Source organism: Solitalea lacus (assembly GCF_022014595.1).
Taxonomy (GTDB): Bacteria; Bacteroidota; Bacteroidia; order Sphingobacteriales; family Sphingobacteriaceae; genus Solitalea; species Solitalea lacus.
In genome coordinates this window covers 3,690,745-3,748,415 of the sequence record NZ_CP091740.1, presented here as the reverse complement: position 1 = coordinate 3,748,415, position 57,671 = coordinate 3,690,745, and the positions used below count along the sequence as shown (strand labels likewise).

Genomic DNA, 57,671 nt, shown 5'->3' with positions numbered 1-57,671 from the left:
TGGGAGCATGAGCTGAATAAGATTGATGCAAAGGGTTCTGAAAATGATAAAATCATATTTTACACAGCCATGTATCATGCTTTTGTAGCGCCTAACATTTTCAGTGATTTGAACGGAAATTATAAAGGCCCTAATGGTAAGGTAAATCAGGCAAAAGGTTTTAACAATTATACTGTATTCTCGTTGTGGGATACTTTTAGAGCTGCTAATCCGCTTTATACCATTACTCAGCCTGAGCGCGTTCCGGATTTCATTAACTCATTTTTGGCTTTTTATGATGAGTATAGTTTATTGCCAATTTGGCCGCTGGTTGGAAGCGAAACAAATTGTATGACTGGCAATCATGCAATTCCGGTTATTGCCGATGCTATTTTAAAAGGCTTTAAAGGTTTTGACCAGGAAAAGGCATTTGAAGCCATGAAGAAGAGTGCAATGCAAAATGTTCGCGGAACAGATGCTTACCGTCAGTATAAGTATTTACCACAGGATAAAAAGGATGAGAGTGTGACCATAACACTTGAATATTCTTATGACGATTGGTGTATTGCCCAGGTAGCAAAAAAGCTCGGTAAAGAAGCTGATTACAAATTGTTTATGGAGCGTGCCAGTTATTACGCCAACTTATTCGATAAATCAACCGGTTTTATGCGCGCCAAAAATTCTGATGGGCAGTGGATTCCTAACTTCGATCCTTATTATTCAGAACATGGCTCTAAAGCTCAGTATACAGAAGGAAATGCCTGGCAGCATAGCTGGTTTGTACCGCATGATCCTCAAGGTTTGATAAACTTGTTTGGGGGTAAAAAAGCATTTGTTAACAAACTGGACTCTCTCTTTAGTGTTAGCTCAGAAATGACCGGCAAAAACAAATCGCCGGATGTTTCAGGCTTTATTGGCCAATATGCGCACGGAAATGAGCCAAGCCATCATATTGCTTATCTATATAATTATGCAGGTGAACCCTGGAAGGCTCAAAAACGTGTTCGTGAAATTTTGACAACCATGTACAGTAATAAACCAGATGGGCTTTCAGGTAATGAAGACTGTGGTCAGATGAGTGCATGGTATGTTATGAGCGCTATGGGGATCTATCCGGTAAATCCTGCCAGCGGATATTATGTGTTTGGTAGTCCGATATTGAATGAGGCCAAAATAAATCTTCAGGGAGGCAAATCCTTTGTTATAAAGGCTGAGAATAATTCAAAAGAGAATATTTACATTCAGTCTGTTACGCTCAATGGTAAGCCTTACGCCAAAACTTATATTACGCACAATGATATTATTAAGGGCGGATCGTTAGTGTTTACAATGGGTAAACAACCCAATACAAAATTTGGCAGTATGGCAACAGCTGCTCCTCCGTCAATGAGTGTGGCTAAATAAAGCTGTAATGAACAACAAAAAAGCACCTTTAGTGGTGCTTTTTTGTTTTCTGGAGATTTATAAAAGAAAATTGATCAAGTATATTTGCGCTCAAAATTAGTTGGCAAAAATGAAGAATCATCTACTAGGGGCAATTAGTGCGGTTGTTTTATTATCGGCTTGTAATCAGCCTACGCAAACCAAAAATGAAAAAAAGGAAGTTGTAGTTTCTGATGTTAGAAAAGTTGTCTCGCCAAAGCCAGTTGCAACGTATGATCAGAAATATGCTTCCTCAACTCACAGCAATGATCTTAACAATTGGCACTTTTCTGTAAAGTTGTATGAAACGCCCAAAACATTTTGGTACAGAATGGAAATTGTTGATCGTGCACTTGAAATAAGGGATACGGTGGTGTTTCCTAATTTAGGCATGGAAATGCAGCCTGCACTTAAAAAGGGGAGAGAGCCTTATTCATGTTTGGTTGGCTTTCTGGATGGTCAGGGAAATTTTTTGGAGTATAAAAAAGTTGTTTCAGGCGAAAAAGGTTTAATCGTTAAGCAAACCCAAACTTATTATGTTAGCACAAAAAAGTTAGCTGAAAACAGACGTTAAAATTTAAGGGTGAGGTTAGTTGCCGTAGAGTATTTTTCGGGCATTAACCTCATCTTGTTTCAGTTGGGCGGTAAGCTCTTTTAAACCATCAAACTTTTCATCTCCCCTTAAGTAATCAATAAACTCAAGGGTAATAGTTTGGTTGTAAATATCTTGGTCAAAGTTGAAGATGTTTACTTCAATATTATGAGTCATCCCGTTTATCGTTGGCCGATTGCCAATGTACAACATGCCTCCAAAAACATCATCTTCAATGTGCACATTTACAGCATAAATGCCATCGGCAGGAATCAACTTATAGCTTTCTTCTACAAATAAATTAGCCGTTGGAAATCCAAGCGTTCGACCAATCTGATCGCCTTTAACAACCTTTCCGCTTAGGATGAAGTTATAACCCAGAAACTGGTCGGCCACTTTTACATTACCTTTCAGTAAAGCTTCACGAATTTTAGTTGAGCTCACTGCAACATCGTTTACATCCTGTTCCGGTATTTCTTCAACTTCAAAGCCATATTGCGGGCCGTACATTTTCAAGTGTTCAAAACTTCCTTCCCGGTCTTTTCCAAATCGGTGATCGTAACCAATGACCAGTTTTTTGGTGCCTATTTTCTTTACCAAAATATCTTCAATGAACTCTGAGGAGTTCAGGTTAGAAAAATCTCTGGTAAAAGGAATTATAATAAGATGCTGTACGCCGGCTTTTTTTAGCAAATCGATTTTTTCATCCAGAGTATTGATCATTTTAGGGTGATTAGCCTCGGGATGAAGAATCATGCGGGGATGAGGAAAAAAGGTCAGCACTACCGTTTCTCCATTGATAGATTTAGCAACTTCCAAAAGTCGTTGAATGATTTTACGATGGCCGAAATGTACCCCGTCAAATGTGCCCAAGGTTACAACCGGACGTTCAAGCGCTTTAAATTCATCAAGACTTCTGTATATATTCATTCTTTATTTTGCTATTGAAAATAGATCATATTACTAGTCTAATGGATGCAGACAAGTTTCATGACCGATTTTTATTAAATTCCTGTTTTCAATTCCCGGATCTCTTCCACAGTTTCCATTACTTCTTTGGCATCTTCAATTCTGAAATTGCCTATGCGCGTACGACGTAATGCCGACAAATAGGCTCCATTGTCGAGTTTTTTGCCAAAGTCGTGTGCCAAAGAGCGAATATATGTTCCTTTTGAGCAAACTACCCTGAAATCAATTTCCGGCAATTCAATCCGGGTGATTTCAAACTCCGTGATGGTAATCTTACGTGATTTCAGTATTACTTCTTCACCGCGACGTGCTTTCTCGTAGGCACGTTCACCATTAATTTTGAGAGCTGAATGTGCCGGAGCAACCTGTTCAATTTCTCCAATAAAATGTTGGGTGTTTGCTAAAATCTGTTCTTGTGTAATGTGCCTGAAATCGTACTGAACATCAACTTCAGTTTCCATATCGTACGAAGGTGTTGTGGCCCCTAAAATCATGGTGCCGGTATATTCTTTTTCCTGCGCCTGGTACTCGTCAATTCTCTTTGTGAATTTACCTGTACAGATTATCAACAGGCCTTTGGCTAGAGGATCAAGGGTGCCTGCATGGCCAACTTTGAGTTTTACAGGCTTAAAAGCATTTCTGATTTTGCCAACCACATCAAAGGAAGTCCACTTGTAAGGTTTATTAATAAGCAGCACTTGTCCTTCCTGAAATCTTGAAAAATCAGGGACAACTTTGTCTTGCAGTTGCTGATCAATGTTTTCAGTAGGTATACTTTGATTGGTGATTTCGTTACTCATTAGCTTTTACTCCAGCGGCAAAGATAATAACTGATTTCAAAAAATGGTTTAAAGGTTTTCTGTTAGCAGTTTTCGATTGGGATAAATGAACTGCAGATACAGTAAAGCCGTAATTGCAAAAGCTGCACAACAATAAAAAATGAGTGGAATCATTTGTAAATCATTTATAAACAGCCATCCTGCCAGTAAAGCTCCAAGGCCAATTCCTGCCTCAAGGGCAATGTACATGGTTGCCATTGCTTTGCCTCGCTCTTTGGGGTGACTCAGGTCAACTGTCCAGGCAGAAATACCCGGCGATAACATGCCCGTTGAAACACCATAAAGGGCTGATGCCATCATCAGACTAAAGGCAGAATTTGCAAAGGCGATGAAAAGTAAAGAAAGCGATAACAAGACAATGGAAACTTTTAAAATTATGACTCTGCCATAGCGGTCGGACGCTTTACCTGCCAGAAAACGAATAATTAATGAAGCAAGGGTAAATACCATAAAGAACAGGCCCTTGTTCGTTACACCTAAATGTTTGCTCCAGTCAGATATAACAGTCAGAATGGAGCCATAGCTGATATAGGTTAAAAAAGTAACAATGGCAGCGGGAAGTGCTCTTGGATCAATGATGTCTTTACGATTTAATTTAAGGTGACCAAATTGAAATCGCTCCTTAGCGCTGAGGGTCTCTTTCATGTTCATCAGAATTACTATGGATAATAGTGCAAAAAAGGAGGAACAATAAAAGAGAATATTTATTGAAAAATGCGATGTTATCCAGCTGCCTATTGCCGGGCCAATAGCCATACCTGTACTGAAAAATATCCCGTGTATACCCATGGCTTCACCCCAACGGTTGAGGGGAATTAAATCGGCTACGTAAGCAGCGGTAGCAGTGGGTTTAAATCCTGTGGAAAAACCATGTATCAGTCTTAAGAACAAGAATCCTGCAATTGTAGTTAAAATAGGGTATAGAAATCCGCAAAAAAAACAAACCAATGAACCAATTGCCATCACAGGTATTCGCCCAACAGTATCGGTTAATTTGCCGCTAAAGGGTCTTGAAATACCTGCAGTGAGGGTGAATAAGGCGATAATTAATCCCTTGTATTCCGCTCCTCCCAGTGATGTTAAATAAGAAGGAAGCTCGGGGATTAGCATGTTAAAGCTTGCCGAGAATAAAAATGAGCTCAGGCAGACCAGCACAAATTGTAACGAGTAAATAGATTCGGATTCTTCAGACATAGTAGGCTTACCCAGTGGATTTGTGAGCGAGCACGTAAAAGTAACCAGAATTTTTTGGAAAGTAGGAGTGTCGGGATTTTAAAAAAGCCTAAGGATATCTCCCCAGGCTTTTTAAAGTGTTTTTAAATTATTTGCAAATCATGCCCCATGAAATAGAAGACAAGGATAATAATGCCTACAATAATACGGTACCAGCCAAAAATTTTGAACCCGTGCTTGGTTAAATAGCCAATGAACGCCCTTATAGCAATTATGGCAACAATAAATCCTACCAAATTACCAATTCCAAATAGCTGCCACTCGTCGTTGCTTAAAGATATACCACTCTTATAGAAATCATACGTTTTTTTTGCTGTAGCGGCGAACATAGTTGGAACGGCCAAGAAAAATGAAAATTCAGCCGCCTGTTTCCTGTTCAACTTTTGAGTTAAGCCTCCAATAATTGTTGATGCCGATCGTGACACACCCGGAATCATGGCTATACATTGGAACAAACCAATGATAAGTGCATTGTTGTATTTAATTTCTTTATCAGGGTTGTTTTCAGTGGCTTTAAACCATTCGTCAAGTAAAAGGAAAACTATACCGCCAACTAGCAGCATTATACCAACTGTTAATACACTCTCTAATAATGCGTCAATCTGATCTGAAAATAAAACACCGAATATCGCGGCAGGGATGAAGGCTATAAAAAGCTTAAGGTAAAATTCAAAACTTTGGAAGAATCTATTGAAATACAGGATTACCACAGAAAGTATAGTTCCGAATTGAATGCCAACTGTAAAAAACTTAGTGAAATCATTATTCGGGACTTTCATTAACCATGAGGTGATAATCATGTGTCCGGTTGAGGAAACAGGTAAAAACTCAGTCAGTCCTTCTACTATAGCAAGGACAATTGCTTGAATGAGGGTCATTTGGTTGGTGAAAAATGTGAAAATATGGGAGCTAAGTGGGGGAGCCATAATCCATAGTTAGGAAAGAGTTCCGATTAATGGATTATGGTCCCTAGCTAAATTATTCAGAGGGTTTCTTGAATATCGCAAAAAACTCGATAACGAAACCGACAAGAACCAATATAGGAGCAACAACCAGTTTGGTGTTGTTGTAGATGTCTGTTGTCCCACTCATGCAAAAGAAGCCTAAAACAATAACTGCAAGACCAATTAGCATTATGGTATAGTTAGTTTTGCCGAAAAGTAAGTGCGTCTTCTTAGCGGTGGTATTTTCTGTTGATTTAATGTTTGTACTCATTAGTTTTTTGTCTTATTGATATTGAGGTTAGTAACCCAATATCCTATTCTTATATTACACGTAAAGTGCGTCAATTTTTAAGCGTAAGTAGCGGGTTACAGCAAAGTAGGTACTGAACACCGAAATAACGATACCCAGCAAAATCATTCCGATAAATAAAATGCCGAACTCAGTATAATCTTGTAATACAACAAGTTCTGGTATCTCTTGGCGAGCTAAGTATAATACCCCCATTACCATTAATGTTGCCAATAAGCCAGCCAAAACCCCATGTAAAATGGCCATTCCCAAAAACGGTTTGCGAATAAAGTTTTTGGTAGCACCTACCAGCTGCATACTTTTAATAATGAAGCGTTGAGAATAAATGGCTAAGCGGATAGTGTTATTAATTAACGCAAGTGCTATGAAAAGCAACAGTCCTCCAAAACATAAAATAATCAAACTGATGGTTTGAATATTGCGATTCATGCTATCAACCAGTGATTGTTGATACTTAACTTCTTTTACCAAAGCCTTTCCGCTAAGATCTTTGATAATTCGGTCGATGTTGGCATTGTCGGCGTAATCGGCTTTCATGTACACATCAATAGAGTACAGCAGCGGGTTATAGCCTAAAAACTTAATGAAGTCTTCGCCTAAATCCTTTGATAGGTTTTCTGCTGCCAGTTCTTTGCTAACATATACTGTTGATTTTACAGCAGGATTTTTTTCAATTTCCTTTTGTAGTGCCAAAATATCCACTTCTTTGGCATCTTCGTTTAAATAAACGTTAACAACAATATTTTCTTTCACATAATCAGACAGTTTGCGGGCATGTAAAACAATAAGCCCGGCCAGGCCAACCATTAACAATACCATGGCAATACTAATTACCGTAGTGATATACACTCTTTTGGTTTTTCTTGAAACGTTGCTTTCTTCAAATTCCTGCATACGAATTACGTTATAGGTGTTGCGAAAATACTAATTCAATTTACAAACGTAAACTTCAAACAATTATTTCCGCAGGTAAATTCATATTTTCGCGTTCTAAATACAAAATTGGTAAAAAGTTTAACATTGAAACGTGGTAAGGCTTTGAAATAATTTAGTAAGAGTCCTACTTCCGGTTTCATTTTTCATACTTCTTTTATGGAATATAAGTTTCGCGACATTGAGCTGAAATGGCAAAAGTACTGGGCCGAAAATCAAACGTATAAGGTCGATATCGACTTAAACAAGCCTAAATATTACGTGCTTGACATGTTTCCCTACCCGTCAGGGGCAGGTTTGCACGTAGGTCACCCGCTGGGGTATATAGCTTCAGATATTTTCACCCGCTTTAAGCGTTTGAAAGGTTTCAACGTGTTACACCCAATGGGGTACGATGCTTTTGGTTTGCCGGCGGAGCAATACGCTATTCAAACCGGACAACATCCTGCCATTACTACTGATCAAAATACCAAACGTTACCGCCAGCAGTTAGATCGTATCGGCTTTGCTTACGATTGGAGTCGCCAAATACGTACTTGTGATGCTGATTATTACAAATGGACACAATGGATATTCATGCAATTGTTCAATGCATGGTATAATAACGAAACAGATAAAGCAGAAGCCATTAGCCTCTTAGTTGCAAAATTTGAAAACAATGGCACTGATGGAGTGAATGCTGTTTGTGATGAAGATGCTCGTAAGTTTTCTGCTGCTGAGTGGAAAGCGATGAGTGAAGAAGAACAACAAAAAGAATTGTTGAAATACCGTTTAACGTACTTATCGGAATCGGTGGTAAACTGGTGCCCTGCCTTGGGTACCGTTTTAGCCAATGATGAGGTAATTGGCGGCTTTTCTGAGCGAGGTGGTCACCCGGTTGAGCAAAAGAAAATGAAACAATGGAGCATGCGTATTTCAGCTTATGCTGAGCGCTTGCTGCAAGGATTAGATACTATTGACTGGCCAGAGCCGGTGCGCGAAATGCAGCGCAACTGGATTGGTAAATCAGAAGGAGCACTTTTACGTTTCCAATTAGAGAAGTTTGAAGAAAAGATAGAAGTTTTCACAACTCGCTTGGATACAGTTTACGGGGTTACCTTCCTTGTTTTAGCGCCTGAACATGAATTAGTGCAGCAGATCACCACGGCAGAGCAAAAGACCGAAATTGACACTTACATTGCAAAAACCAAGCAAAAAAGTGAACGCGACCGTATGTCGGATGTAAAAACCGTTTCAGGTGCATTTACCGGTGCTTATGCCATTAATCCATTAAGTGGAGAAAAAGTTCCTGTGTGGATCGCTGATTATGTACTGGCTGGTTACGGAACCGGAGCTGTTATGGCAGTTCCTTCTGGTGATGAACGTGACTATCGCTTTGCCCAGTTCTACAACTTACCAATTGTTCAGATTTTGGACAGCCAGGTGATTGATGAAACTGCTGATCCTACTAAAGAAGGTAAGTATGTTAATTCAGGTATGATCAATGGTATGAATTATACCGAGGCGATGAAAGCGTTAGTTGCGAAAATTGAAGCAGAAGGTACAGGAAAGGCCAAAATCAATTATCGTATGCGTGACGCTATTTTTGCCCGTCAACGTTACTGGGGGGAGCCTGTTCCTGTATACTTTAAAAATGATTTACCATACTTAATTGATGAAGGCGATTTACCTCTGGTGTTGCCTGAAATTGATAAATATTTGCCAACCGAAACCGGCGAACCGCCATTAGGACGCGCTGAAAACTGGAAGTACAAAGGCGAATATGATTATGAATTAAGTACTATGCCAGGTTGGGCCGGCAGCAGCTGGTACTGGTATCGCTACATGGATGCCAAAAACGATAGTGAGTTTGCGTCTAAAGAGGCTACAGCATATTGGAAGGATGTAGACTTATACATTGGTGGTTCAGAGCACGCAACGGGTCACTTGCTATACTCACGTTTTTGGAATAAAGTGTTAAAAGATTTGGGATATACCCAGGAAGAGGAGCCGTTTAAAAAGCTGATTAACCAGGGTATGATTCAAGGTCGATCGAACTTTGTATACAGAATTATCGGGACGAATAAGTTTGTTTCATATGGCTTGCGTAAAGACTATGATACGCATCCACTGCATGTTGATGTAAATATTGTAACCAATGACATCCTTGATTTAGATAAGTTTAAAAATTCATTGCCGGATTATGCTAATGCTGAATTCATTCTGGAAGATGGAAAGTATTTCTGCGGGCATGAAGTGGAGAAAATGTCGAAATCGAAGTTTAATGTTGTAAACCCTGACGATATTATTGACCAATACGGAGCTGATACCTTGCGGATGTATGAAATGTTCCTAGGTCCATTGGAGCAAGCTAAACCATGGAACACTAATGGTATTTCAGGTGTTTATAACTTCTTACGTAAGTTCTGGAATTTATTCCTGGATGAAAAAGGTAACTTCCATGTTTCAAATGAAGAACCTACAAAGGCGGAGTTAAAGGCTTTGCACAAGATTATACAAAAGGTACAGGAAGATGTTGATCGCTTCTCATTCAACACCTCGGTATCAAGCTATATGATTTGTGTAAATGAGTTAACTGCTTTGAAATGTAATAAGCGGGCAATCTTGGAGCCTTTAGTGATTACACTTTCGCCTTATGCTCCTCATATTTCAGAAGAACTATGGTCATTATTGAACCCAGGAAAAGGCAGCGTGATTACGGCGGCATATCCGGAGTTTAAAGCTGAATACTTGGTTGAAGATGCCTTTGATTACCCAATTTCAATCAATGGTAAGGTGAGAACCAAAATCAACCTTTCCTTAACTCTTGAGCCTGCTGATGTTGAAAAGCAGGTATTGGAGAGTGCTGATGTTGCCAAATTCCTTGATGGAAAAACTCCTAAAAAAGTAATTGTGGTGAAAGGCCGTATTGTAAACGTGGTTATTTAGGCTAAGGCTAAGTATTCATAAAATAGAAAACAGCGCAGGTTAATCATCTGCGCTGTTTTTGCTAATACAATTCTCGTTTTAATATAAATATTCTTGTGCCTGAATAGCTTTAAATCTTCTTAATCTAAGAATTACAAGTATCAACATATACTATTGCAGCACTAGGGCCGTATTTTTGATGTTTTTTTCCAAATAAATGCTTTAAATAATCAAAGGTTATTTGAGCATACTTGTTTGATTTGCTGAGTTTGGTACTTTTCATATTTGCTGCGGATGTAGAAGTAACTGCTTTCATAACGAGTAATTTTTGGGAACGATATGCAAAGTTCAAATCCTGTTCCAGCCCTTATTGATTGTGATTGTAAAACGCTGCGAAAGAACAAAAACTTAAATGGTATATATGGTTTTGTTTCTAAGTTGTTGTTAGTTAGAGCTTTGTTGTATTGAATTAGGGTAGTGTAAAAGTGTTTTTACATACTGATTTTAAAGGCTTTTGGCAAACATGTCCTTTTTAATAAGCAGTTGATTTTCTGCTATCAGAATAAGGAAAAACAGCTTGAAATTAAGTTCTTGTGTAATAGAGAAATGTGGCGATTACTTCAATTTCCGAAGTGTATTTTTTAGTCATCAAAAGAAGAATTGTAAAAAAAAATACTCTGACACTGCAGAGTATTTTTTTATGCCTTAGGCCGAAAAGTGCGTAATTCGGGGGTGTACCAAATTTTCAAATGATTTAAAAGGCATTTGAATCAGTTCTTTATGCGAGCCAGCATTAAATGCAATTTGTCGGTCGCGGCTTAGTTGTTCTTCACAATAAACGTCCATGCCGTATAAATTTCCAAAAGGAGGCATTGCTCCGGTCTCACAATCAGGGAAGTAGGTTCTGAATTCACCTTCATTTGCCAATGAAATCATTCTGGCCCCGGTAAGTTCTTTCAATTTACCCAAGTCAATTCGGTTATGGGAAGGTAAAACGGCCATCATCATTTTATCATCAATTTTAACCATCACCGTTTTGGCCATTTCATTCCCTGGGATATGTGCCGCAGCTGCAGTACGCTGGGCGGTTGCGGTTGCCATATGGTCAATAACCGTAAACTGAATTTGTTGACTATTCAGATAGTCTTCTAATTTCTTGCTAAGCATATCACCTCCTTTCTGATTGTTTTTTTGAATAAAGATTTGCCCTTAGAAATTAATTGAAGTTACGAATTAAAGTGTTTAAAATCAATCAACTGTTAGTTATGGTTGTTGCCTGGCTTGCTTATTAGGAGTGCCTTTTCGGTGTTGTTTTTTCTTACTATGCTGGGTGGCTCCTTTGTTCTTATTATGAGAATTGCCGCGTTTGTTTTGACGGTTGTCGTTTTTCTTCTGAGTTTGCTGATTTTGAACTTCCAGTATTCGTTGTATTGTTAATGGAAAGGGATGATCCTCAACAGTTGGAATGGCTTTGCCTATCAGTTTGGTAATATCTTTCAAATAAGTCATTTCCTCGGCATCACAAAATGTAAATGCCGAGCCATTAGCTCCCGCTCTTCCTGTACGGCCGATTCGGTGAACGTAAGTTTCTGCCTCGTATGGCACGTCGAAGTTGATCACATGGGTAAGCTCATCTATATCAATTCCTCTGGCAGCAATATCAGTGGCTACCAGAACACGAATTTCCTTTGATTTAAAATTGCTTAAGGCACGTTGTCGAGCATTTTGTGATTTATCGCCGTGTATGGCTTCTGCTTTAATTTTCCCCTTATTCAGATCACGGGCTATGCGGTCGGCTCCATGTTTGGTACGGCTAAAAACCAGCGCTGTTTCAATCGATTGGTCTTCCAGTATATGGTTGAGTAAAGCTTTTTTACTACTTCTGTCAACCATGTAAACCGATTGGTTAATGGTCTCGGCAGTAGATGAAACAGGGGTCACTTCTACTTTTACAGGTTGCGTTAAGATACTGTCGGCCAATTGTTGAATAACAGGTGGCATGGTAGCCGAAAAGAATAATGTTTGTCTTTTTTCAGGGAGTTTACTAATTACTCTTTTAACATCATTCACAAAGCCCATGTCGAGCATTCTATCTGCTTCATCCAAAACGAAAAATTGAATTTTATGCAGATGGACGAACTTTTGGTTCATTAGGTCGAGTAGGCGCCCCGGGGTGGCAATTAAAATATCAACTCCTTTGCTCAGAGCGGCAGTTTGTGCCAATTGAGAAACTCCTCCATAAATCACCAGGTGATTTAGCTTTAAATATTTTCCATATGCAGCAAAGCTATCGCCAATTTGGATGGCTAATTCTCGAGTTGGTGTAAGAATTAAGGCTTTAATGGCTTTAGGGCCCTGTTCATGGCGGCTATTTTGGCTGAGTAACTGTAGTGTTGGAATTGCAAAGGCAGCAGTTTTACCGGTGCCGGTTTGTGCGCAGCCAAGTAGGTCTTTTCCCTGCAAAATTACTGGAATAGCTTGTTCCTGAATAGGAGTGGGGTTAGTATAGCCTTCGCCTTGAAGCGCTTTGGTAATAGGTTCTATTAAGTTTAAATCGTTAAAAGTCATTTTGTAAAAAGGATTTTGAGAAGTGCGATAAGATTTGCTATTCTCTGGATAAGTTCATTTGACCTGAAATTCTATAAGATTGTCTGGTTTTTTCAGGCCGGATAAAGTTACGTAAAAGTTGATGGTTCTTTCTTATCAATAAGTTTAATAAAGAAAAACGAGCTAAAAGCATATTTTTAGCTCGTTTAAATATTGTTAACATTTTAGGTTTATTACACTAGGTCTATATGTTCGGCCCTTACAGGCTTACCAAAAAAACGGCTTGCATGCTTTTCAAACACCTCAATAGAATCAGTGGTTAAGAAATGTCTTTGGCCATGTCTGCTACACAAGGCTTCAATTTCGGGATGGCGATTTAGGTAATCAGATAGACTGTGGGCCACTATTTCACCTTGTGAAAGTAATTTAATATCTGGAGAAAGATACTTTAAAATCTTTCCCGCAAGCAATGGGTAATGAGTACACCCAAGAACAATTGTATCAATTTCTGAGGACTTGTTAAGTAGTCTTTCAAGATGCTGCTTAACAAAATAGTCAGCTCCAGGACTATCATATTCATCATTTTCAACCAATGGCACCCACATTGGACAGGCTTCCTGGTGAACTCCGACTTGGGGGAAATATTTTTGAATCTCAATTGGATAGGAACCTGAAGCAACTGTGCCGGCAGTTCCCAAAATGCCTATTTGCTTTGACCGAGTCATGTTTCCAACAATTTCTGCTGTTGGTCTTATCACCCCTAAAACTCGTTTATTACCTGTCATTTTAGGTAAATCATTCTGTTGAATACTGCGTAGTGCTTTGGCAGAAGCCGTATTACAAGCTAAAATTATTAAAGAACAACCCTGGCTGAATAAGTAATTAACACATTCTAAAGTGTAGTGGTAAACTGTTTCAAATGATCTCGTTCCATAAGGAGCGCGGGCATTATCCCCCAGGTACAGATAGTCATAATCAGGTAGTTGACGAACAACCTCTTTTAACACTGTTAATCCTCCGTAGCCTGAATCAAAAACTCCAATAGGTCCCTGTTGCATGTATACTGATTGAAGTTCAAAAGTGTGAAAAAAACTGAATTTATACAGTCCTTTCAATTAAAATTCTTATTAACAGTTTGAGGCTGTTTGTCTAAGTATAAAATCTGTTTTACAAGAGAATAATTGTCCTTAAAACAATGGCTTTTACTATTTGAAAACACATAATTGTGGAAGTGAACGATTAAATTTAACTACCCAAATGGTGTCGCGAAAACGCCAAAGCAAGTAAAAAATAAAATAACATTATTTTTGCCCTCGGAAATAATAATATAAAGAAGTACTAGTGAAAAGAAATAGAGTAATTACCCTTAACTACATTAAACTTATCGTTTCATCGGTTTTAGTTACCATATCGAGTATTTTGTTGGCTTTTTCCTTAAAGCACCTTACAGAGTTTATGGAGCATGCTATTTTTAAAAGCGTTTTTTCTTTTGCCCCCCTTGCGTTTATCTTTTTTCCAACCATCGGAATTACAGCCATTTACTTTTTAAGAAAATACATTTTTCAAAATCGAAAAAGTAAAGGCATTACTGAAATTTATCATACAATTGACCAACGAAAAGAACATTTGCCGTTGTTCAGGATACCGGCCCATTACCTTAACGGTTTTTTGACTGTTATTTTCGGAGGATCGACAGGTATTGAAGTGTCTACAGTTGTGGCTACGGCAACAACAGGTAATACAATTTACTCCAGAAGAATTTCGGCGCGAAGATATAAACGTGAGATAATGTGCGCAGGCATTACGGCAGGCGTTGCCGTCTTATTCTCTAGTCCGTTGGCGGGTTGGTTGTTTGCAATTGAAGTTATTGCTAAAAAAGCAAAAAAAACGGTACTACTTAGTTGTTCGGTGGCAGCACTAATTGCCTGGGGATTCATTCTGAAATTTGACAATGAGCCCTTATTACATTATAAAGTTAATGGGTGGCATTGGCAGGCGGTGCCGTATTTCATTCTATTGAGTTTGTTAGGTGGGTTACTATCTGTGTATTTTACTGTTTTGGTAACCAAATTGAAGGGGCTGTTTGCCAAGATCTCCAATAATTTTATACGAGTAAATTTAGGAGCCATTAGCGTTGGAGTAATGATTTTGTTTTATCCGGCTTTATTTGGTGATAGTTATCATGGTTTAAATGAATCATTGAATGATCTAGAACATTCTCAAAATATTTCATTACTGTTTTTATTAGGTATTGTGCTATTAAAGCCATTGGCCTCATCGTTAACCTTGGGCGCCGGGGGGGATGGCGGAGTGTTCGCTCCAAGTATTGTTGCCGGTGCGTTTTTAGGGTTATTGTTTTCGCTTTTATGTAATAAGTTTTTAGGTACTGATTTGATCCCCCTAAATTTTGCTTTGGTAGGTATGGGGGCAACCCTTTCGGGTTCACTATACGCACCTTGCATGTCATTGGTATTGGTATGTGAATTATTGCCTAATGGTTACGATTTGTTTTTTCCAATTATGACCGCTTGTATCATTGCTCGTTTCTTTGCCCAAAAACTGCTTCCTTATAATGTTTATAGTTACGATTTTTACTTGGCCAAGCAACGCGTAAATTAAAAAGTAGCTTATTCTATAAGTGCTTTAGTTGACTTTTTCTAATTTTATATACTTTTTGTAATGAGTTAATAGTCGGTTGTATTATTTTGGGTTGAACTAGTATGTTTCTGTTGAGAATATTTTCGCTAACGGGATTAGTTTTGCTGCTTATAACGAGCTGTAACGGGCAAACTCAGAACAATAACTCGTATGACAAAACCAAGCGGGTAGGTGGCGACTGCGAGAAAGGTTATTGCGACTTACTGTACTTAGGAATGCCTAAAGAAATTAATTCTGTGGATACTAGTCCAGGTTGGTTTGAGAGGGGACAAAAGTTGATAGTAAGCGGTACAGTGTTTCAAATTGATGGAAAAACTCCTGCGCCCAACACCATAATCTATTACCATCATACCGATAATGACGGCTATTATTCACCAAGAAATGACAAGCAAGAAAACCAAACCCGTCATGGCCATATTCGGGGATGGTTAAAAACAGACAAAAAAGGGAAGTATACTCTTTTCACTATACGCCCTGCTCCTTATCCTAATACACAACTACCTGCTCACATTCATTTGCTTATTAAAGAACCTGATATTGCCAACGAATATTGGATTGAGGATATAAATTTTGATGATGACAGGCTCTTATTGCCTTACATCAAAAAAAGACCTTCAGAGAAACCTCGTGGCGGTAGTGGTATTGTTCGGGTGGTATTAAAAGATAGCTTGCAAATTGCAGAACATGACATTATACTAGGGCTGAATATTCCGAACTATCCTAAAAAAGCAAGTGGAAAAAAATGATTGTTTTGAGCTGCTGAACCAAAACTATATTAAATAAAATGACACCTGGTGAAAAGCATACCTTTTCTGCTAAACTTGAAATAATTGGGATTAACCCATTTGTGTTTTTACCTGAAACTGTTTTAGAATCGGTATTAACATTATCTAAAAAATACAAAGGGAAAATTCCCATAAAAGGAACTCTTAATGGCAAAAACTATAAGCAAACCCTGGTTAAGTATTCCGGTGAATGGCGGTTGTATGTAAACACCAACATGTTAGAAAACTCACCAAAAAGAATTGGGGAACTGTTGACTATAAGTTTAGAAATTGATGAAGAAGACAGGTCGATTCTTCCACATCCAAAGTTGCTCAAAGTATTAGAAGAGAATCCTGATGCAAATGAGGTATTTAATCAATTACGTCCTTCTCTCAGAAGTGAGATAATAAAATACATTTCTTTTTTAAAAACAGAACAGAGTATTGATAAGAACGTTGCTAAAGCCATCAAATTTTTATTAGGTGAAGCAAGTTTTGTAGGCAGACCAAAACCAGAGTTTAAACAAAGCCGAGAAAAGTGAGCAATGGGAATGGTTTCTGTAGTTCCAATTCTCATATTACTCAACTACTTTATGCCGATGAACTATTTCAAAAATTTAAGTCCGTTGGACAAGTTGGATATTTTTATTTCCGGCGGGCCACGCCGGTCGAAAACGGCGATGGTCACCAAAGCCCGAAACGTTATGGCTCATTTTTTGACGTGCAAAATTGTTACTTTTTCTTAAATTTGATTATGACCAAGACACAAATAAAAACTGAAATTCAAAAAGTGCTAGACAACGTTCCTGAAAATGTATTGCAGGACATTCTTGATTTTCTTAAAGAACTTCAAGGTCAATCGACCGACAAAATCAAATTGACAAACAACCTCCGACAAATCCTTTCAGAAGATAAAGAATTGCTTGAAAAACTTGCTCAATGATTGACCTGAAAGACGTTGAAAACATTCACAATATTCTCATTGACAAGTTTGGAGGCAGTAAAGGCATTCGAGATTTAGGAGCTTTACAAGCTGCTATTTCCAGACCATTTACAACGTTTGACAAACAGGATCTATATCCAACAGTGGTTGATAAAGCTGCAGCCATTTTGGAAAGTACAGTCATTAATCATCCTTTTATTGACGGAAATAAACGAACTGCTTACGTTTTAATGCGACTTATCCTACTTGAAAATGGCATGGACATCGTCGCAACTCAAGAGGAAAAATACGATATGGTCATTGCTGCAAGTAAGGGAGAATTCAGATTTGATCACATAAAACATTGGCTAACTGCAAGACTGAAACAGAAAAACGAGCTATAATATGTTTTTCGGGTAAAAAAGGCCGTTTTCGTTCGCACAGGGGCATAAGTACCCTTACCCGTAAAGATTAGTTTTTATAGGAAAGCAAATTTTGGCCCGTGCCTATGTACCATTCCGGCGGGCCACGCCGGTAGAAAACGGCGATGGTAACCAAATTGCCCCTTTTACAGCAGGGGCATCTTTTCAGCAGGCTGTTTACCGGCTTGTCCGTAAGCACCCGACCAACCCCATCTTTACAGTTTCCTCGTGGTATCTTTTCTTTGTTGGAATTAGCGGTAATTATTTGGAACCTGCTTGGTGCAACCTACATTAACCCTGAAGGATACTTGTTCTTGGATCAGAAATGAAAACTGGGTTTGGTCAAACGGATCCGGAAACAAATCGATAAATTCGGTCTGACTAATCAGGCGCTGGGTTTTAATGCCTTTTAAAAGCAGCTTTTTTGTATGTTAGTCAGAAGTTTAAAAGAATCTCACCATAGACTGAATGAAAACAATTATTGAAACAGAACGCCTAATTTTAAGAGAGTTAGAATATACAGACGAAAATGACTTATTCGAAATGGACTCTGACCCAGAAGTGCATTTGTATATTGAAAACAATCCTGTAAAATCAATTGACGAAATAAAAAAAGTGATTGAAATGCTTAAAAAGCAATACGTGGAAAATGGAATTGCTCGTTGGGCAGTAGTTGACAAAGTAACAAACGAATGTGTGGGTTGGTCAGGATTAAAATATTTTAGAGAGCCTCTAAACAATCACATTAATTTTTATGAGCTTGGTTATCGGTTTAAGAAAAAGCATTGGGGGAAAGGCTTTGCGACAGAATCTTCAATTGCAATTTTAGATTATGGATTTAAAAACTTGAATGTTGATTCAATATTTGCAATAACTGACCCCAAAAATGCGAACTCAAAAAAAGTCCTAACTAAATTAGGTTTTGACTTTCAAGAGACGTTTGACTATGAGGGAGACTTGACAGATTGGTTTAAATTAAAAAAAGAATATTGGGAAACAAAAAAGTCGAACCGCTAACATCGGTTTGGAAATATGGCGGCTGAAGTGCTTCTGTGAAATATTTATGCAAGGTTCAACATTAGGAGTTCTATTGAATTTTTGTTCAAAAAAAACGCCACATCGTCAAGCCGAAAACCGTTGTGCACAACATCCTGATAACACTCATAACCAAGACTAATAAATATGAAATTGATTAGACTTGCCCACATGCTAAAACATAAATTCCTACTTTTTATTTCTTTTACACCTATACTGTTGTTTGTTGCCGCTTGTTCAAGGTATGATATGGGAATTGTTGCAGGTACGCTCATTGATGGAAATGGTGACACGCCTCAAACGAACAAACTCATACTTATAAATGACGGCAGGATCGAAGCAATAAAAGACACCAGTGAGAAAAATAATTACCATTTTACTACTTTAATCGATGCGCATGATAAATTCGTTATTCCCGGCCTTTATGATATGCATGGACATCTTACCATGAGCTACCGGACAATAAAAGTGACAGATGGGGTACCTCAGGCTTCTGTGGAATATAACCAACAGGCTTCAGAATGGGGTGTGCGGAGTTTGCTTTATTACGGGATTACCTCGGTAAGAGAAACAGGAGATTTCCTGGAAGAAGGCCTTTTATTAAAAAAGATTATTGATTCAGACAGATTGATCGGTCCCAGAATTTTTACCTGTGGGCCACTCATAGAATCTTCTACCCCTGAATTTAAGACAATGTCAGTACTTGTCAATACTCCGGAGGAAGCCCGTGCTGAGGTAAGGCGCCAGGTGAATGCAAAGGTGGATTTCATAAAAATATATGCAACAGTTCCGCCACAAATCTTAAAAGCAATTATTGAGGAAGCACACAAGTACAAAAAGAAAGTAATCGGTCATATGGGCGCTTCCACCTGGCGGGAAGCGATTGATGCCGGCATCGATGCCTTAGTTCACCCTGCTCCCTTTTGTGACAAATCCATGGCTGATCTGGACAACTAACAAACCCAAGTCAGGAAACTAAATTTTTATGACATATAAAATCTCATTATTAGCAGCATTATTGTTTCTTAACTCATGTTCAAAAGGACAAACCAAGAATGCGAGTAATAGTAACACTCAAGCAAGTAAAGAATCAGTTTCACTATTTCCATATTTTAACACTGTCCAAACTAAGACTGATATGATCGATTCAGCCATCAGTATTGTTAAGCCGAATATGGATATCAGCAATTACTCAAAAAGTGATATAAAAAAACTCCTTCAAGATCTCTATAGGAATGACCAGATGTATAGAGATAGCCTGATGTCTCTAAACAAGAATTGGCATAAAAGTTCCGACTCTTATTTTCGGAAATATATCGGTTTTACTGATAGGATAAATCAAATTGTTCTTGCCAAAAGTATCCGCCCGACGAACCCCGTCTTTTAAAGTTCAGTTAATTTCTTAAAGTTCTGGGGATAGAGGTCCCGGATATTCTTGTGGTTGATGGTCATGATGTTTTCCAGTGCGTATTTTAACCACCCGAAAGGATTGACCTCATTTTTCTTGCAGATGGCAAAGAACGAATAGATCATCCCCGCCCGCGCAGCAGCCTCATGCGTTCCTGCAAACAAAAAGTTTTTGCGTCCCAAAGCGATGGGGCGTATGGCATTCTCGATGGCATTATTGTCGATCTGCAGGCTGCCATCCTGGAGATACACGCTGAGCTTATCCCATCGTGCCATGGCATAGCGCATCGCCTTTCCAATCTGGCTTTTGGGCAAGGTGTTTTTTACCTCGGCGAAGATCCATTTACCGAGCTCGTTGAGTACCGGAAGTGCTTCATCCAGACGTAATTGCTTGCGTTGATCGGCCGGCAGCTGTGCTTCTTTAGCTTTGCGCTCCACCGCGTAGAGCTGCTGGATCAACTCGAGTGCTTTAGCGGCCCTGACCTTATCGTTTTCCAGTGCCCGTTCAAATTCCCTTCGGGCATGCGCCCAGCAGGCTACCGGGATGACCTCGGGCCGCTGGCCTATTTTTTCGTATACGCCGTAGCCATCACTTTGGAGATACCCCTTAAAGTGCGCCAGCATTTCTTTGGTAGCTACTGCACCGCGAGTAGGCTGATAGTCCATCAGGACCAGTCCGTCCAGTGGAGCATGATACACCCAATACCAGCCCAGGTGACAAGCTCCTTTCTTATCACTTTCTAGCACCTTGATGGTCGTTTCATCGACCTGCAAATAACCCTTGGCTTTGATGTCGAACTTGAGTTGCTCAAAGAGCGGTTCGAGTCGTTCCAGCCCTTGTTTGACCCAGCCTTCGAGCGTAGAGGAGGCAATGGGGATGTTTTCCCGGGCAAACCGCTGCTTTTGTCGGTACAGCGGCAAGTGATCCACATATTTATCGGTCAGGATCATGGCCAGCAGGCCTGCGCCCGGAATGCCCTTGTCGATTACTCGTTCGGGAAGCTCTCCGGTGGTGACCCCTTCACCGCTTTTGGCAGCATATTTATAGCGGATATAACGGCGGATGAAGAACCGGGCAGGTTCACACTCCAGCTCTTCAGTAACTTCTTTGCCGATGCATACCATTTCCGACAGATCACCCTGGGGATAGATCTCCACTTCCTCTACCGGTAAATGAGCCGGAAGGGCGGCGCGGCCTTTATGGGCAGACTGTCTTTTACGGGTATAGGTAATCTGTTCTTTGATGGTTTCTTCCTGAAGGGCCACTTCTTCTGCCGGAGCTTCAAATGGCAACACACCTTGTGCGGGATCGCCTTCGAAGCGTTCACGCTTCTGACCGAATTGCATTCGCTTGAAAAGCTCAACCTGCTGTTTAAGGTAGTCGACCTCTTCCTGAAGGGAAGAGTTGATTTTTTGGTAGGATTCAATGGCGGCATCTCTCCTTTCAATGGAGGTATCTTTCTCCTTCAAAAGAGCAATCAGGTTCTCTTTTGAGAGGTTTTCCAGTGCCATATCCATGACGTGAAAATAAGCAAAAAACCGCGTTTAGGCAAATAAAAAGGCACTTTTTTATACTTGGTAGCGGCGTAACTGTCGACTCTTTTGCACCTCGACCCCTTCGATCATCAGCACCAGATCCGCCCAGCTCAGCTGCCCTTTGGACGATGCCGGGAAGGTCCCCTCTTCCAGGCGCTTATAGTACAACACAAAGCCTCCGTGTTCCCAATGCAGCAGCTTGATATGGGTGCGCTGCCGGTTTAGAAAGACGAAGACGTCCCCACTGGTAGCATTCCCCTTGAGCTCCGAAGCAACCAAGCCACACAAGCCGTCGAATGATTTGCGCATATCGCAGTGTCCCTGGTACAGCAAATACCGATGAGAAGAGTTCAGGCTAAACATCAGTAGAGGCGGATCAGTTCAGCAAGGAGATGCACAGGAGCGGAACTTGCGTTAAGCCGTACGCCATTAGGATAGATGATCTCAAGGGTTGCTGAGACCGCTTCAGTTGGGGGAGTGATGGCAATAAAACCTGTTTCAGTCCTTGCTTTACATCGTGCCACCCAGTTGGCAAACGTAGTTCGCTTTACCCCGATCATTTCACAATAAGCTTGCTGGGTTAACCCGCTTTCTTTCCATTGCTGCACGGCTAGGCGCATTTGCTCTATTTTTTTCATCCAACAAAGAAAAGATACCAGGAGGAAACTGTAAAGATGGGGTTGGTCGGGTGCTTACTGCCAAAATAATAGCTAAGATAGGATTGCCAACACAAGAAGAATACGGAGAAGAGGAAGCTATGGCTGCATATTTAATAACATGGCATGCTGATATGGAGTACAGAGAAAGATATCTCCCTCTTTTTGAAGCTGAAGCAATGAAAAAGACAATTCCAATGATGTATTACGTGACTTTGAAAGACAGGGTATTAATTGCAAATGGGGAAAAACAATTATATGGAACAAAGTCATTTTATGATACATCCACCCAGAAGCAAAAACTCTTTCCAATCCATGACGAAGAACATGTAAATGAAAGGCGAAAGAAGTTGGGCTTAGAACCTATTAAAATCGGCAAATAATTCAAGGATATAATTATCAGCACGGCTTATAACACACCCTTGAGCACGGGCGACGTGCAACTTGGAAATCACAAACCAATTAATAACTTTAAGACAACGGTCGATAAAAACGCAGGATGATTTTCATGGGCAAGTGCCGCCCGTTGTACAACATCTTAGAATCCTAAACGAAAAGTAATCAATGAAAAAAAACTTAATTTTAATTTCAATTGCAATAATTACAATTATCTCAATTAGTGCTCTGGTTCATTATATTGGAATGGATGGTTTTTCGTTCGCGTGGGCTCTGAACTTCCTGTTGATGGCATTCGTGTTTGGTTTTACTGAAACGCTAAAAAGCCAGTTTACTTCTTCTTACTATAATGGAAAGGGGTGGGAACGGAGAGGAAAAATATACGAATATCTTGGCATAAATTTTTTCAGAAAATTGTTGGTTTGGACTGGTTGGGAAAGACTGAATAAAAAATCTAATCCAATAGAAAAAAACACCAAAGCTTTGATGAATTTACATTATCAAACAAAAAAATCTGAACTAGGTCACTTAATTATCTTGCTTATAGTACTAGGATTTAATGTTTTCGTGGCATTCAAATTTGGAGTTCTCAAATCTTTGTGGTTACTGATATTAAATGTCTTACTAAACCTTTATCCAATTTTCCTTCAACGATATAATCGGCCACGAATAGAAAGAGCTATAAATTTAAGTAATCGGAGATAAATACCCTCGGGCCTATTAAAAAACACTTCAAATGGACGAACTATTACAAAAATCACTTGGTTCCTATAAACATTACAAAATCTTAAAAGACAGAATTGTTGTAACGACAAAGAACATTAATAAATATGAAGAATTCTATATTAAACTTGACAATCTAGGGTTAGATTTATCCCGTAGACAGACCAGAAGCATTTTAATTCTAATTCCTTTTTATATAGGCCTAACAGTCCTGGCAACTTATGTGCTTTTTGACGAATATCAAAAAGGCGTTCGATTTCCTCAATTACTTTTTTGGATTTTCGGAGCGCTAATGTTTGGGACAGGTGCCGTTTATTCATTTTTCCAAAAGACAGACAAGGTGTTTATTCAAGGAGGGGCAATAGTTCTTCAATTAAATGGATCGAATCCCGACAGGGAAACTGTAGATAATTTTATTAACTCTTTACAGACGGCTATTAAAAGCTATTACAAGACAAAATATGCTCTTATAGACCCAACGTTAAACGAGGAAACACAAATACATAATTACAAATGGCTACAAGAAATTGGGGCAGTAACAAATGACGAATTTGAAGAATTGCTGAATAATTTAAAATTAAAAAATTTACTAACTTAACAAATCTAGGCCCAAGAAACCGCGCTGGCGACGAGCGATTTTCTTCGCGCCGCTCGGCAAGCCATGAAACGTTAGCGTAAAAATAACCATCATCAAAATGACAGAAGATAAATTAGCAGTATTAATTGATGCAGACAACGTTCCTTATTCAACTGTAAAAGAAATGCTTGAAGAAATTGCTAAAAATGGAACTCCAACAATCAAGCGAATTTATGCTGATTGGACCAAGCCGACTGTTGCTGGCTGGAAAAATGTTCTTCTGGAAAATGCTATCACTCCTATTCAACAATACAGCTATACAACAGGAAAGAATTCTAGTGACAGTGCAATGATAATTGATGCTATGGACATTCTTTATTCTGGGAAAGTAAATGGTTTTTGTATTGTTTCAAGTGATAGTGATTTTACTAGATTAGCTACAAGACTTAGAGAAGCAGGAATGACAGTAATTGGTTTTGGAGAAAAGAAGACACCACAGCCTTTCATTTCTGCTTGCGATAAATTTATCTACATAGAAATCCTAAAGACAGCAAGTACAGAAACAGCAAGTATTACTAAGGTGACTACAAAAACCAAAAAGGAAGAGCCAATTAGTAAAGTAGATGCCGAAACGATTAGAATTATAACAGAAAGTGTCAATGATTTGGCGGACGAAACAGGTTGGGCATTTTTGGGAAGTTTAGGAAACTACATTCTTAAAAAGAAACCTGACTTCGATCCAAGAAATTATGGATTTCCAAAATTACTGCCTTTAATAAAAGATATCAATAAGTTTGACATTGATGAAAGAGATTCTGGATTAAATAATATTAGACACATATACTTAAAACAAAGATAATTGCCGCTAAGACAGGCTTGCCGTCACTGCGGGCGACGTGTGACGTTGTTCTTACAACTAATTAATTACGTACGGCGGACTAAAACGCAGGTGTTTTCATTGCGCCTTCGGCAAGTTGTAACAAACCATAGACAACCATAAAAAATAGAACCCTATGAGAAAAATAATTTCATTTATGCACATATCACTTGACGGTTTTGTAGCTGGACCGAACGGAGAAATGGACTGGATTAAAGTTGATGAAGAACTGTTTGATTATGTCGGTAAACGGATAAGCGAAGGTGACACTGCATTATATGGTCGAGTAACTTATCAGATGATGGAAAATTACTGGCCAAGTGCAGGGGACAAGCCTACAGCGACCAAGCACGACATTGAACATTCAAAGTGGTATAATAAAGTTCACAAAGTTGTTTTATCAAAAACAATGAAAGATGCGGGTCTGACTAACACAAAAATTATTAGCGACAACCTTTCCGACAGAATAAATGAAATAAAACAACAAGCAGGTAAAGACGTCTTACTTTTTGGTAGCCCGACAGCAACACATTCACTTATTCAACAGAACTTAATTGACGGCTACTGGCTATTTGTTAATCCAATTATTCTTGGACGAGGCATTCCATTGTTTGTAGACATCAAAGACAAAATAAAATTAAATCTATTGACTACTCGGCAATTTACTTGCGGGGTAACTGAACTGAATTACACAGTGGACGGACAATAACGATGAATCGCTAACAAAGTATTTCCGCAATGGGAGGTGAAGTGTCTAACCAAGACAAATAACCTAAGACGACACCCATCGACAAAACAAAAGAGATATTGTGGTGAAAAAATATGACTTGATGAAATTTCCATAACTCAATCAACAGTCAGTTCCACACTGCCGCTTCGTTTTAACACACCCCAACTCATCAATTCACCTTTGATGGCATTCAACCAGGCTTTTAATAAAACAAAATACATCAGTTGCCGGTAAAAGAATCGCTGCGGAATCAATAGCCAAAGCTTGAAAATTGGTTCTTTTTCAAAAGAAAATGCAATTGCTGCTCCCAAAGCATCCACCAGAACGAAAATTAAATAATAACCCAATACATAGGCGGCTCCTCCGCTGAGCAGGGCATACACCATCAATAAATCGGCAAGAGGGGAGATCAAGGGCATTAATATCTGGAAAATCAGCAGATTCGGCATGGCCACCATTCCCAATGATTTATACTTAAAATTGAAGCATACATTGCGGTGTTTCCAAAAGGATTGCATAGTTCCAAAGCTCCAGCGGAAGCGCTGTTTCAAGAACATTTTAAGCGTTTCAGGCGCTTCGGTAACGGCAATGGCATTTGGCGCATATACAACCCTGCCGCCATTCTTTAACAGGCGAATGGTTAGGTCACAGTCTTCAGCCAAAGTATCGTGGGTAAACATACCGGCTTTAATTAAAGCTGACTTTTTAAACGCACCGTTAGCGCCGGGGATTACTGTAATGCAATTCAAGAGATCGAAGGCTCTGCGGTCAAAGTTCTGCGCCGTAATATATTCAATCGATTGCCATTTGGTAAGCAGGTTAAACTCGTTGCCAACTTTTACATTACCGGCAACACCCACCACTTCTTCGCTGCTGAATTTTTTCATCAGTTGGGCAACTGCATCGGGTTTAAGCTGAGTGTCTGCATCAATACATATTACATAGTCGTATTGGGCATAGGAAATACCAAAGTTCAATGCCGAGGCTTTGCCTCCATTGGGTTTGGTCAGCAGGGTAACTTGCTGGTTATTGCAAAAGTGGCTGTCGACAATGGAGTACATGTTATCTTTCGAGCCATCGTCCACGAAGATGATTTCAAAGTCGGGATAATCCGTTTTTAATAGATTGGTAATGGTTTTTACCGCAGTCACTTCTTCGTTGTATGCCGGAACAATAATACTTACCCCCGGTTGCAAACTACTGTTGGTGGTTTTTCTTCTTTTTTGCAGATAAGCCAGCACTCCAATGAGGATCATCCTGCTTATTGAAAGAATGATTCCCAAGACAAATACGGCTTCCACAGCATGATGAAAATAGAACATAATCGCTGCAAGCAGATAATTCACTTTTGACAGCATCAAATCTTTTGAATTGCTTAAAGGCGGCATTAATTCATCACGTTTTTTGCCTAGCAAATCAGCAATGGTAATAAACTTATATCCTTTGGTTTTAAAGTAATGGATAATTCGCGGCAGCGCTTGAATGGTTGCCGTCCGGTCGCCGCCGGCATCATGTAATAGGATGATGCTACCCAGATTTTGTTGCTCAATTACACGCTGGTAAATGGTATCGGCCGAAACACCTTGTTCCCAGTCCCGGGGGTCAATAGATTCTCCCACGGTAATGTAATGATCTTTTTTACTCATCGCCACCGGTTCAATTTCGGCGAAGCTTTGGGGCTCGGCATCGGCATTAAACGGAGGGCGAAATAACACAGTTGAATGGCCGGTAATGCATTCAATCAGCCTGCGGGTTGCATTCAGTTCCAACCGCTGGCGCTCAGGAGGCATCAACGCCAAATTGGGATGCGTAAAGGTATGATTGCCTATTTCGTATCCTTCTTTATAAATCTTTTTGACCAGCGGAATATTGTTTTCGGCATTTTGGCCGATCATAAAAAACGAAGCAGGGACGTTTTCCTTTTTTAAAATATCCAAAATTGCCGGCGTGTATTTCTCGTCCGGACCGTCATCAAAGGTTAAGAGTATCTTTTTATTGCCGATTCCGAATTTTTTTACCACATAAGAAGTGGGCAGCTTTTCATATTGCTGTTCGGAGATCAGGTTGTTTTTATTGTCAAAAGTTACTTTTATATGCCCGTTCTGCGGACTGCTTAATATATCGAGCACTTCACCCTCACCAAGATAATCGATGGATGTTCCTCCCTTCAAATTCTGCATTTGGTCCTGGTCAAAAAGTTGAACTTTGGGGTCGTTGAAATCTTTTTTATAGAAGGACCATATCCTGGGATCTTCTGAACCCAGCCGCCAAAGTGAAACACCAGCCAAACCGGCATCACGGGCGGTGATCATGTCATTAAAATCGGTGGCGGCATCGGTAAAGAAAACCTGGTGCGCTACATCTGCATCGTCTGCATACGTGTAGGAGAGGTTGTAATCATCATTGTTGTATTTAATCTTTCCTTCTGACTCGGCCGCCGTAGTTAAGGCTTCCTGGTAAGTTATGTCCTGGCCCTCACTGTCTTTGGCCCAATCATAACCATAAGCCGCCAGGCACAGGATGATTTTATCCTCCGGGATTTTATCTTTTGTTTCACTGATTGCAGTTTCAATCCAATGCTGCTGAGCGATAGGACCCGGTTTGCTGGTTGAGTAATGCTGGTCGTAGGCCATTAAGCATACGTAATCGTTATAATTGCCAACTGCTTTGAGATTATAATCCGAATTATCAGCAGGAATATCTTGAGTAACTAAAAAACCTTTGGCATGTAATGTTTTATAAAGTTCTTTCTGGAATGCAATTAAATTGGCGTCTGTTGTTTCAACTAAATCCTCAAAATCGACGTTTACCCCCTGGAATTTATACTTGTTTAAAGCGTCAACCACACTGGCAATAAACACGCGTCGTTTTTGGGGCGAGCTGATGATCCGGTGCACATTTGCTCCATTCCATTTTTCATTGCTGAAGTTGGATATCATGGGAAGAATAGACACTTTGTGTTTTTTCATCAGCGCCAGTGCCGCATCATCAATATTCGTTTGAACCACATCGGATGTATCTGTTACAAAGAACCATTCGGGCATGATCATATTCATTTGCTCAATGTGATTTTTGAGTGAGGCAAATGATTGGGCATCCCAGTTGACATAATAAGCAGCCCTAATGGCCATGGGTTGTGCATGGGCATTTTTGTAATGCGGGTGCATCTTTATTTCTCGTGGTTTTGAATAGAAAAGTTTGTCTTTTAGTTTTTTATAGGATTGATTTTGTTCATTCCTGAACATAATCGGATCATCGGGGTTAAGAATTTTTTTATATGCCAGATTTTTATTGATCAGCCTTGGTAACACTGTTCCGGAACTCCTCCAAAGAGCAATTCCGAAGGTAATTCCTAATAAGAGAAGGAAGAATATTGATAACCTTAAGGCCCACAGAAAACGTATCCAACGTTTGGAATTTGGGGTCTGAAATACCTGTAGTTTCGATTCAGACATATTAATCGGAGTTGATTATTATCCAAATTAAAAGCATGGTAATGAAGAATTAATGAAGAGTATTGAGTATTGAGAATTGAATATAGAGGTTTGCTGGCCTTACACAAGGATAGGAGATTTGAACACTGATTGATGAAAAAGGATGCTTTAAAGTGCCCTTCTGCCTCTCCTTCCATATCGCTTAATTTTATTAAGTTCATCAGAAATAAAAATTCAACTACTTATGTTTTCATAAACCCTCTTTCTTAATGTTAAAAATAAAATCCTGATGATCAGTTTTTTAAAATTTTATTTAGAAGCGGACTAACCCTTTCTCTTAAAAATATTGTCAGTTTAAAAAAGGGCTATGTTGTTTTTAGCTGTTAGTTTCAATATCAATAAAAGTCAACGTACCAAAATAAAATTGTTTTTTTAACCTAATCTTTCATAACAGCCGGCATGCAATAAATGCTGCCGGTTTTTTTTAAAAAAAACGATATTAAAGCACGTTAGTATGAGTAGAGTGCCAATTTTCGAATTAATTGTATATAATTGTCCTCAATCTAATTATAACCTAATCAATCAATTATTTCATTAATGGCTTTAAATCCCCTTCCTAATGAAAGCGATTTGCTTGCAAAAATTGCAGGAGGGGATCAGCGTGCTTTTACGATTCTTTTTAATCACTACCATCATCACCTCTTTATATTTAGTAAAAAACTGTCCAAGTCCGAAGAAATCGCTTTGGAAATCGTACAGGATGTATTTCTTAAAGTTTGGACTTTAAGGGAAAGGTTAACGGAGTTGGATAATTTTGGAGGATACTTAACACGGATTGTCCGTAATCATTCTCTGAATGTCATTCGGCAAATTGCCAGAAAAGAAAAACCTTCTTTGAATTCATCAATTAATTCAGATGATTTTGTAGACACAACAATCTTTGATATTACTCAGCAAAAACTAGATTACAACGATTCCTTGAAAATTCTAAATGAAGCTCTGGATTTGTTGGCTCCGCAACAACGAAAAGTATATCAACTTTGTCATATTGAGGGATTAAAATATGAAGAAGCTGCCCATCAGATGAATATTTCTATTGAAACAGTACGTGCACATATGAAAAAGGCGCTTCAAAAGATAAGGGAACATTTTGCAAAGAATGCCATTTTCTACCCACTTCTCATTATTACTCTTTTTAAGTCAAATTAAGTGACTGCTGCTTTATAAAGACTCTCTTTATTACTTTCTTTTTTTAAATTAAAATCACTGATAATTAATTAGTTGAATGTTTTTTTTGAAGGGTACTAACCCTAGCCATTTAAAAATGGTGTCTGTATTAATATAGGGTTAAATTACTCTAGTTTAGTTTGAATACGAATGAAAGATACCAATTCAAGACTGCAAGTTTTGCTAGATCTGTATTTTGAGGACAAAGCCACAACGCTGGAAAAAGATGAGCTTTGGGATTATGTAAATGATCCTATTTACATTGCAGATTTGGAAATACTGCTTGTTGAAGCCTTTAAAAAAGATTATCAGGATGAGAAAGGAATAACTACAGCTCAAAAGGATTTGATACTTGATAAAATATTTGAAGGCAGTAAACCTGTTCAAAAGAAAAATAATATTCTTTGGCTACGCATTGCAGCCATTTCAGCAGCAGCTGCTATTATTGTTGGTGTTGGGCTTATTTACTATAAAAGCAAATTTACCAATCCAACTTTACAGACAGCTAGTAAAGTTGATATTGTACCAGGTAAAGTTGGTGCAACCTTAACACTTTCTAATGGCAAAAAGATTAATCTAACAAATGCCATTAAAGGAGAATTAGCGAAGGAAGCAGGTATTAGTATCTCTAAGAATGCAGAAGGACAGCTGGTGTATGAAGTTAAAGCAGATGAAAATGATATTAACAGAGTCAATACGCTAACCACAGCTAATGGTCAAACCTATATCTTAATATTACCCGATAAAAGCAAGGCTTGGATTAACGCTGCTTCGAGTTTAACTTATTCTGCATCTCTAATGGAAGGAGGGGTGCGTAAGGTAAAGCTTAAAGGAGAAGGTTATTTTGAAGTAACAAAAGACAAGGTCCATCCTTTTATTGTTGAAAGCGAAGGTCAAGAAGTAGAGGTATTAGGCACTCATTTTAACATTAGCAATTATCCTGATGATAAGTTTGTTAAAACTACTTTGCTAGAGGGTTCGGTTAGAGTGATTGCAAAATCAACTGGCAATACACAAATATTAAAGCCGGGTGAGCAAATCAATATAATAGGCAATTCAATACAAATCAATCAAGGTGTAGATCTTGAAGAAGTAATTGCCTGGAAAAACGGATACTTTAAATTTAATGAAGGTTTGGAAAGCATACTTACTAAGCTTTCTCGATGGTATGATGTAGATATTATTTACCAAACCAAAATATCCCCTGAACTAGTCTTTGCTGCAGAAATCTCTCGTTCAAAAAGCATTAGTGATGTGTTGAAGGTAATTGAGGCTGCTGGTAATGTTCATTTCAAAATTGAAGGAAGGAGGGTTATCGTTATGAAATAATTCTTTAACGATAAGCTTAAATAGCCAGGAAATGCTTCGACCCACTCCTGGCTAATGATGGGCTTAATTCCTGAAACTTTCGGGAAAAAATAATGATTTAAACAAAATTTTACTAACCCAATCCATGTAAATGTATGAATATTTATACAAGTATTCGGCGTGTTTATTATTCTTGTGCGCTAAATAAAATATTGTTGGTTGTGAGGCTGATTATTATACTGTTAACTATTTCATTTCTTCAGGTAAGTGCAAATGGATTTGCACAAAAAATTACCATTAATAAGAATAATGTTGCCCTCAACTTAATCATTAAAGACATTCGAGCTCAAAGCGGTTACGATTTTATTTATAATGTTAACCTTCTCAAAAATGCTAATCGGGTAACCGTGAATGTTAAAAATGCAGAACTAGAAGAAGTGCTTGATTTTTGTTTCAAGGATCAACCATTTACCTATACCATTCTGCAAAATACAGTTATTGTAAAGGAAAAATCTTTGCCTGAAAACCTGGTAGAGCTTATTCAAACTGTGGATATAAAGGGTCGCGTATTTGATGAAACTGGCCAGCCTCTTACCGGTGCTACAATTTTAGTTAAAGGTAGTAGCAAAGTGACTAACACTGATGCTAAAGGTGAATTTGCGCTCAAGAATATTGACGAAAGTTCCGTTTTGGTGATCACTTTCATTGGATACAAAACCAAAGAAGTTAATGTAGGAAAGACACGTGACTTTACAATTACTATGGCTATTTCCCCTTCTGAATTAGAAAAAGTAACTATAGTAAGCACTGGTTATCAAACACTTTCTAAAGAAAGGGCAACAGGCGCCTTTAATGTGGTTTCAAAAGATCAGCTTGATAAACCAACTACCAATATTGCGCAAAGGTTGATTGGAACTACGGCGGGTATGCAGGCCACTTTAGATGCTGATGGTAATCCAAAATTTGAGATCAGGGGGCAGACCAGTTTGAATCCATTAAATGCAAGACCACTGGTAGTGGTTGATGGATTTCCTATACAGGGAGATTTTAGTACCATAAATCCTAATGATATTGAGAGTGTTACCATTCTGAAAGATGCTGCTGCCGCATCCATTTGGGGGGCCAAATCAGCTAATGGAGTGATTGTAGTGGTAACTAAGATAGCTAAAAGAGGGATGCCTCTTAAGGTTGATTTTTCATCATTTGTTAAAGTTGCAAGTAAACTTAATCTTGATTATGTAAACCCTCTTGCTACTTCTGCTCAAACTATTGACTATGAAATGCAATCATTTGGAAACTGGAGTGCACAGACCAACCCTGGTTCGCTTTCTTATGTTGGTTATCAATGGTCGCCGGGTACTACGGCATTAAATGAATATTTGCTGGGTTTTATTACAGCCGATGAGCGCGATGCAAGTTTAGCTAAATACCGAAATCAAAGCAATAAGGACCAGATTGCTGATGAGTTATTGACAAACCCCTTAACCCAGCAATACAATTTGACCCTGTCAGGCTCTTCTGGAAAAATGAGTAACAATATGTCGTTACTTTATGAAGATACCAAATCAAACTTTAAGGGAACAACTAACAAAAAATACACCTTTAACTATAGAGGTATAACGGATGTTTTCAAATGGATGGAGTTTAATTTCGCTGCTTTAGCAAATTATAATCAGGTGAATAATAATGGCGTTGCTCTGAGTGACATACAAGCTATTGCTCCCTACGAAATGCTAAGGAATGATGACGGGTCTCTTACCGATATCTCCAGGTATTATAAACCTATTTTAAACCGTTTCGTGCCAACAACTCGGTTCCCTTATGCTGACTGGACTTACAACCCCATTCAGGAGATCGCCAATCGAAAAGTTACTTCTGAACAGCTGAACACGCGTTTGCAAGCAGGTTTGAGATTCAAAATTATTAAAGGTCTTTCATTCGATAGCAAGGTTCAGTATGAGCTGTTTAATACTTCTAATAAAAGTATTTTTAATGATAATACATTCCAGGTAAGAAATGCGGTGAATACAGCGGTTACATGGGATCAGGTAACCAATAAGATTACCTTAAACTTGCCCAAAGGGGGAGTGCTGAACCAGAACAGAGTAAGAACAGAGACTTATAACTTCAGGAACCAGTTAAACTTTAACCGAAGGTTTGGAGAAAAACATGAAGTGAATTTTGCAGGGGGCTCAGAAATCAACAATATCATCGCTGAAACATTTGGGAACCCAACTACTTACGGCTTCAACGAGCAAACACTTAGCGTAGGTACTTTGCCCAATGGGCCGGGAGGTACATTTTTCCCTATCAAAAATTGGCTGGGTAGTAACCAAACCTTTGGTTATTCCAATAGCTACAGCTATGGCACTGAGCGATATTTCTCTTTATTCGCTAATACAGCTTATACCTTTAAGGATAAATATACCTTGTCAGGAAGTGTCCGTACCGATGCGTCCAATCTGATCACAGAAGATCCATCGTACCGTTACGCACCATTCTGGTCGTTAGGCTTAGGATGGCAGCTCGGTAAGGAAAGTTTTATGCAGGGTATTTTATGGTTAGACAGGTTAAATGTAAGAGCAACCTACGGTTATAATGGGAACGTTGACAGAAGTACCTCTTTCCGTCCATTAATTGCCATGGGTGCAATTCCTAATACCTATACCGGCGACATTACTGCAACAGTATCCAGCTTTGGTAACCCAAGTTTAAGATGGGAAAAAACGGGTACATGGAATTTAGGATTAGATTATTCCTTATTTCAGGGAAAACTATACGGAAAGGTTGATGTATACAACAAATCTGGCAAAGATCTGATTGCCACATTGTCTATTCCGGCAGTAAACGGAACCACCAGTCAAAAACTAAACAATGCCGAAATGAATAACAGGGGGATAGAGCTGGAGCTGGGAACCTCTCAAAGCATTAAAAATAATGACATTGTTTGGCGAGGAAACCTTAATTTCTCTTATAACAGGAACAGAATTACCAACCTGTTTGTAGCTAATTATGCCGCATCAACACTTACCGCCGGTGGAACTGGGGCGTATGTTGAAGGTATGGATGCAAACTCCCTTTGGAGGTTTAAATATGCCGGTATGCAAAATAAGCAGCCTATGGTTTATGGCGCAAATGGTACATTATATGATTTTGGCGCTTTTACGCCCGGCGATGGAAGGAATTATCTGCTGAATATGGGAACTGCAGTGGCCCCATATACCCTTGGATTCATCAACTCTTTTAAAATCTATGATTTCGATTTATCGTTTATTATAACTGGTAAATTCGGACATAAGTTCCAGAGAATGGGCTTCAACTATCCGCCAACCTGGACCGGAAGGGTATTGCCAAACAAGAAGATTACGGAGGTGATGAATAGTGATGCGATGAATATTGTGCCCCTTCCTCAAAACTTAATAGAGCCAAGATATTATTTCTGGGATCGCTTTCACCAAAGCTTAAGCTATTTGATAGAAAGTGCTTCGCACATCAGGATGCAGGAGGTGAGCTTAAGCTATAACATACCTAACCGTTTGTTAACCAGGTTTAATATGAGTCGTTTACAGGTGTTTGCACAAGGCAACGATTTATTTACCCTGGTGTCAAATAATGCAGGTGAAGATCCTGAGTATCCGATGGGGACGTTAAAGCCACAACCAAGGTTATCATTAGGTTTAAAGTGTGAATTTTAACTAGCAAGATCATGAATAATACATATAAATTCATTGCAAAATATTTGTGTTTAGCGACAATTACCTTCTTACTTCCTTCGTGTGAGAAATTTTTAGAGGAACCTCCGTCAAAAACCAGCTCGTTGGTGGTAAAGACCACAGCCCAGTTAGATGCGTTGCTAAACAACCAGAATAGTTTTTATACAGAAGAGAGTAGGACGAATATTTACAGTACCGATGATTATGGTTTAACCACTGATCTGTACAATGCAGGCCGGGGAGTTTTTTCATCCATGGCAACATTCCAATTTATGCTTTGGGATACGCAATACCTGCCTGATGATACCAGGGAGAGTTTTTGGAGTGGTGAATACAAGAAGATTTTTACGGCAAACCTGGCGCTGAACAATGTTGATAAGGTTACCGGAACGGATGCTGAAAAGGCCATTATTAAAGCGGATGCACATTTTATAAGGGCATACAGCTATTGGGAACTGGCAAATACCTATTGCCTACCTTATACCGAACAGAATAAGAATGAGGCAGGGCTTCCTATAAAAACCTCTACCAGTTTTGAGGAGCCATTAGCCAGACAGCCCCTGGAGAAGGTGTATCAGTTAATTGAAGCTGATTTGGTTGAAGCCTTAAAAACACCAGTAAGCTTAATTCAAAATGGCAGGCGCCATTGGAGGGCAAGTAAAGCAGGAGTAAATGCTTTTGCAGCACGCTATTATTTAAACCGTAACAACAATGCTAAGGCTATTGAGCATGCTAACGCGGCGCTGGCAGAGTATAGCACACTGGTGGATTACAATACGGAGATGAAGTATGGGAAAGATCAGTCTATCACCATTAACTCCGGTACGCCAACAGCACAAACCGTGGTGCTAAAGTATCCATATACTCATGATAACCAAACAGATCAGACCGATATGGTTGGATGGAAGGAGTTTTTATATTTCAGGATGCTGAACCATGGTTCATGGTGGTACATACCTAGTCAGGATTTGCTTAACCTGTATGATAAAGACCATGACCTAAGGTATCAATATCATATGGTTGAAGGTTATTCATATGATAGAGGTATGACAAAGCCCTCTTACGATTACCCAGGATACATTTTCTTTTTTAAAGACAAAATTCCTTCCGGTCCTACCGTAGCCGAAGTATTGTTAACCAAAGCAGAAGCACAAGCCAGGTCAAATGACCCGAGCGGGGCTATGGCTACTCTTAATATATTACGGGCCAAACGTCTGAAGCCGGGTGCATGGGTCAACCTTGTAGCTTCGGGTAAAGACGATGCTATTAAAAAGGTGATTGAAGAGAGAAGGCGTGAAATGCCCTTCGTTCAGCGCTGGTTTGATATCCGCAGGTATAATAATAATGATGATCCGAATGATGATGTGGTTTTAACCAGATCGTTTTATCCTTTTACGGCTTCTTCGGTGTCGTTTAGTGAAACAGCTAAAACCTATACCTTGCCTAAAAACTCGAGACGCTATGCGGCTCCAATTCCTCGTACCGAAATTATTTCGAGTAACAGTGCTATTGAACAAAATAGCTATTAATTAAAAATGTTTTAGAGGCTGTCTCTAGGCACATGCCAGTCATTAGGCTTATGTGGCAGCCTCCTTTTATCCTTTAAAAAATAATCATGAACTTAAATAAAATAAAACTTGGCGGGATCCTAACCCTTGCCATCATTTTTTCGATCAATATATCTAAAGGATTTGCACAGCATACGAAATCTGCAACTGTTACCGATAAGGCCGAATTAGCAATACTCCGTGCGGCAGTAGAGAAAACTCCTGATAGCCTTAAGGTACATCAGGCTTATATCAATGCTGTGGGGTTTGAAAGTACGGAGCTTGAAAAGCAATACGCCCAGTGGATGAAGAAATATCCAAAATCTGCTGCGGTTCCTTACGCTCTGGGAAAAGCCTATGAAGATCAGGAGAGCCCCAAAGCCAAGCCTTATTTGTTAAAGGCGGTAGAACTTAATCCGAAGTTTACAGAAGCCTGGGGAGGCTTATGGATTGATGCTGAACGTTGGGGCGATTTTGCTGCAGGTAGAGATTACCTGGCAAAGGCAGTAGCTTCTGATCCGTCAGACCCCAGATTTGCTTTTTACTATGCTTATTCGTTCAGTGAGATTGATCCGGCAAAATATGTAGCCTTGAGCCTTGCTGTTGCTAAAAAATTCCCTGAGCATGAAAGGGGAGCGCAGGCCTTATACTGGCTTGGAGCCAGATCAAAGAATGTTGAGGATAAAATGAAGTATTTTGAGCTTTTACGTACCAGTTATTCGCCTGCTAAATTCAATTGGTCGTCAAGCGGGATGTCTTCTTATTTCAATATCCTCCTTTCTGAGAATCCTCAAAAGGCAGTTGAGTTGGCACAGGAAATGAAAAAGGATAAAAAGGATGACAAGGAATGGACAAATCTTGCCGTGCAGGCTCAAAACCTGGTTGAAGCAAGGAAATTAATGAGTCAGAAAAAAGCAAACGAGGCCCAGGCTCTTTTAAGTCAGGTTAAGCTTCCTAGATACAGTGGCTTTAACAAAGAACTACTTTTGCTAAAAGCCGAGGCTGATCATATTGCAGGTAAAACCAGCGCGGCCTATGATAGCCTGATCGTGGCATTTGCCAAAAGCCCTTCCCCTAAACTAAAATCGGTAATAACAACTTATGGAAACGAGCTGGGTAAAAATAGTGGTCAGGTTGATGCTGATATTTGGAAGCGTTTAAGTGCTTTAGCTAAACCAGCCACTCCTTTTACCTTAAAACAATACCTTAATACCGGTAATAAATCACTGGCCGATTACAAAGGTAAAGTGGTATTGCTTACCTACTGGTTTCCGGGATGCGGCCCATGCCGTGGTGAATTTCCTCATTTTGAAAACGTGGTCAGAAAATTTAAAGGCCAGGATTTGGCTTATGTCGGCATCAATATCGCATCCGAACAAAACGACTACGTAGTTCCCTTTATGAAAAGCAGTGGTTATAGCTTTACACCATTGGAGGATGTAAAAGGCAGAGAAAAAGGGAATTTGGATAACGGGAGAGCAGCACCCGTGAATTTCCTTATCGACCAGGATGGCCGACTTATCTTCTCTAATTTCAGAACGGATGGAGACAATGAGGATGAACTGGAGTTAATGATCAATACTCTATTGTCAAATGGCACTAAAACAGCTGGAAATGAAAATAACTAGAATATTTATCGCTTTATTTTGTTTTGGAGTACTAACCACCATTAGTGCATCAGCACAACAAAAGGCAGGTTGGATTACGTTGAAGGGTCAGTTGGAGGGCTTTAGCAATCAGGTAGAAGTTGAGGATATGTCGGAGTTTCAATACCTGTTGCCTCCCTCTTCAGACCGGATGATAGTGCCCGATGCAAATGGTAATTTTAGCCTAAAGTTTAAGGCAACTGCACCCAATTATTATAGGTTGGGCCGAAATGCACTTTATCTTTCTCCGGGCGATGATTTAACCGTTTTGATAGATAAGGGAGATCCCCGAAAAGCTTCTTTTGAAGGAAAGGGGGCTGCTGCAAATAATTACATGAAAAACACGCCCTTTCCTAAAGGAGGATCTTTTATAGAGGCAGGCAGGCAGGTTAAGGACAGCCCGGCTGCTACCATAGCCGCTGTTGAGGAAAAAGCCCTGCAGCGTACTCAACAATTGGCATCACTTACCAGTGTATCTGCCGAATTCAGGCGACTGGAAAATGCACGTATTAAGGCTGATTTGATCAATAGTCTGTATGTCGGAGAATCCTACAGTATCGGTAAACTGAAATTGAAGAATGAAGAGGCAAAAAAATTCTCTGAGGCTTATAATAAGGCGATTTTACCGAAGGTAAAGGAGTATGCCAAAGGGTTTACGGATGCCTCGCTTATGAAACTGGTGGTTTATCGTGATATTGCCGAAGAAATTGTAAAGGAGGGTGGGAAACCATATGATGTTCAGGTAATTAAAGATTGGTACCTGGCCAGTGAGATGGTTGGGAAAATGCAAAAACTAGGTAATAAGCAACAACTGGCATCCTTCAAAACCAAATTGTCGGAAATTACAACCCCTGCCTATAAAAATGCCGCCGATAAAATGCTGCGGCAGCTCATGGCTTTTGGAAAGGGAGACACAGCTGTTGATTTTACAGCTATTGATTTGGCTGGAAATAAAGTGAATTTGAGCAGCTTGAAGGGAAAAGTGATTTATGTTGATTTATGGGCTACCTGGTGCGGTCCCTGTATGCAGGAAATGCCTCATTTTGAAAACCTAAAAGCACAATATAAAGATAACCCAGCTGTGGTTTTCGTTTCTTTATCAATTGATGATAGCGAAGACCTGTGGAAGAAAAGTGTGGAAAACCGGAATGCAGATGGCTGTCAATGGCTCATTAACAGGTCTAAATTGCAGGCTTATAATATTGTAGGCATCCCACGTACTTTATTAATTGATAAGGATTTTAAGATTGTTGATATGGACGCACCAATGCCTTCAGAAAAAGAAGTTACAAAAGCTATTGATGAGCTGCTGAAATAAACAATTGCCGGCAAGGATGAATTGCGGTTATAAGAGGCAGCTGTTAAAATTCAAAAGTCCCCCGTTTGAAGGACAAGAGGACAGGAAGTACTAGCGATTGGCAAGGACGGGTGACTGCGAATCTGAAAGAAAGGAGTTTTTGGGCTCCATAAAAAGACCAGCATTATCAATCGATGATGCTGGTCTTTTCACATAGGAATGAATTAATTTTTTGAATAAACATCAATGGATTTTAAAATTAAGTCCGAATAGTTGTAAATGTCATCTAATGAACCAATTTCACTTTTAATTTCTTTTCTTTCTTCATTGAATGTTGTTATGTACTTTTTCTTTCCATTGAAATACAATCTACATATCGGTTTTCTGTTATTGTCATCTAGAAGAATTGCAAAGTACGACTGTGCATCTCTGTGAACAATCCGATGACTGCCAATCTTTGATCTTACAATTGATTTTACAATAAAAAATGCCTCCAATTCTTCTTCTGTCGTTACAATTTTCCCTTCCTCATTTGGCGGAATAATCGAAGGTGTGTTTTCACCATTCATTTCTTTTTCTTCGTTTTTTATTGCCGATTTAAACCTGTCTGTTATTAAATCATTGATATGTTGAGTGATCGATTTCCGGGTGAGCTGGGTGAATTGATCAAGAATTTTTGGAGTAACGATGCTAGGATAAACCTGTTTTGCAAAATGCCTTACCAGGGTTTCGCTTGGGTTAAGGAATTCTACAGAAATCAAGGATTTTAATTGGTTCATGTATTTAAGTTCACTTGCAGTATTGAAAATGTTCTCAATATTGAAATAAGACTTATGGAACTTCTTTAATTCTTCGATTTGTGTTTCTTTGATTTCAGCAATATTAAATTCAAAGAATGGTTTTTCGTCCATTTTATTGGCCTCCACCAAATCAGTGTAAAATTTAAAATGAATGCCATTGGTTAGAATAGAGAACTTTGCCTTGGTGCAATGAAAGTATCGGAATAATTGAGAGTTGTGTGGTTCAAGATTTTCAAGGTGGTGTTTGCATTCGATTAGAATGATAGGTTCACCCTCTTTCATGATAGCATAATCAACTTTTTCGCCTTTTTTTATTCCTAAATCTGCTACAAACTCAGGATTCACTTCAAATGGATTGAATACGTCATAACCGAGTAACTGAATAAAAGGCATGATTAGGGCGTTTTTAGTAGCTTCTTCAGTAGCAATTTGAGGGGTAAGTTTTTCTACGCGGCCACCTAGCTGCAATACTTGATCTTTAAAGTCCATAGATAAATTAACTGTTTAAGGTTCATTAATATTAATAGTATAAATTGATTTTTGCTATCAATAATTAAACCATGTTTAACTAATTTTCTTTACACTATAAAAGGAGTCCTCTTTCCACGGTAAAAAGAGATTTTTAGAGTCCATAAAAAAGAGGATAGAATTAGGAGCTTTTAGGCTCCATGCAAGGGTACATCATAGGTATCTTTATTATCTGCTGTCTTGCCATCGGTGATGTTTACTTAGGCCGGCAAATGACCATCATAATCCAGCAGCGTGTGCATTTTAACAGCTCCTTTCGCTGTTTTGTATTTTGCCCAATCGAATAAGGAAAGACACAGACTAATGGTGGTGGAATCCAACAGGAAGATCTTGGACTTGATCCTGAACTTGATCCGTTTGAAGTCCGCTTGCTGTCCCAGACTTTGTAATAAGCAGAAATAGTAGGCTTTAAAAATGCTATAATCCCTGGGTTTGTTCTGGTAACTGTTTAATTTTTAGCGGTCTAGTTTGGAGATGATTTGAGAAAATAGCGTTATGTTTACCATCAAAGGGTGGGGGTGTTTTGTGCACCTCAAAGGTAACTTTGAGTTAAATACCTTCCCTTTCTTTTTTATCGTTTAGGACGCTATTGGACCCATCATTTTAAAACTATTAATCTATGAACCGAAAAGATTTTTTACACAACAGCTTAATAATTGGTGGTGCAAGTATTTTGCCTGCGAACTCATTGCTTGCAGCCTCCATAAGTGATGGAGGTATTGACAAATTAGCAGATGCCAATGGAATTTTTATTCAACAGACTTTACCTTATGCTGAAAACTTTTTGGAGCCATATATGGATGCTGAAACGTTGCATCTTCATTACACATTTCATCATGGAGGGGCTGTAAAGGCTGCTAATAAAGATCTTCAAATGATTAGAAGGTCATTAGATGAAAATAATTTAGAAACGGTTGATTTCTGGACAAAGAAATTGGCTTTTCATTTTTCTTCACATATTCTCCATTCCATTTTTTGGACAAATCTCAGCAATAAACAATCTGCACCAACTGGTGATTTATTGAAGCGAATTGAAAAGAACTTTGGTAGCTATGATAAACTAAAACTATTGATTGCTTCGACTTCCAAAAATGTAGACGGCAATGGTTGGGGTATATTAGGTTACCAACCTTATTCAAATTCATTAACCATTTTACAGTGCGAAAATCATGAAAAACTAACGCAATGGGGAGTAATCCCTTTATTGGTTATCGATGTCTGGGAACATGCCTATTATTTGAAATATAAGAACAAAAGGGCTGATTTTGTTGATGCACTTTTTAATATTATCAATTGGGATAATGCCGCACAACGGTTAGATATTGCTTTGAAATTGAAATGATCTAACCTGATCATCTTTGGTTAGTGCACCTGTTCCTCTTCTTTCCAGGCCGAGCTGATAGAGTAGATACCGTTAGAACACACAAAAAAATACCCAAAATGTTCGTTTTGGGTAGATTTGGGCTAAAGGATATTTGTAATTAGTGACCCCGGAGGGGCTCGAACCCTCGACCCGCTGATTAAGAGTCAGCTGCTCTACCAGCTGAGCTACGGAGTCATGGTGTTAGTGCTGGTACACACCAACTAAATATAAGCAATTTCTAATAAGAAAGAAATTTAACTCTGAAGTTCGCTTAACTCTAACCAACGAAGTTCTTTTTCTTCCAATGATTCGACAATTGTTTCCATTTCAGTCGAAAGTTTGTGCAACTCATCCGAGTTAGCTGAAGGGTTTTCGAAAATTGATGTAATTTCAGCTTTACGACTTTCAAGTGTTGCAATGTCCTTCTCTAATTGTTCAAACTCTTGCTTTTCTTTGAATGACATCTTGCGTCCTTTTTCCGCAGGCTTATTCTCTTTCTTCTGTTCTTCAAACTCTTGTTTTCTGTTTTTTTCTTCTAATTTCTGACTCTCAATCCCCGACTTTTTATTCGCTGCTTTAATCAGCATGTAATCACGATAATCACTGTAATTTCCATTGAAATCGGTGATAACCCCATCTCCTTCAAAAATGAATAAGTGATGGGTAAGTCGATCCATGAAGTAGCGATCATGCGATACAATCAGTAAACATCCCGGAAAATCTTCTAAAAACTCCTCCAAAACCTGCAAGGTCATAATGTCAAGGTCATTTGTGGGCTCGTCGAGAATCAAAAAGTTCGGATTTTTCATCAGTAAGGTGCATAAATACAAACGACGGCGCTCACCTCCTGATAATTTTGAAACGTAAGTGTATTGCTGGTCTCCGGAGAAGAGAAAACGCTCTAATAATTGAGCTGCTGTAAGACTCTTTCCTTTAGCCATAGGGATAAACTCGGCAATGTCTTTTACCACTTCAATAACTCGCTTATCCTCGGGTAATTTCATGCCGTCCTGATTGTAGTAACCAAACACTACAGTTTCTCCGGTTACAATTTTACCACCTTCAGGAGCTATCTCTCCAGTTAACAATTTTAAAAAAGTGGATTTTCCCGCTCCGTTAACACCAACTATTCCAATGCGGTCGTTTCGCTTAAATACGTAGCTGAAGTTATCAACCATACTGCGGTCGCCAAAACTCTTTTTGAGGTGGTGCAGTTCAAGTATTTTGCCCCCTAAGCGATTCATCTGAATGTCGAGCTGGACTTTTTTATCTTCCAAACGCTGTTTGGCGACTTTTTCAGTTTCATAAAACGAATCGATGCGAGCTTTTGATTTTGTTCCGCGGGCTTTGGGCATACGGCGCATCCATTCCAGTTCACGGTTAAAAAGGTTCTTCGCCTTATCAATGGTAGCAGCCGTTGTTGCTTCCCGTTCAGCTTTCTTCTCTAAAAAGTAACTGTAGTTTCCGTTGTACGAGTATAACTGACCATTTTCCAGTTCCAAAATCTGGTTGCAAACCCGGTCTAAGAAATAACGGTCGTGGGTAACCATTAAGAGTGTTACTTTTTCCGATTCAAGGTATTCCTCAAGCCATTCCACCATGTCAAAATCAAGGTGGTTGGTGGGCTCGTCTAAAATCAGTAAGTCAGGGTTCTGGACTAAAGCCATTGCCATAGCAACGCGCTTCTTTTGTCCTCCTGATAAAGAGCTGATGATTTGATGAAGGTCAAATATTTTCAATTGACCTAAAATTTGTTTGATGCGCTGCTCATAATCCCAAGCCTGATGAGCATCCATTTGATCTATTGCTTTTTGCAAGCGCTTGGCATCCTCAGGGTGTTCAAGAGCCAACTCATAATTCATGATGGTTTTCAATAAAGGATTTTCAGCATCATAAACAGCATCAAAAATTGTTTTATCTTCTTGTAATTCTGGTTCCTGATCAAGAAATGCTATTTTGATATCCTTTCTAACAGAAATTGAACCACTGTCTGGCGCATCTTTTCCAGCAAGTATTTTTAGAAGAGTTGTTTTTCCGGTTCCGTTTTTGGCAATTAAAGCCACCTTTTGCCCCTGATTAATTCCGAAAGTAAGATTGCTAAACAGAACGCGTAAGCCTAATGATTTTGTAATATTTTCTGCTGAAAGGAAATTCATGAAATCAATATTTTTGAAAAGGCGAAGTTAGCTATAAGTTTTTGCTCATTCAGTGTACTTTTTATCAGTTAATTTCGTATCTTATTTATAGAGAAAATGAAAATTGATTCAACTGAAAGTATTGTTTTTTGATAGAGAATTACCATGTTTATCTTAAATGCATATTAATACTGTTCAAGTTGGATAATTGCATGAAAAAATCATTTCAAACATATGAGGAGACTTATTTATTTATTGCCTTTGACCGTTATTTTGCTATTGGAAGGATGCTCATCAAAAACTTTTCAAAGTACTTACAGAACGCGTCCTGTTGTTGCTGATGGTAAACTTGATGATTGGAGCTACGCTATAGAAGATGAGAATGTGGATAAGAGCGGAAGAGTAAAATATGCTATTGCCAATGACAAGGAAAACATTTACATAGCTATGCGTATTTTTGATAAAACTACCCAAGCCAAGATGTTTTTAGGTGGGATGAAGATGTTTTTGGATAGTTCACTTCAAAAACAGCAAACAGTAGCAATTGAGTTTCCTTTAACTAATAAGTTCAAACCAGGCGAAAAGCCTAAATGGGACTTTAAACCAGGGGAGCGTTTAGGACTTAAAGACTTACACGTAAGAGCAAAGGAAAATAACCAAGAGATGAAGGTTATTGGTTTTTATGCATTTGCCAACGGAAAGCAAGCGTTAACCGATAATAAAAGTGGGATTTCAATAGGTTTTGATTGGGATGAGGACAACGCTTTGATTTATGAAGTGATTATTCCGTTTAAGGCTTTTTATGGATCTGTTTTTAAAGCTAAGAAACCTGAAATTGGTATAGGACTGAAAATTGAAGGTATAGATAAAAATATATTGCCAGAGAAAAATATGTATGCAATGATGCACCAAGGAGGAAGAAAAGTAAATGGAACAGTAGGGATGAATGGTGCGAGTGGCCTGCCAACTCAAGCTGAGGATCAGTTGGCGATTTATACCGAGCCTATAAAGTATGATCTAAAGTTGCAATTAGCTGTTCGTTAGTTAACCTTATGAATATTAAAAAAAGGCTTGCAACTCAATTGCAAGCCTTTTAACTATGCTTCTACTGGAATTTCGGAGTGTAAGTCAACTTTTATTTCTTTATCCTGTTTGGATTGGTGCGTAACATATTTGTTTATCCAAAACATTAGGAAAGCTGCTACAATCATGGCAGCAATAACCACATAGCCTAGCGTGTCGTAATGGTTTAGTTTGCCCGATGAAGTTTCAACCACAATTAACGAGGCAACATAAGCGGCAATTCCTCCTGAAATTTGTTGCACGGCAGCGTTGATACTCATAAAAGCACCTCGATCCTGAATTTGCGGAACCGCCGTCATTAACGCAGAGGCTGCAATCATTCGAGATGAAATGCCGACAAAAAGAATAACATTTATAAGAATGACTAGCCAAAGCGGAGTTGTTTCTAAGTTGGTGTATATGGCCACCATTATAATGCTTATGATTGAGCCTGCCACAAACATTTTATACTTACCAATCTTATCACTCAGTTTACCTGTAATTGGTCCGAAAAGCATTGAAAATACACCGGTTACGCCATACAATATAGGTAACTGTTCCATTGTTAGTCCCATATTGTGTATACCAAATGCGCTTCCAAAGGGCATTAGCATAAAACCGCCTGTTGCCAATAACGTGGTTCCTAAAAATGCTCTGATATAATTTGGTTTTGAAATTGTTGCTGCCAAGTGCTTAAAGGCACTGCGATCGTGCTGTACTTTAAGGTGTTCATTTACCGGACGCATATAAATTAGGATAAGCATACCTAAAATGGCTCCGAAGCCAGCAATCATCCAAAAAGGTGAATGCCACCCAAATTTGTTGGCCAGTAACAGGCCAACAGGAATGCCCAGCACCTGACTAACTGCAAATGCCATTTGCACATAACCCATAACGCGGCCACGGACTTCCAGTTTAAACAAATCTGTAATAATTGCAAAGCTTATTGAGCCAATCACGCCTCCAAACAAACCTGTTATAATACGAGCAATTAATAGAAAGTGAAAATTTGGAGCCACTGCACAAAAAGCGGTTCCTATAATAAAACCAGTGTAAAAGAATAATAGAAGCTTTTTACGGTCAAATTTATCAGCAAAACCTGCGGCCAACAGGCCTGCAGCTCCTGCACTAAAGGCATAAGCAGATACTACTAAGCCAAATTGTCGGGTGCTTACATTCAGTTCTTTCATTAAAATAGCCCCTAAAGGAGATAAAACCATGAAATCGAGAATGATGGTGAATTGTAGAATTGCAAGTATGGCGATAATGAATACTTGGTAACTGGAAAATACTTTTTCTTTTATGTGTTGCTGTGTTGTCATTTTCAATAATTTAAAAAGTTTTTTTACCCTGTGTTTTAAGCATAGTGATTAAATTTTCTGACTAGGATTGAGGTTTCCATTCTTAAAACTTTATCACATCTTCAGATCAACGCTTCTGCGTTGAATGGAGTTGGCATGATTAAAACAGGCAATGTTTTTCAGTCTTTTTTTTGGTTTTAAAAATTAAGGTGGACGTGTGCATATGTATTCATGTTTTATATTTGGTAGTTTATGGTTTTAGTCCTTTTAACACTAATTGAAGCGTTTGGTTCATTAATTCTTCATTCAGCTCAAATTTTTTTGAAGCATAACTCTTGCCTTGGGAGTGAAACTTCATTAGCTGAAACAAAGGGGCAAAAGCCATTGACCAATACACTTCAAAGGGGAGTTTTACAAGTTCGTTCCTTTCTATTGCATTCTGAACAAAGCGGCTCATGGTTTCTTTAAAGCCCGATTTAATTAAGTCGGAAACTTTACTGAAAACCGGAGAGTATCTTAAATGTTCAATAAACTGAACATCAAATGGGTTTTCTAAAAAAAATGCGGCTCTGTTTTTCCACTGAACCTTCATTCCTTCTTCAAAACTCATTTCAGCAGAAAAATTGCTTAGGCTGTAGACTTGCATTTTGTTAAAAACCTCCATACTTAAACTTACAACAAGATCTTCTTTGTCTTTGTAATAAATATAAAGTGTTGCGGGAGACACTCCGGCAGCCTTAGCCAGTTTTTGCATACTGAAACCTTCCAATCCATTCTTTGCGATCAGTTCAATAGCTTTTTGACGTATGGTCAACTCTTTATGCTCGTCTCGTGTTCTCATGTATCCGACAAATATAAATGAATGTTTATTTATTTATATTTGTCAAATAAAAATTTGACATTAGATTGTATATGTTATAACAATGATTTTACAATGATATTTCAATCGCAAAATTAACTTTGGGACATAAGAAAAAATCCATGAAGAAAGTTTTACTATTTAGTTTATTCAGCTTGCTTGCAGCAATTGGTTATGCGCAAATGCCTGGAGGGGCGGCAAAAGGAAGCGGCAAAGTGAGTGGAGTTGTTCTTGATTCGGTAAATCAAAAACCGGTCGAGTTTGCCACAATAGCATTATTGCGCTGGGCTGACTCTAAATCGGTGAACGGAGGATTAACTGATGAAAAAGGTTCGTTTAAACTAATTGGAATAGCTAACGGCGAATATAAACTCGTTGTTTCATTTATAGGTTATCACGCTTCTTCAACAAAGAAAATTGTTGTTTCCGATGCTAATAATGATTTGAAACTTGGTAAAGTTTTGCTTAGGGCAGAAGGCAAACAATTAAACGAAGTTACCGTGGTGGGCCAAAAAGCTTTAGTGGAGAATAAGATAGATAAAATGGTTTACAATGCCGAAAAGGATGTGACATCTAAAGGTGGTGATGCGGGAGACGTTTTGCGTAAAGTGCCAATGGTTAGTGTTGATATGGACGGTAACGTAGAGCTACGCGGAAGTTCAAATGTACGGGTATTAATAAATGGAAAACCTTCAACTATCGTAAGTAATAATGTGGCTGATGCCATGAAAATGATTCCTGCCGACCAGATAAAAAATGTTGAGGTTATTACTAGCCCGTCGGCCAAGTACGATGCCGAAGGATCTGCTGGTATCATCAACATTGTGACCAAGAAAACTGACGTTGCCGGCGTTACAGGTAATATCAGCTTAAATGTGGGTACACGATTTAATCGAGGTAATGGTAATATCAACTTTAAAAGAGGGAAGTTGGGCTTTAATTCGGGCTTTAGTGGAATGTATTTAATTCCACAAAACGGAGCAAATACTTTTACTCGTACTGATTATTCAGATGCCAGTAATATTAAATACAGCAACCAAAATGGAACCGGAAAAAGCGATCGTAAAGGAGGAAGTGTGAACTTTGGGGTTGATTATGAGATTAATAAAACCAATAACATTACCAGCAGTATAAAAGTTAATAATTGGGGAAACGGGACAGGCGCGATGGTTTTGGCGACTCAATCAAATTCAGTTGAAGGGGTTCAGCAAGCATTTAATCGTAATTCAATTAATAATTCTGGGCGAACTGGTATTGATTGGACTACCGATTATAGAAAAACATTTAAAAAACCTCAACAAGAATTAGGTTTAAGTTTTCAGTTGAGCAAGGATAAAAACCAAACAGATTACGAGTCAATATATGATGGAGTAGTGAACTTTCCTGATAGTGCTGAACGTAGTTTCAATGATGGAGCTAACCGTGAGTTAACCTTACAAGCTGACTATGCTCATCCTATTTCAAAAAAGTTGCTGCTTGAAACCGGGGCTAAATCAATTTTGCGGGACATTACAAGTAATTCGATTTACGAAGTTTTATCTCCATTGGAAGGATACCTGCCTGTTGTGAATCGTTCAAACCAGTTTGACTACGCTCAAAATGTATTTGCAGGATATGCTTCTTTTGCCTTGACATTAGAAAAGGGATACGCTATCAAAGCCGGAGGTCGTTTTGAACGCACTGAAATTAGTGGAAGCTTTGTTTCAAGTGAACTCAATAGCATAAACAACGGTTATAATACCTTTATCCCGAGTGTAACTTTAGCAAAAACATTTAAGGATTTATCTTCATTAAAATTAAGTTATAGCCAACGTATTCAGCGTCCGGGCTTACGTTTCCTGAATCCGTTTGTAGATGCTACCGATCCGCAAAACATTTCATTTGGTAACCCATATTTATCGCCAGAAAAAACTAATTCATTTGAGTTAGGGTATTCTAAGTTTATGGGCAAAACATCTGTCAATGCTTCAGTTTATTACAAAAATACTTTTGATATAATTGAAAGTGTGGTAGGGCCTGTTCCTGGCAGGAGTGAAATTTATGGAACAACGTATATGAATATTGCAGGTAGCTCTTCTGTAGGGGTGAATCTTTTTGGATCGGTTCAGTTAGGACAATATTTTACCTTGAGGGGTAATGCCAATGTTTATACTTACAATGTTGATGATTCAAATATTAAGACTACTTACAGTAATAGCAGTGTGTTGTATAGTATTAACGGAAATGCATCATGGAATTTACCTCAAAATTTTGCAATTGAAATGTTCGGGATGTTCAATTCTCCGCGCCGTACCATTCAAGGACAAAATCCATCATTCTCTATGTTTAATATTGGATTTAAGAAAGAGTTCATGGAGAAACGCGCAAGCTTAGGGTTGAATCTATCAAATCCATTCAGTAAAAACCGTGAGTTTATCAGTAAAATAAATGGTAATGGTTTTGATCAATACAGTGAGCGTCAGGTTCCGTTCCGTTCAATTGGGGTATCACTTAGCTACCGTTTTGGGAAAATGGATTTTGGACAGGGTAGTAGCGGCGGCCAGCGTAAAGGTAAAGGCCAGGGTGGAAAAAAGAATGGAATCAATAACGATGATATAAAACAAGAAGAAGATTCTCAGGGCGGTGGCGGCGGAATGAGTAATTAAAACCGCTTTGTAATAAAGAGAACGAGGTCCATGAAATCAATCATGGACCTCGTTCTCTTTAGTTCTTTTTGATTTCCTTTAAGTTCAATAAGTTAAGGGCATTGGTTCGATATCCTGAAATATTGTTTTGGTACATGTTTACCAATTGATCATAGAATAAAGGAACTACCGGGGCTTCATTCATTACTAAATTATCCATTTCGCGGTACAAATTGTAGCGGAGCGAGTCATTGGTTTCGTAATATGATTTCTCAAAAAGGATATCAAATTTTTTGTTTTTAAAACTTGTATAGTTAGGGCCTATTGGAACATAATTTTTTGAGTAGAATACCGACAGATAATTCTCTGCATCCGGATAATCGGCAGACCATGAACCGCGGAAAAAATTAATACCATTCTTAGAAATCATCTCTCGAAGGCTGGCTCCGGGCTGAACTTCAACCTTCGTTTTAATACCCACTTCGTTTAACTCTCCCTGTACAAATTCAATTAAGTCGCGGTAGGTGGTGGTGGTATGCAAAGTTATTTCCGGCAGTCCCTTGCCATTAGGGTGGCCCATTTGCGTTAATAGTTGTTTCGATTTTTCTGGCTTGTATGTATATCCCTGAACTTTGTCTTCATCAAACCCAGGCATGCCCTTGGGTATAAAACCTTGATAAGCGGGAGTGCCAATGCTGTTGCGCAGATATTTTACCATTTGATTGCGATCAATAGCATAGTTAATGGCCTGGCGGAAGCGTTTGTCTTTAAATGGACTGTTTTTTACAATGGCTGCATTACTGTCTACCAACATGCCAATATATTCGGTATTTAGGTAGGGGCCTTTGATCAGTTGAAATTTGCCACGGTATTTTTCCTGTAACTTACCGGATTTAGTTAAAATATCATCTCGATAGCTTCCGTCAATGCTGTTAAAAAAGTCAAGATTATGCTTTATGAACTCCATAAAGGCCGTTTGCTTATCAGCAATAAAGGTGATTTTTACAGCATCGAGGAACGGTAAGCGTTCATTGCCTCGTTTTTCCCAATAATTTTCATTTTTCAGGAAAACCAATATTTCTCCTTCTTTCCAATATTTAAACTTGAAGGGACCCGTTCCTACCGGGTGGTTGCGGAAATCTTTTCCATAAAACTCAGCCACTTCATGAGGTACAACTGTACAGTATTGCGCTGTTAACAAGCTTGGGAAAGCAGGGAAAGGACGTTTTAAATTGATTTGGAACGTTGAGTCATTAATGGCTTCAAATGGTCTGCTATCGCTTATTTTGTCATTAAAAATCCATGCTCCTGATGAAGCCACTTTAGGGTCAATAATTCTCCCGAAGCTGTACACAAAGTCGGAAGCAACTACTTTTCGTCCCTTGCCGTCGGTAAAACGTTCATTGTCGTGAAAAAACACATCATTTCTTAGGTGAAAAATATAGGTTAATCCATTATTAGTTATTTCAAAGCCGTGTGCAATTGCAGGCACTGCGGTTAGACTGTCGCTAAGCTGCAACAAACCATTATACAACATGTTATCACACCATATATTGTTATTGTTGCGGGCAAAAGCAGGATCGAGTGAAGTAACTCCTTGATCGAGGTTAAGATTAAAGACTTTTTTGTCAGTACTTTCTTCGTTGGATGTACAAGCAACAGTGAAAGAAAGAATAAATAAAGTGACTAAAGAAACAGGAAATAACCCTTTTAAAAAATTCATTTATAAATCTGATATTTTCTAAGGTAGTTAGCTAATTATTGTTCGATGCCATAATTAATTAAATTCTACCTTTGCACTGCAAAATAAGCTAATTCATCTAAAATATGCATAACCGCGCACAACTATTAGGGAATGTTTCAGACGAAATTCGTGAAGACCTTGAAACTCGTATCGATATTATAGAACATAAACTGAAGTATGTAACCGATAAGCCGGTTGTGGCAATAGTTAACAGTTTGGAGCCTTTGAGTTTAGCCACAGTTGATAAAAATTTGTTAAGCTTGGTAGGAGGGAGTGCGACCGATGCAACAAATCTGATCAGTTGGGAAGATTTAAAAGCAATTGATCCGGAAATTTTAGTATTTGCCATTCCCGGAAGCCCCATTCCTCAAACATTATCCTTGGTGTTTGAAAAAGTCCCAATGAGTAGTTTGGGCGAATTGTTTGCAATGAAGAGCAACAGGGTTTTCATCGCTGATTCACATCTTTTTTATGACCTAACCGGTGAAGCTTTGGTTGACCATTTAGAGCTAATGGCCGAAATTATAAACCCTAAACAGTTTTATTTCGGTTTTGAAGGAGATGGTTGGGTGAAGTTAGCCCTATAAAAAACATAGAATTTGTTTGAATTGTTAAAATATTTCCTCAAATAAAGGGGAAACTTATTCCTCGATTGTAACTAATCTATAGACCAATAAACCTATTTAAAGCAACCTGTAAAAAAGATTTATTATCCATAGTTGCTGGCAGTCAGCTTTTAATGGATAAATCGAGCTAGTTATTAAATTGTTGTTTAAACATACATGTTAATCCGCCCGGATTTTGCGTTATCTAGAAATAGATTAAACACAACTAACCCAGGTATGAAACATGTATTTTGCATCCATAGCAATATCACATTTTTAGTAGCTCAGTCTATTATAAAGCAAGAACAAATTCCTGAAAGTCAATGCGTGTTACTTTTATACCGGGGATTTACCCCAGTTGACACAAATGCCGTTTTTTTACCTGAGCAAATGATAAATATACCAACCCTAAACAAGGTCAAAAAAAGGGTGCTATCAGCTGTTAAGAATCGAAAAACCATTCAGAGTTTTCTCAAGTTGTTAAACCCATATATTCAGCATAGCCAATTTGTGGTTTACACACCTCATCTTGACATGGACGGAATCGCTTCAATTATTGATCATAGAAACTGTAGTGGCTATTTCTTTGTTGAAGAAGGATTTGCTTCCTATTTAAATTCCAGTTATCTCAAGCCATTTATACGTAAATACTCTAGTCAAGTTTTTTCGAAATGGTATTGGAAACTGCTTACGCTGACTTACTCATATAAACATTCCAGATTTTTTGAAATTCATAATAATTATTTGGGATGTTATGCTGTTTCAGATTGTGCTTTCCAGGACTTTCCTAAGCGAAACAGAATAAATATTGAATCGGAAGAAATATCAAGACAGGTTGATTTACATAACAAACCAATACTGGTCTTTGACGCTTTATTAGAGTTTAATTTGATAGATAATATGACTTTTGAGCATGCGCTTAAAAAAATGTTTATGCATGTGAAAGGACTTGGGTATTCTGAACTCTATATTAAATATCACCCTGAGCAATATGGGAAGAAAAGTAAGAAGAGGTTAATTGATAACCTGATTGCTAAATATGCAAATGGTATTGACTTGATCGAAGTTGATAAGGAAGTTGTATTGGAACAGGTATTTATGTCCCAGAAGCCCATAGTTTATTGTATGGTTAGTAGTTTGGGCTTATATGCTTCAATGATGCAATGTAAAGTTTACTCAACATATAATAAACTGATGAGAAAAGGCCCTAACCGCCTGATTCCATTGCCGTCAAACCTGATTTCAAATTGGACAATGCTATAAACTAAACAGCACCTTAAGATATTAATCAAGGTGCTGTTATTATATTATATGAGTGTTTGAATAAGGCTTTATTTAAGTTAAAAAGCCAAAAACTTATCAAGCTGATCGTTTGCAAATTTTAAAGTTGTAGCTTCTACAATATTCCCTTGAGCGTCTAATACAGAGTTGATTTTAGGAATGTGAATTCGGGTAGGAAGGACAGTTAAACCAATGTAGTTGCAAATACCCGTGAAATGTTCAACTCCTCTAATATTGCCATAGGTGCCATCAGCAATACCGACCAATGCTGTTTTTTTACCTGAGAAACTTTCAGGGAACTTACAGCCGTCAATAAAAACTTTTAATACTCCAGGGAAACTTCCGTTATACTCTGGTATTACAAAAATGAACTTATCGGTGGCAGTTACCTGATTTTGCAGCTGTTGAAATTGCTCACTTCTACGGCCGTACAAATCCGATTTTATCATGGTGTCGGGCATGTCACATAAAGAAAGCAAATTGGCTTCCACACCTCTTTGAGCTAATAAATATTGATAAAATTTAGCAACAAGTAAGGTTTTGCTATCATGGCGATTTGTGCCAGCTACTATTGAAATCATATGGTTAAAAAAAATCGGATGTTAATCCTTTAGTTTATATAAGTTATTACCAATAAAATTTAAGTGCCTATTATTTTTTGTATAAAGTTGTATCTTTAGGCGCTTTGAAAAGTTGGCGGCAAAGCTAATAAAACCCACTTGAATTTTATTCAAAAATGGGTTTGAAAGTAGATTTGACAGGTTTGATTGTAAATCGGTTAAATGAAAAACTTTCAGCAAATGTGAGCTAACCTAGCTAAATAAGTTCTATTAAGCACATATTAACAGTTAAACATACCAGCTAATGAGTAAGATTATTGCGCTTGCCAATCAAAAAGGTGGAGTAGGTAAAACCACATCGGCTATTAACCTTGCTGCCAGTCTAGGAGTGCTTGATTACAAAACCTTGTTGGTCGATGGAGATCCGCAGGCTAACAGTACGTCAGGTACAGGATATGATCCTCGCAGTATTAAATCCAGCGTTTATGAGTGCATCATTAACGATCTTGATCCTAAAGAGGCAATTATTAAAACTACAACGCCTAACCTTGATCTTTTGCCAGCACACATCGACTTAGTTGGTGCTGAGATTGAAATGATTAATTTGCCTGAGCGTGAGTATAAAATGAAAAAAGTATTGGACTCTGTTCGTGACCAATACGATTTTATCATTATTGACTGCTCGCCTTCACTAGGTTTAATTACAATTAACGCTTTGGTGGCAGCTGATTCAGTGGTTGTTCCGGTTCAGTGTGAGTATTTCGCATTGGAAGGGTTGGGTAAATTACTTAATACCATCAAAATCGTTCAGTCGCGTTTAAATACGAATCTTCAAATTGAAGGTATTTTGTTAACCATGTATGATGTGCGTTTGCGTTTATCAAATCAGGTTGTTGAAGAGGTAAAAACACACTTCCAGGATTTAGTTTTTGATACCATTATTGCACGTAATACTAAGCTAAGTGAAGCGCCAAGCTTTGGAGTATCTGCCATTATGCATGATGCATCAAGCAAAGGTGCGGTTAACTACCTTAACCTGGCCCGTGAAGTTCTGCGCAAAAACGGCATAACAGTAGGAAGTGATTCTGTTGCTGAGTCCGTTTAATAAGAAATAGGAAAGATATATTTTAAGATAATACTAACCCCGGTCGGTAAGGCTGGGGTTATGCAGTATAAAAAGCATCTCCCCAAGAAAGATCAGGAGAATAGAAGTAAAGATTAAAAACTGTTTTAGAATTTAAAACCTAATTAAATGAGTGCCATTAAAAAAAGTGCTTTAGGAAAGGGATTGGGCGCCTTGTTGGCGGAAAATGACACTACTGAAATTCATGAGAATTTGCATAATCCGCAGGCTGCGGCAGTAGCTAAGCCTGTTGTTAATGCTGCAGGTTCCGTTTCCTTCATTTCTGTTGAAAAAATTGATACCAATCCGTTTCAACCGCGTACCGATTTTGATGAATTGGCTTTGGGTGAATTGGCAGAGTCCATCAAATTGCAAGGAATCATTCAGCCGCTTACGTTGCGTAAGTTAAATGATAATCAGTATCAGTTAATTTCAGGTGAGCGTCGTTTGCGTGCTTCAAAAATTGCAGGATTAAGTGAGGTTCCGGCTTATATCCGTACGGCCAATGATCAGGAAATGCTGGAAATGGGCTTAATCGAAAACATTCAGCGTGAAGACCTGAATGCGATTGAGATTGCCATCAGCTTTCAACGTATGGTTGATGAGGTGGGTTTAAAGCAGGAACAATTAGGCGAAAGGGTTAGTAAAAACCGTTCTACAGTTACTAACTATCTTCGATTGTTAAAATTACCTCCGGTAGTGCAGGCCGGCATTCGTGACGGTCGTATTTCAATGGGGCATGCACGTGCAATCATCAATGTTGGGGATATTGACAAACAATTATGGATTTATCGTCAGATCATAGAAAAGGACCTTTCCGTACGTAAAGTAGAAGAATTGGTTCGTGAACTGAGTAAAAAATCTGAGCCTGTTGAACGTAAGGAACCGGTTGCCATGTCTATCCATTTGAAAAAAGTACAGGATGATCTTTCCTCTCGTTTTGGAACCAGGATAGCGTTAAAGGTGGATGACAATGGGAAAGGTAAAATTGAAATTCCTGTTCTTTCTAATACTGACCTTAACAGAATTCTTGATTTATTAAGTTAAGTGATATTGAGTCAATTAAACTTAAATAATTATTATCAAAAGGCTTGCTGCTTAATGGCAGCATTGCTGGTTTTTATTGGTACTGCTTCGGCATCCGATATTGTTAAAAGCAACAATTTTGCAGAAACAATTATATTGACGGATACGGTAAAAAAAACAGATATTAAATCTGATACTGCCAAGATAGAGCCTGTAGTTAAAAAGAAAAAGGTTAGAACTCCAAAGGATCCGAATACAGCTTTGTTCAGAGCTGCAGTTGTGCCGGGTTTAGGGCAAATTTATAATAAACGCTATTGGAAGCTACCATTAGTTTACGGTGGTTTTGTAGCCTTGGGCTATGCCATTAACTTCAATCAGGATTATTATAACGAATTTTTGAATGAATATATCGCCCGTACTGATAACGACCCTAATACGATTGGTAATCCGGACTATTCTGGTGCCAGTGACGAACAGATTGTCAGTGTGAAAAATTTTTACAAGCGTAACCGAGATATTTGCATTATTGGTACAGTTGCGTTGTATGCGGCTCAAATCATCGATGCATATGTAGATGCTGAACTTTCAAACTTTGATGTTAGCGATGATTTATCATTAAAAATCAGTCCTACAATTAATCAAAGTTTAGCTTTTAATAATAAGCTTACATTTACGCCGGGTATAAGCTTTCGGTTTACTTTGAAAAAATAATTAGAGTTGTTGCCAATCGGTGTACTCATCAATAAAAATCTGTCTAAATTGTTTTTAACATGAAAATTGCATTGCTAGGTTATGGAAAAATGGGCAAAGAGATTGAACAAATTGCTTTGCAGCGTGGCCACGAAATAGTTTTAAAAATTAACGATACCAATCTTGAAGAGTTGACCGTTAATAATCTTAAACAAGCTGATGTGGCTATCGAGTTCAGTACGCCCTCAACAGTAATTGGTAATATTGATTTATGTTTTCAGGCTGGAACGCCTATTGTAGTTGGCACAACCGGCTGGTATGATGAATTGGATGAAATTGCAAGTCGCTGCATATCGGAAGAAAAAAGCTTGTTTTACGCCACCAACTATAGCATTGGTGTAAATATTACCTTTCATATCA

At 38.6% G+C, this 57,671-nt stretch carries 50 protein-coding genes, 1 tRNA gene and 1 pseudogene (2 of these 52 only partly in view); 30 read left to right on the top strand and 22 right to left on the bottom strand.

What is annotated here, in order from left to right:
* Both L2B55_RS16105 and L2B55_RS16100 read left to right on the top strand, forming a co-directional pair.
* On the top strand, positions 1-1,383 hold the 3' portion of the coding sequence (locus tag L2B55_RS16105) for a GH92 family glycosyl hydrolase (RefSeq protein ID WP_237847205.1). 867 nt of this gene lie to the left of the window's left edge; only the last 1,383 of its 2,250 coding nucleotides appear in the window; its start codon lies beyond the left edge, outside the window; it ends in the stop codon at positions 1,381-1,383.
* A gap of 109 nt (positions 1,384-1,492) precedes the next feature.
* The gene (locus L2B55_RS16100; protein ID WP_237847204.1) at positions 1,493-1,975 is read left to right on the top strand and encodes a hypothetical protein; all 483 of its coding nucleotides are present in this window, start codon (positions 1,493-1,495) and stop codon (positions 1,973-1,975) included.
* 15 nt (positions 1,976-1,990) lie between these two features.
* Here L2B55_RS16100 and L2B55_RS16095 read toward each other — a convergent pair whose 3' ends face one another.
* The 6 genes from L2B55_RS16095 to L2B55_RS16070 form a co-directional block, all read right to left on the bottom strand.
* Positions 1,991-2,923: a bifunctional riboflavin kinase/FAD synthetase gene (locus L2B55_RS16095; RefSeq protein WP_237847202.1), complete on the bottom strand. Its 933-nt coding sequence runs from the start codon at positions 2,921-2,923 to the stop codon at positions 1,991-1,993.
* 74 nt (positions 2,924-2,997) lie between these two features.
* A complete protein-coding gene (gene truB / locus L2B55_RS16090) occupies positions 2,998-3,762 on the bottom strand; it encodes a tRNA pseudouridine(55) synthase TruB (protein ID WP_237847201.1) in 765 nt (254 codons plus the stop codon).
* Positions 3,763-3,810: 48 nt separating this feature from the next.
* Positions 3,811-4,995 carry an MFS transporter gene (locus L2B55_RS16085; RefSeq protein ID WP_237847200.1) on the bottom strand — a complete coding sequence of 395 codons (1,185 nt, stop codon included), beginning with the start codon at positions 4,993-4,995 and terminating at the stop codon, positions 3,811-3,813.
* A gap of 122 nt (positions 4,996-5,117) precedes the next feature.
* The gene (locus L2B55_RS16080; protein ID WP_237847199.1) at positions 5,118-5,912 is read right to left on the bottom strand and encodes an undecaprenyl-diphosphate phosphatase; all 795 of its coding nucleotides are present in this window, start codon (positions 5,910-5,912) and stop codon (positions 5,118-5,120) included.
* A 100-nt stretch (positions 5,913-6,012) separates the two neighbouring features.
* Positions 6,013-6,249 (bottom strand): DUF3098 domain-containing protein, encoded by a 237-nt coding sequence (locus L2B55_RS16075; protein WP_237847198.1) that lies wholly within the window; start codon positions 6,247-6,249, stop codon positions 6,013-6,015.
* 54 nt (positions 6,250-6,303) lie between these two features.
* The gene (locus tag L2B55_RS16070) at positions 6,304-7,182 is read right to left on the bottom strand and encodes a cell division protein FtsX (RefSeq protein ID WP_237847197.1); all 879 of its coding nucleotides are present in this window, start codon (positions 7,180-7,182) and stop codon (positions 6,304-6,306) included.
* Positions 7,183-7,380: 198 nt separating this feature from the next.
* Between L2B55_RS16070 and leuS the strand changes: the two genes are divergently transcribed.
* Positions 7,381-10,149 carry a leucine--tRNA ligase gene (gene leuS, locus L2B55_RS16065; protein ID WP_237847196.1) on the top strand — a complete coding sequence of 923 codons (2,769 nt, stop codon included), beginning with the start codon at positions 7,381-7,383 and terminating at the stop codon, positions 10,147-10,149.
* 124 nt (positions 10,150-10,273) lie between these two features.
* Here leuS and L2B55_RS16060 read toward each other — a convergent pair whose 3' ends face one another.
* The 4 genes from L2B55_RS16060 to murI all read right to left on the bottom strand — a co-directional run bounded on the left by L2B55_RS16060 (position 10,274) and on the right by murI (position 13,733).
* Positions 10,274-10,444 carry a hypothetical protein gene (locus tag L2B55_RS16060; protein ID WP_237847194.1) on the bottom strand — a complete coding sequence of 57 codons (171 nt, stop codon included), beginning with the start codon at positions 10,442-10,444 and terminating at the stop codon, positions 10,274-10,276.
* 389 nt (positions 10,445-10,833) lie between these two features.
* A complete protein-coding gene (locus L2B55_RS16055) occupies positions 10,834-11,295 on the bottom strand; it encodes an aminoacyl-tRNA deacylase (protein WP_237847193.1) in 462 nt (153 codons plus the stop codon).
* Between the two features lie 96 nt (positions 11,296-11,391).
* On the bottom strand, positions 11,392-12,696 hold the full coding sequence (locus tag L2B55_RS16050; protein WP_237847192.1) for a DEAD/DEAH box helicase: 1,305 nt from the start codon (positions 12,694-12,696) through the stop codon (positions 11,392-11,394).
* 212 nt (positions 12,697-12,908) lie between these two features.
* Positions 12,909-13,733, bottom strand: coding sequence for a glutamate racemase (murI, locus tag L2B55_RS16045; protein ID WP_237847191.1), 825 nt, complete (start codon positions 13,731-13,733; stop codon positions 12,909-12,911).
* A 283-nt stretch (positions 13,734-14,016) separates the two neighbouring features.
* Here murI and L2B55_RS16040 point away from each other — a divergent pair, with 283 nt between their 5' ends.
* The 7 genes from L2B55_RS16040 (at position 14,017) to L2B55_RS16010 (ending at position 19,433) form a co-directional block, all read left to right on the top strand.
* Positions 14,017-15,294, top strand: coding sequence for a chloride channel protein (locus L2B55_RS16040; RefSeq protein WP_237847190.1), 1,278 nt, complete (start codon positions 14,017-14,019; stop codon positions 15,292-15,294).
* Between the two features lie 140 nt (positions 15,295-15,434).
* Positions 15,435-16,079 carry a dioxygenase family protein gene (locus tag L2B55_RS16035; protein ID WP_237847189.1) on the top strand — a complete coding sequence of 215 codons (645 nt, stop codon included), beginning with the start codon at positions 15,435-15,437 and terminating at the stop codon, positions 16,077-16,079.
* Between the two features lie 38 nt (positions 16,080-16,117).
* Entirely contained in the window at positions 16,118-16,639 is a 522-nt protein-coding gene (locus L2B55_RS16030) for a YdeI/OmpD-associated family protein (RefSeq protein WP_237847188.1), read from the top strand.
* A gap of 212 nt (positions 16,640-16,851) precedes the next feature.
* Positions 16,852-17,040 (top strand): hypothetical protein, encoded by a 189-nt coding sequence (locus tag L2B55_RS16025; RefSeq protein ID WP_237847187.1) that lies wholly within the window; start codon positions 16,852-16,854, stop codon positions 17,038-17,040.
* On the top strand, positions 17,037-17,423 hold the full coding sequence (locus L2B55_RS16020; protein ID WP_237847186.1) for a type II toxin-antitoxin system death-on-curing family toxin: 387 nt from the start codon (positions 17,037-17,039) through the stop codon (positions 17,421-17,423). The genes L2B55_RS16025 and L2B55_RS16020 overlap by 4 nt, the downstream gene beginning before the upstream one ends.
* A 486-nt stretch (positions 17,424-17,909) precedes the next feature.
* Complete coding sequence (locus L2B55_RS16015; RefSeq protein WP_237847185.1) at positions 17,910-18,458, top strand: GNAT family N-acetyltransferase; 549 nt, start codon at positions 17,910-17,912, stop codon at positions 18,456-18,458.
* A gap of 165 nt (positions 18,459-18,623) precedes the next feature.
* On the top strand, positions 18,624-19,433 hold the full coding sequence (locus L2B55_RS16010; RefSeq protein WP_237847184.1) for an amidohydrolase family protein: 810 nt from the start codon (positions 18,624-18,626) through the stop codon (positions 19,431-19,433).
* Positions 19,434-19,859: 426 nt separating this feature from the next.
* Here L2B55_RS16010 and tnpC read toward each other — a convergent pair whose 3' ends face one another.
* The 3 genes from tnpC to tnpA are packed head-to-tail and all read right to left on the bottom strand — an operon-like array spanning position 19,860 to position 22,057.
* Positions 19,860-21,401 carry an IS66 family transposase gene (gene tnpC, locus L2B55_RS16005; RefSeq protein WP_237845764.1) on the bottom strand — a complete coding sequence of 514 codons (1,542 nt, stop codon included), beginning with the start codon at positions 21,399-21,401 and terminating at the stop codon, positions 19,860-19,862.
* 51 nt (positions 21,402-21,452) lie between these two features.
* Positions 21,453-21,782: an IS66 family insertion sequence element accessory protein TnpB gene (gene tnpB, locus L2B55_RS16000; protein ID WP_255696433.1), complete on the bottom strand. Its 330-nt coding sequence runs from the start codon at positions 21,780-21,782 to the stop codon at positions 21,453-21,455.
* Complete coding sequence (tnpA, locus tag L2B55_RS15995; RefSeq protein WP_237845749.1) at positions 21,782-22,057, bottom strand: IS66 family insertion sequence element accessory protein TnpA; 276 nt, start codon at positions 22,055-22,057, stop codon at positions 21,782-21,784. Before tnpA ends, tnpB begins: the two co-directional genes overlap by 1 nt.
* Before the next feature lie 50 nt (positions 22,058-22,107).
* On the opposite strand from tnpA, the gene L2B55_RS15990 reads away from it, so the two are divergent.
* The 5 genes from L2B55_RS15990 (at position 22,108) to L2B55_RS15970 (ending at position 25,357) form a co-directional block, all read left to right on the top strand.
* Positions 22,108-22,458, top strand: coding sequence for a DUF6624 domain-containing protein (locus tag L2B55_RS15990; RefSeq protein ID WP_237847183.1), 351 nt, complete (start codon positions 22,108-22,110; stop codon positions 22,456-22,458).
* A gap of 181 nt (positions 22,459-22,639) precedes the next feature.
* Positions 22,640-23,176, top strand: a complete 537-nt coding sequence (locus L2B55_RS15985; protein WP_237847181.1) for a glycosyl-4,4'-diaponeurosporenoate acyltransferase CrtO family protein — start codon at positions 22,640-22,642, stop codon at positions 23,174-23,176.
* Between the two features lie 31 nt (positions 23,177-23,207).
* The gene (locus L2B55_RS15980) at positions 23,208-23,792 is read left to right on the top strand and encodes a hypothetical protein (RefSeq protein WP_237847180.1); all 585 of its coding nucleotides are present in this window, start codon (positions 23,208-23,210) and stop codon (positions 23,790-23,792) included.
* A gap of 97 nt (positions 23,793-23,889) precedes the next feature.
* Complete coding sequence (locus L2B55_RS15975) at positions 23,890-24,630, top strand: NYN domain-containing protein (protein WP_237847179.1); 741 nt, start codon at positions 23,890-23,892, stop codon at positions 24,628-24,630.
* Positions 24,631-24,784: 154 nt separating this feature from the next.
* Entirely contained in the window at positions 24,785-25,357 is a 573-nt protein-coding gene (locus L2B55_RS15970; protein WP_237847178.1) for a dihydrofolate reductase family protein, read from the top strand.
* A 137-nt stretch (positions 25,358-25,494) separates the two neighbouring features.
* Here L2B55_RS15970 and L2B55_RS15965 read toward each other — a convergent pair whose 3' ends face one another.
* Entirely contained in the window at positions 25,495-28,833 is a 3,339-nt protein-coding gene (locus L2B55_RS15965; RefSeq protein ID WP_237847177.1) for a trifunctional glycoside hydrolase family 18/polysaccharide deacetylase/glycosyltransferase family 2 protein, read from the bottom strand.
* A gap of 576 nt (positions 28,834-29,409) precedes the next feature.
* Between L2B55_RS15965 and L2B55_RS15960 the strand changes: the two genes are divergently transcribed.
* The 6 genes from L2B55_RS15960 (at position 29,410) to L2B55_RS15935 (ending at position 39,571) form a co-directional block, all read left to right on the top strand.
* Positions 29,410-30,021, top strand: coding sequence for an RNA polymerase sigma factor (locus L2B55_RS15960; protein ID WP_237847176.1), 612 nt, complete (start codon positions 29,410-29,412; stop codon positions 30,019-30,021).
* 168 nt (positions 30,022-30,189) lie between these two features.
* Complete coding sequence (locus tag L2B55_RS15955) at positions 30,190-31,368, top strand: FecR family protein (RefSeq protein ID WP_237847174.1); 1,179 nt, start codon at positions 30,190-30,192, stop codon at positions 31,366-31,368.
* A gap of 200 nt (positions 31,369-31,568) precedes the next feature.
* Complete coding sequence (locus tag L2B55_RS15950) at positions 31,569-35,042, top strand: SusC/RagA family TonB-linked outer membrane protein (protein ID WP_237847173.1); 3,474 nt, start codon at positions 31,569-31,571, stop codon at positions 35,040-35,042.
* Between the two features lie 11 nt (positions 35,043-35,053).
* On the top strand, positions 35,054-36,589 hold the full coding sequence (locus L2B55_RS15945; RefSeq protein ID WP_237847172.1) for a RagB/SusD family nutrient uptake outer membrane protein: 1,536 nt from the start codon (positions 35,054-35,056) through the stop codon (positions 36,587-36,589).
* 86 nt (positions 36,590-36,675) lie between these two features.
* Positions 36,676-38,235: a TlpA disulfide reductase family protein gene (locus L2B55_RS15940; RefSeq protein ID WP_237847171.1), complete on the top strand. Its 1,560-nt coding sequence runs from the start codon at positions 36,676-36,678 to the stop codon at positions 38,233-38,235.
* Complete coding sequence (locus L2B55_RS15935; RefSeq protein ID WP_237847170.1) at positions 38,222-39,571, top strand: TlpA family protein disulfide reductase; 1,350 nt, start codon at positions 38,222-38,224, stop codon at positions 39,569-39,571. The genes L2B55_RS15940 and L2B55_RS15935 overlap by 14 nt, the downstream gene beginning before the upstream one ends.
* Positions 39,572-39,774: 203 nt before the next feature.
* Here L2B55_RS15935 and L2B55_RS15930 read toward each other — a convergent pair whose 3' ends face one another.
* Together L2B55_RS15930 and L2B55_RS15925 are read right to left on the bottom strand one after the other, a co-directional pair.
* Entirely contained in the window at positions 39,775-40,839 is a 1,065-nt protein-coding gene (locus tag L2B55_RS15930) for a type I restriction endonuclease (protein WP_237847169.1), read from the bottom strand.
* 242 nt (positions 40,840-41,081) lie between these two features.
* Positions 41,082-41,198, bottom strand: a pseudogene (locus L2B55_RS15925) (IS4 family transposase); the annotation flags it as partial.
* 299 nt (positions 41,199-41,497) lie between these two features.
* Between L2B55_RS15925 and L2B55_RS15920 the strand changes: the two are divergent.
* Positions 41,498-42,220, top strand: coding sequence for a superoxide dismutase (locus tag L2B55_RS15920; protein WP_237847168.1), 723 nt, complete (start codon positions 41,498-41,500; stop codon positions 42,218-42,220).
* 143 nt (positions 42,221-42,363) lie between these two features.
* Here the strand turns inward: L2B55_RS15920 and L2B55_RS15915 are convergent.
* A tRNA-Lys gene (locus L2B55_RS15915) sits at positions 42,364-42,436 on the bottom strand.
* A 59-nt stretch (positions 42,437-42,495) separates the two neighbouring features.
* The gene (locus L2B55_RS15910) at positions 42,496-44,397 is read right to left on the bottom strand and encodes an ABC-F family ATP-binding cassette domain-containing protein (RefSeq protein WP_237847167.1); all 1,902 of its coding nucleotides are present in this window, start codon (positions 44,395-44,397) and stop codon (positions 42,496-42,498) included.
* Between the two features lie 213 nt (positions 44,398-44,610).
* Between L2B55_RS15910 and L2B55_RS15905 the strand changes: the two genes are divergently transcribed.
* Entirely contained in the window at positions 44,611-45,420 is an 810-nt protein-coding gene (locus tag L2B55_RS15905; protein ID WP_237847166.1) for a hypothetical protein, read from the top strand.
* A 53-nt stretch (positions 45,421-45,473) separates the two neighbouring features.
* Here the strand turns inward: L2B55_RS15905 and L2B55_RS15900 are convergent, their stop codons facing one another.
* Positions 45,474-46,760, bottom strand: coding sequence for an MFS transporter (locus L2B55_RS15900; RefSeq protein WP_237847165.1), 1,287 nt, complete (start codon positions 46,758-46,760; stop codon positions 45,474-45,476).
* Between the two features lie 229 nt (positions 46,761-46,989).
* Positions 46,990-47,580 (bottom strand): TetR/AcrR family transcriptional regulator, encoded by a 591-nt coding sequence (locus L2B55_RS15895; RefSeq protein ID WP_237847164.1) that lies wholly within the window; start codon positions 47,578-47,580, stop codon positions 46,990-46,992.
* Positions 47,581-47,720: 140 nt separating this feature from the next.
* Here L2B55_RS15895 and L2B55_RS15890 point away from each other — a divergent pair, with 140 nt between their 5' ends.
* Complete coding sequence (locus L2B55_RS15890; protein ID WP_237847163.1) at positions 47,721-50,243, top strand: TonB-dependent receptor; 2,523 nt, start codon at positions 47,721-47,723, stop codon at positions 50,241-50,243.
* A 58-nt stretch (positions 50,244-50,301) separates the two neighbouring features.
* On the opposite strand, the gene L2B55_RS15885 is transcribed toward L2B55_RS15890, so the two are convergent.
* Positions 50,302-51,945: an ABC transporter substrate-binding protein gene (locus tag L2B55_RS15885; RefSeq protein WP_237847162.1), complete on the bottom strand. Its 1,644-nt coding sequence runs from the start codon at positions 51,943-51,945 to the stop codon at positions 50,302-50,304.
* Positions 51,946-52,049: 104 nt separating this feature from the next.
* Between L2B55_RS15885 and L2B55_RS15880 the strand changes: the two genes are divergently transcribed.
* On the top strand, positions 52,050-52,553 hold the full coding sequence (locus L2B55_RS15880) for a substrate-binding domain-containing protein (RefSeq protein ID WP_237847161.1): 504 nt from the start codon (positions 52,050-52,052) through the stop codon (positions 52,551-52,553).
* A gap of 255 nt (positions 52,554-52,808) precedes the next feature.
* Positions 52,809-53,834: an alpha-2,8-polysialyltransferase family protein gene (locus L2B55_RS15875; RefSeq protein WP_237847160.1), complete on the top strand. Its 1,026-nt coding sequence runs from the start codon at positions 52,809-52,811 to the stop codon at positions 53,832-53,834.
* 77 nt (positions 53,835-53,911) lie between these two features.
* Here L2B55_RS15875 and L2B55_RS15870 read toward each other — a convergent pair whose 3' ends face one another.
* A complete protein-coding gene (locus L2B55_RS15870) occupies positions 53,912-54,433 on the bottom strand; it encodes an NADPH-dependent FMN reductase (RefSeq protein ID WP_237847159.1) in 522 nt (173 codons plus the stop codon).
* A gap of 283 nt (positions 54,434-54,716) precedes the next feature.
* On the opposite strand from L2B55_RS15870, the gene L2B55_RS15865 reads away from it, so the two are divergent.
* The 4 genes from L2B55_RS15865 to dapB form a co-directional block, all read left to right on the top strand.
* Positions 54,717-55,517: a ParA family protein gene (locus L2B55_RS15865; RefSeq protein WP_237847157.1), complete on the top strand. Its 801-nt coding sequence runs from the start codon at positions 54,717-54,719 to the stop codon at positions 55,515-55,517.
* A gap of 147 nt (positions 55,518-55,664) precedes the next feature.
* A complete protein-coding gene (locus L2B55_RS15860) occupies positions 55,665-56,582 on the top strand; it encodes a ParB/RepB/Spo0J family partition protein (protein ID WP_237847156.1) in 918 nt (305 codons plus the stop codon).
* A 54-nt stretch (positions 56,583-56,636) separates the two neighbouring features.
* On the top strand, positions 56,637-57,272 hold the full coding sequence (locus L2B55_RS15855; protein WP_237847155.1) for a DUF5683 domain-containing protein: 636 nt from the start codon (positions 56,637-56,639) through the stop codon (positions 57,270-57,272).
* A gap of 59 nt (positions 57,273-57,331) precedes the next feature.
* Positions 57,332-57,671 carry the 5' end (the start) of a 4-hydroxy-tetrahydrodipicolinate reductase gene (gene dapB, locus L2B55_RS15850; protein ID WP_237847154.1) on the top strand. 401 nt of this gene lie beyond the right edge of the window, so only the first 340 of its 741 coding nucleotides appear in the window; its start codon is at positions 57,332-57,334; the stop codon falls past the right edge of the window.

What these genes read in the sequence shown, in the direction of transcription:
- L2B55_RS16100 (WP_237847204.1), top strand. Translation starts at nt 1,493, where the DNA reads ATGAAGAATCATCTACTAGGGGCAATTAGTGCGGTTGTTTTATTATCG.
- L2B55_RS16095 (WP_237847202.1), bottom strand. Translation starts at nt 2,923, where the DNA reads ATGAATATATACAGAAGTCTTGATGAATTTAAAGCGCTTGAACGTCCG.
- truB (WP_237847201.1), bottom strand. Translation starts at nt 3,762, where the DNA reads ATGAGTAACGAAATCACCAATCAAAGTATACCTACTGAAAACATTGAT.
- L2B55_RS16085 (WP_237847200.1), bottom strand. Translation starts at nt 4,995, where the DNA reads ATGTCTGAAGAATCCGAATCTATTTACTCGTTACAATTTGTGCTGGTC.
- L2B55_RS16080 (WP_237847199.1), bottom strand. Translation starts at nt 5,912, where the DNA reads ATGACCCTCATTCAAGCAATTGTCCTTGCTATAGTAGAAGGACTGACT.
- L2B55_RS16075 (WP_237847198.1), bottom strand. Translation starts at nt 6,249, where the DNA reads ATGAGTACAAACATTAAATCAACAGAAAATACCACCGCTAAGAAGACG.
- L2B55_RS16070 (WP_237847197.1), bottom strand. Translation starts at nt 7,182, where the DNA reads ATGCAGGAATTTGAAGAAAGCAACGTTTCAAGAAAAACCAAAAGAGTG.
- leuS (WP_237847196.1), top strand. Translation starts at nt 7,381, where the DNA reads ATGGAATATAAGTTTCGCGACATTGAGCTGAAATGGCAAAAGTACTGG.
- L2B55_RS16060 (WP_237847194.1), bottom strand. Translation starts at nt 10,444, where the DNA reads ATGAAAGCAGTTACTTCTACATCCGCAGCAAATATGAAAAGTACCAAA.
- L2B55_RS16055 (WP_237847193.1), bottom strand. Translation starts at nt 11,295, where the DNA reads ATGCTTAGCAAGAAATTAGAAGACTATCTGAATAGTCAACAAATTCAG.
- L2B55_RS16050 (WP_237847192.1), bottom strand. Translation starts at nt 12,696, where the DNA reads ATGACTTTTAACGATTTAAACTTAATAGAACCTATTACCAAAGCGCTT.
- murI (WP_237847191.1), bottom strand. Translation starts at nt 13,733, where the DNA reads ATGCAACAGGGACCTATTGGAGTTTTTGATTCAGGCTACGGAGGATTA.
- L2B55_RS16030 (WP_237847188.1), top strand. Translation starts at nt 16,118, where the DNA reads ATGACACCTGGTGAAAAGCATACCTTTTCTGCTAAACTTGAAATAATT.
- L2B55_RS16025 (WP_237847187.1), top strand. Translation starts at nt 16,852, where the DNA reads ATGACCAAGACACAAATAAAAACTGAAATTCAAAAAGTGCTAGACAAC.
- L2B55_RS16020 (WP_237847186.1), top strand. Translation starts at nt 17,037, where the DNA reads ATGATTGACCTGAAAGACGTTGAAAACATTCACAATATTCTCATTGAC.
- L2B55_RS16015 (WP_237847185.1), top strand. Translation starts at nt 17,910, where the DNA reads ATGAAAACAATTATTGAAACAGAACGCCTAATTTTAAGAGAGTTAGAA.
- L2B55_RS16010 (WP_237847184.1), top strand. Translation starts at nt 18,624, where the DNA reads ATGAAATTGATTAGACTTGCCCACATGCTAAAACATAAATTCCTACTT.
- tnpC (WP_237845764.1), bottom strand. Translation starts at nt 21,401, where the DNA reads ATGGATATGGCACTGGAAAACCTCTCAAAAGAGAACCTGATTGCTCTT.
- tnpB (WP_255696433.1), bottom strand. Translation starts at nt 21,782, where the DNA reads ATGTTTAGCCTGAACTCTTCTCATCGGTATTTGCTGTACCAGGGACAC.
- tnpA (WP_237845749.1), bottom strand. Translation starts at nt 22,057, where the DNA reads ATGAAAAAAATAGAGCAAATGCGCCTAGCCGTGCAGCAATGGAAAGAA.
- L2B55_RS15985 (WP_237847181.1), top strand. Translation starts at nt 22,640, where the DNA reads ATGAAAAAAAACTTAATTTTAATTTCAATTGCAATAATTACAATTATC.
- L2B55_RS15980 (WP_237847180.1), top strand. Translation starts at nt 23,208, where the DNA reads ATGGACGAACTATTACAAAAATCACTTGGTTCCTATAAACATTACAAA.
- L2B55_RS15975 (WP_237847179.1), top strand. Translation starts at nt 23,890, where the DNA reads ATGACAGAAGATAAATTAGCAGTATTAATTGATGCAGACAACGTTCCT.
- L2B55_RS15970 (WP_237847178.1), top strand. Translation starts at nt 24,785, where the DNA reads ATGAGAAAAATAATTTCATTTATGCACATATCACTTGACGGTTTTGTA.
- L2B55_RS15965 (WP_237847177.1), bottom strand. Translation starts at nt 28,833, where the DNA reads ATGTCTGAATCGAAACTACAGGTATTTCAGACCCCAAATTCCAAACGT.
- L2B55_RS15960 (WP_237847176.1), top strand. Translation starts at nt 29,410, where the DNA reads ATGGCTTTAAATCCCCTTCCTAATGAAAGCGATTTGCTTGCAAAAATT.
- L2B55_RS15955 (WP_237847174.1), top strand. Translation starts at nt 30,190, where the DNA reads ATGAAAGATACCAATTCAAGACTGCAAGTTTTGCTAGATCTGTATTTT.
- L2B55_RS15945 (WP_237847172.1), top strand. Translation starts at nt 35,054, where the DNA reads ATGAATAATACATATAAATTCATTGCAAAATATTTGTGTTTAGCGACA.
- L2B55_RS15940 (WP_237847171.1), top strand. Translation starts at nt 36,676, where the DNA reads ATGAACTTAAATAAAATAAAACTTGGCGGGATCCTAACCCTTGCCATC.
- L2B55_RS15935 (WP_237847170.1), top strand. Translation starts at nt 38,222, where the DNA reads ATGAAAATAACTAGAATATTTATCGCTTTATTTTGTTTTGGAGTACTA.
- L2B55_RS15930 (WP_237847169.1), bottom strand. Translation starts at nt 40,839, where the DNA reads ATGGACTTTAAAGATCAAGTATTGCAGCTAGGTGGCCGCGTAGAAAAA.
- L2B55_RS15920 (WP_237847168.1), top strand. Translation starts at nt 41,498, where the DNA reads ATGAACCGAAAAGATTTTTTACACAACAGCTTAATAATTGGTGGTGCA.
- L2B55_RS15910 (WP_237847167.1), bottom strand. Translation starts at nt 44,397, where the DNA reads ATGAATTTCCTTTCAGCAGAAAATATTACAAAATCATTAGGCTTACGC.
- L2B55_RS15905 (WP_237847166.1), top strand. Translation starts at nt 44,611, where the DNA reads ATGAGGAGACTTATTTATTTATTGCCTTTGACCGTTATTTTGCTATTG.
- L2B55_RS15900 (WP_237847165.1), bottom strand. Translation starts at nt 46,760, where the DNA reads ATGACAACACAGCAACACATAAAAGAAAAAGTATTTTCCAGTTACCAA.
- L2B55_RS15895 (WP_237847164.1), bottom strand. Translation starts at nt 47,580, where the DNA reads ATGAGAACACGAGACGAGCATAAAGAGTTGACCATACGTCAAAAAGCT.
- L2B55_RS15890 (WP_237847163.1), top strand. Translation starts at nt 47,721, where the DNA reads ATGAAGAAAGTTTTACTATTTAGTTTATTCAGCTTGCTTGCAGCAATT.
- L2B55_RS15885 (WP_237847162.1), bottom strand. Translation starts at nt 51,945, where the DNA reads ATGAATTTTTTAAAAGGGTTATTTCCTGTTTCTTTAGTCACTTTATTT.
- L2B55_RS15880 (WP_237847161.1), top strand. Translation starts at nt 52,050, where the DNA reads ATGCATAACCGCGCACAACTATTAGGGAATGTTTCAGACGAAATTCGT.
- L2B55_RS15875 (WP_237847160.1), top strand. Translation starts at nt 52,809, where the DNA reads ATGAAACATGTATTTTGCATCCATAGCAATATCACATTTTTAGTAGCT.
- L2B55_RS15870 (WP_237847159.1), bottom strand. Translation starts at nt 54,433, where the DNA reads ATGATTTCAATAGTAGCTGGCACAAATCGCCATGATAGCAAAACCTTA.
- L2B55_RS15865 (WP_237847157.1), top strand. Translation starts at nt 54,717, where the DNA reads ATGAGTAAGATTATTGCGCTTGCCAATCAAAAAGGTGGAGTAGGTAAA.
- L2B55_RS15860 (WP_237847156.1), top strand. Translation starts at nt 55,665, where the DNA reads ATGAGTGCCATTAAAAAAAGTGCTTTAGGAAAGGGATTGGGCGCCTTG.
- L2B55_RS15855 (WP_237847155.1), top strand. Translation starts at nt 56,637, where the DNA reads ATGGCAGCATTGCTGGTTTTTATTGGTACTGCTTCGGCATCCGATATT.